Source organism: Streptomyces sp. Act143, assembly GCF_003143935.1.
In the GTDB taxonomy this organism is placed as follows: Bacteria; Actinomycetota; Actinomycetes; order Streptomycetales; family Streptomycetaceae; genus Streptomyces.
On record NZ_QFRX01000001.1, the window covers coordinates 7,240,555 to 7,298,225 of the forward strand.

General features: G+C 71.0%; 45 protein-coding genes and 2 tRNA genes (1 of these 47 running past the window's edge). 40 read left to right on the forward strand and 7 right to left on the reverse strand.

The window, feature by feature from the left end:
• The 15 genes from DI272_RS33070 to DI272_RS33140 all read left to right on the forward strand — a co-directional run.
• Positions 1-3,500, forward strand: a 3,500-nt coding sequence (locus DI272_RS33070; protein WP_258314758.1) for a ribonuclease E/G, incomplete at its 5' end; no start/stop codon positions are given.
• A gap of 262 nt (positions 3,501-3,762) precedes the next feature.
• Positions 3,763-4,830 carry a glucose-1-phosphate thymidylyltransferase gene (locus DI272_RS33075; protein ID WP_109498832.1) on the forward strand — a complete coding sequence of 356 codons (1,068 nt, stop codon included), beginning with the start codon at positions 3,763-3,765 and terminating at the stop codon, positions 4,828-4,830.
• Positions 4,827-5,816 (forward strand): dTDP-glucose 4,6-dehydratase, encoded by a 990-nt coding sequence (rfbB, locus tag DI272_RS33080; RefSeq protein WP_109498833.1) that lies wholly within the window; start codon positions 4,827-4,829, stop codon positions 5,814-5,816. Before DI272_RS33075 ends, rfbB begins: the two co-directional genes overlap by 4 nt.
• Positions 5,813-6,709 (forward strand): dTDP-4-dehydrorhamnose reductase, encoded by an 897-nt coding sequence (gene rfbD / locus DI272_RS33085; RefSeq protein WP_109498834.1) that lies wholly within the window; start codon positions 5,813-5,815, stop codon positions 6,707-6,709. Before rfbB ends, rfbD begins: the two co-directional genes overlap by 4 nt.
• Positions 6,706-8,706 (forward strand): glycosyltransferase, encoded by a 2,001-nt coding sequence (locus DI272_RS33090; protein ID WP_109498835.1) that lies wholly within the window; start codon positions 6,706-6,708, stop codon positions 8,704-8,706. The genes rfbD and DI272_RS33090 overlap by 4 nt, the downstream gene beginning before the upstream one ends.
• A gap of 11 nt (positions 8,707-8,717) precedes the next feature.
• Positions 8,718-9,311: a dTDP-4-dehydrorhamnose 3,5-epimerase gene (rfbC, locus tag DI272_RS33095; RefSeq protein WP_109498836.1), complete on the forward strand. Its 594-nt coding sequence runs from the start codon at positions 8,718-8,720 to the stop codon at positions 9,309-9,311.
• Between the two features lie 191 nt (positions 9,312-9,502).
• On the forward strand, positions 9,503-9,823 hold the full coding sequence (rplU, locus tag DI272_RS33100) for a 50S ribosomal protein L21 (protein ID WP_009188585.1): 321 nt from the start codon (positions 9,503-9,505) through the stop codon (positions 9,821-9,823).
• Positions 9,824-9,837: 14 nt separating this feature from the next.
• Positions 9,838-10,092, forward strand: a complete 255-nt coding sequence (gene rpmA / locus DI272_RS33105) for a 50S ribosomal protein L27 (protein ID WP_109498837.1) — start codon at positions 9,838-9,840, stop codon at positions 10,090-10,092.
• A 119-nt stretch (positions 10,093-10,211) separates the two neighbouring features.
• Positions 10,212-11,657, forward strand: a complete 1,446-nt coding sequence (gene obgE, locus DI272_RS33110; protein ID WP_109498838.1) for a GTPase ObgE — start codon at positions 10,212-10,214, stop codon at positions 11,655-11,657.
• A 144-nt stretch (positions 11,658-11,801) separates the two neighbouring features.
• Positions 11,802-13,313: an FG-GAP and VCBS repeat-containing protein gene (locus tag DI272_RS33115; RefSeq protein WP_109498839.1), complete on the forward strand. Its 1,512-nt coding sequence runs from the start codon at positions 11,802-11,804 to the stop codon at positions 13,311-13,313.
• A gap of 184 nt (positions 13,314-13,497) precedes the next feature.
• A complete protein-coding gene (locus DI272_RS33120; RefSeq protein WP_109498840.1) occupies positions 13,498-15,048 on the forward strand; it encodes an alkaline phosphatase in 1,551 nt (516 codons plus the stop codon).
• 99 nt (positions 15,049-15,147) lie between these two features.
• Positions 15,148-16,329, forward strand: a complete 1,182-nt coding sequence (locus DI272_RS33125; RefSeq protein WP_109498841.1) for a hypothetical protein — start codon at positions 15,148-15,150, stop codon at positions 16,327-16,329.
• Positions 16,330-16,568: 239 nt separating this feature from the next.
• Positions 16,569-18,068: a bifunctional cytidylyltransferase/SDR family oxidoreductase gene (locus DI272_RS33130; RefSeq protein WP_109498842.1), complete on the forward strand. Its 1,500-nt coding sequence runs from the start codon at positions 16,569-16,571 to the stop codon at positions 18,066-18,068.
• Between the two features lie 185 nt (positions 18,069-18,253).
• Entirely contained in the window at positions 18,254-20,275 is a 2,022-nt protein-coding gene (locus DI272_RS33135) for a hypothetical protein (protein ID WP_109498843.1), read from the forward strand.
• Positions 20,276-20,514: 239 nt separating this feature from the next.
• Positions 20,515-21,684 carry a glycosyltransferase family 2 protein gene (locus tag DI272_RS33140; RefSeq protein ID WP_375138125.1) on the forward strand — a complete coding sequence of 390 codons (1,170 nt, stop codon included), beginning with the start codon at positions 20,515-20,517 and terminating at the stop codon, positions 21,682-21,684.
• Here the strand turns inward: DI272_RS33140 and DI272_RS33145 are convergent.
• Both DI272_RS33145 and DI272_RS33150 read right to left on the reverse strand, forming a co-directional pair.
• A complete protein-coding gene (locus tag DI272_RS33145; protein WP_181387566.1) occupies positions 21,662-23,659 on the reverse strand; it encodes a hypothetical protein in 1,998 nt (665 codons plus the stop codon). The two genes, DI272_RS33140 and DI272_RS33145, sit on opposite strands and share 23 nt — an antisense overlap.
• 258 nt (positions 23,660-23,917) lie before the next feature.
• On the reverse strand, positions 23,918-25,315 hold the full coding sequence (locus DI272_RS33150; protein ID WP_109501181.1) for a polysaccharide pyruvyl transferase family protein: 1,398 nt from the start codon (positions 25,313-25,315) through the stop codon (positions 23,918-23,920).
• Positions 25,316-25,528: 213 nt separating this feature from the next.
• Between DI272_RS33150 and proB the strand changes: the two genes are divergently transcribed.
• From proB to DI272_RS33175, 5 genes are all read left to right on the forward strand, one after another.
• The gene (gene proB, locus DI272_RS33155) at positions 25,529-26,635 is read left to right on the forward strand and encodes a glutamate 5-kinase (protein WP_109501182.1); all 1,107 of its coding nucleotides are present in this window, start codon (positions 25,529-25,531) and stop codon (positions 26,633-26,635) included.
• A 222-nt stretch (positions 26,636-26,857) separates the two neighbouring features.
• Positions 26,858-27,316, forward strand: a complete 459-nt coding sequence (locus tag DI272_RS33160; RefSeq protein ID WP_109498845.1) for a hypothetical protein — start codon at positions 26,858-26,860, stop codon at positions 27,314-27,316.
• Between the two features lie 90 nt (positions 27,317-27,406).
• Complete coding sequence (locus DI272_RS33165; RefSeq protein ID WP_109498846.1) at positions 27,407-28,693, forward strand: glutamate-5-semialdehyde dehydrogenase; 1,287 nt, start codon at positions 27,407-27,409, stop codon at positions 28,691-28,693.
• Positions 28,694-28,828: 135 nt separating this feature from the next.
• The gene (locus DI272_RS33170) at positions 28,829-29,437 is read left to right on the forward strand and encodes a hypothetical protein (protein WP_181387393.1); all 609 of its coding nucleotides are present in this window, start codon (positions 28,829-28,831) and stop codon (positions 29,435-29,437) included.
• A gap of 100 nt (positions 29,438-29,537) precedes the next feature.
• Positions 29,538-30,617: a hypothetical protein gene (locus DI272_RS33175; protein ID WP_109498848.1), complete on the forward strand. Its 1,080-nt coding sequence runs from the start codon at positions 29,538-29,540 to the stop codon at positions 30,615-30,617.
• A 54-nt stretch (positions 30,618-30,671) separates the two neighbouring features.
• On the opposite strand, the gene DI272_RS33180 is transcribed toward DI272_RS33175, so the two are convergent.
• The gene (locus DI272_RS33180; protein WP_109498849.1) at positions 30,672-31,769 is read right to left on the reverse strand and encodes a M48 family metallopeptidase; all 1,098 of its coding nucleotides are present in this window, start codon (positions 31,767-31,769) and stop codon (positions 30,672-30,674) included.
• Between the two features lie 124 nt (positions 31,770-31,893).
• Here DI272_RS33180 and DI272_RS44695 point away from each other — a divergent pair, with 124 nt between their 5' ends.
• From DI272_RS44695 to DI272_RS33205, 7 genes are all read left to right on the forward strand, one after another.
• Positions 31,894-32,055: a hypothetical protein gene (locus DI272_RS44695; RefSeq protein ID WP_097264001.1), complete on the forward strand. Its 162-nt coding sequence runs from the start codon at positions 31,894-31,896 to the stop codon at positions 32,053-32,055.
• A 115-nt stretch (positions 32,056-32,170) separates the two neighbouring features.
• Positions 32,171-32,335, forward strand: a complete 165-nt coding sequence (locus DI272_RS44700; RefSeq protein WP_181387394.1) for a hypothetical protein — start codon at positions 32,171-32,173, stop codon at positions 32,333-32,335.
• A 59-nt stretch (positions 32,336-32,394) separates the two neighbouring features.
• Complete coding sequence (nadD, locus tag DI272_RS33185) at positions 32,395-33,033, forward strand: nicotinate-nucleotide adenylyltransferase (RefSeq protein WP_109498850.1); 639 nt, start codon at positions 32,395-32,397, stop codon at positions 33,031-33,033.
• Positions 33,034-33,049: 16 nt separating this feature from the next.
• Positions 33,050-34,762: an LCP family protein gene (locus tag DI272_RS33190; protein WP_109498851.1), complete on the forward strand. Its 1,713-nt coding sequence runs from the start codon at positions 33,050-33,052 to the stop codon at positions 34,760-34,762.
• Between the two features lie 130 nt (positions 34,763-34,892).
• Positions 34,893-35,336 (forward strand): ribosome silencing factor, encoded by a 444-nt coding sequence (gene rsfS, locus DI272_RS33195; protein ID WP_109498852.1) that lies wholly within the window; start codon positions 34,893-34,895, stop codon positions 35,334-35,336.
• The gene (locus DI272_RS33200) at positions 35,336-36,010 is read left to right on the forward strand and encodes a histidine phosphatase family protein (protein ID WP_109498853.1); all 675 of its coding nucleotides are present in this window, start codon (positions 35,336-35,338) and stop codon (positions 36,008-36,010) included. The genes rsfS and DI272_RS33200 overlap by 1 nt, the downstream gene beginning before the upstream one ends.
• A gap of 75 nt (positions 36,011-36,085) precedes the next feature.
• Positions 36,086-36,158, forward strand: a tRNA-Ala gene (locus DI272_RS33205).
• A 45-nt stretch (positions 36,159-36,203) separates the two neighbouring features.
• Here DI272_RS33205 and DI272_RS33210 read toward each other — a convergent pair.
• Positions 36,204-37,595, reverse strand: a complete 1,392-nt coding sequence (locus tag DI272_RS33210; protein ID WP_258314760.1) for a cytochrome P450 — start codon at positions 37,593-37,595, stop codon at positions 36,204-36,206.
• Between the two features lie 309 nt (positions 37,596-37,904).
• Here DI272_RS33210 and DI272_RS33215 point away from each other — a divergent pair, with 309 nt between their 5' ends.
• The 3 genes from DI272_RS33215 to DI272_RS33225 all read left to right on the forward strand — a co-directional run bounded on the left by DI272_RS33215 (position 37,905) and on the right by DI272_RS33225 (position 38,489).
• On the forward strand, positions 37,905-38,078 hold the full coding sequence (locus DI272_RS33215; protein ID WP_109498855.1) for a hypothetical protein: 174 nt from the start codon (positions 37,905-37,907) through the stop codon (positions 38,076-38,078).
• A gap of 3 nt (positions 38,079-38,081) precedes the next feature.
• Complete coding sequence (locus tag DI272_RS33220) at positions 38,082-38,315, forward strand: hypothetical protein (protein WP_003976229.1); 234 nt, start codon at positions 38,082-38,084, stop codon at positions 38,313-38,315.
• A gap of 101 nt (positions 38,316-38,416) precedes the next feature.
• Positions 38,417-38,489, forward strand: a tRNA-Ala gene (locus DI272_RS33225).
• A 128-nt stretch (positions 38,490-38,617) separates the two neighbouring features.
• Here the strand turns inward: DI272_RS33225 and DI272_RS33230 are convergent.
• Positions 38,618-40,231, reverse strand: coding sequence for an NADH-quinone oxidoreductase subunit NuoF family protein (locus DI272_RS33230; RefSeq protein ID WP_109498856.1), 1,614 nt, complete (start codon positions 40,229-40,231; stop codon positions 38,618-38,620).
• Complete coding sequence (locus tag DI272_RS33235; protein WP_181387395.1) at positions 40,228-41,520, reverse strand: cytochrome b/b6 domain-containing protein; 1,293 nt, start codon at positions 41,518-41,520, stop codon at positions 40,228-40,230. Before DI272_RS33235 ends, DI272_RS33230 begins: the two co-directional genes overlap by 4 nt.
• A 448-nt stretch (positions 41,521-41,968) precedes the next feature.
• Here DI272_RS33235 and leuS point away from each other — a divergent pair, with 448 nt between their 5' ends.
• The 8 genes from leuS (at position 41,969) to holA (ending at position 52,853) form a co-directional block, all read left to right on the forward strand.
• Complete coding sequence (leuS, locus tag DI272_RS33245) at positions 41,969-44,839, forward strand: leucine--tRNA ligase (protein WP_109498858.1); 2,871 nt, start codon at positions 41,969-41,971, stop codon at positions 44,837-44,839.
• 149 nt (positions 44,840-44,988) lie between these two features.
• Positions 44,989-45,741: a hypothetical protein gene (locus DI272_RS33250; protein ID WP_109498859.1), complete on the forward strand. Its 753-nt coding sequence runs from the start codon at positions 44,989-44,991 to the stop codon at positions 45,739-45,741.
• A 72-nt stretch (positions 45,742-45,813) separates the two neighbouring features.
• Entirely contained in the window at positions 45,814-46,659 is an 846-nt protein-coding gene (locus DI272_RS33255; RefSeq protein ID WP_109498860.1) for a DegV family protein, read from the forward strand.
• A gap of 106 nt (positions 46,660-46,765) precedes the next feature.
• On the forward strand, positions 46,766-47,920 hold the full coding sequence (locus DI272_RS33260) for a ComEA family DNA-binding protein (protein ID WP_109498861.1): 1,155 nt from the start codon (positions 46,766-46,768) through the stop codon (positions 47,918-47,920).
• The gene (locus DI272_RS33265; RefSeq protein WP_109498862.1) at positions 47,917-50,496 is read left to right on the forward strand and encodes a ComEC/Rec2 family competence protein; all 2,580 of its coding nucleotides are present in this window, start codon (positions 47,917-47,919) and stop codon (positions 50,494-50,496) included. Before DI272_RS33260 ends, DI272_RS33265 begins: the two co-directional genes overlap by 4 nt.
• Before the next feature lie 57 nt (positions 50,497-50,553).
• Complete coding sequence (locus DI272_RS33270; protein WP_109498863.1) at positions 50,554-51,399, forward strand: arylamine N-acetyltransferase; 846 nt, start codon at positions 50,554-50,556, stop codon at positions 51,397-51,399.
• A 115-nt stretch (positions 51,400-51,514) separates the two neighbouring features.
• Positions 51,515-51,760, forward strand: coding sequence for a hypothetical protein (locus tag DI272_RS33275; protein ID WP_109498864.1), 246 nt, complete (start codon positions 51,515-51,517; stop codon positions 51,758-51,760).
• 103 nt (positions 51,761-51,863) lie between these two features.
• On the forward strand, positions 51,864-52,853 hold the full coding sequence (gene holA / locus DI272_RS33280; RefSeq protein WP_181387396.1) for a DNA polymerase III subunit delta: 990 nt from the start codon (positions 51,864-51,866) through the stop codon (positions 52,851-52,853).
• A gap of 527 nt (positions 52,854-53,380) precedes the next feature.
• On the opposite strand, the gene rpsT is transcribed toward holA, so the two are convergent.
• Positions 53,381-53,647, reverse strand: coding sequence for a 30S ribosomal protein S20 (gene rpsT / locus DI272_RS33290; RefSeq protein WP_109498865.1), 267 nt, complete (start codon positions 53,645-53,647; stop codon positions 53,381-53,383).
• A 222-nt stretch (positions 53,648-53,869) separates the two neighbouring features.
• Here rpsT and lepA point away from each other — a divergent pair, with 222 nt between their 5' ends.
• The gene (lepA, locus tag DI272_RS33295) at positions 53,870-55,738 is read left to right on the forward strand and encodes a translation elongation factor 4 (protein WP_109498866.1); all 1,869 of its coding nucleotides are present in this window, start codon (positions 53,870-53,872) and stop codon (positions 55,736-55,738) included.
• Positions 55,739-55,992: 254 nt separating this feature from the next.
• On the forward strand, positions 55,993-57,671 hold the 5' portion of the coding sequence (locus DI272_RS33300) for a long-chain fatty acid--CoA ligase (RefSeq protein ID WP_109498867.1). 196 nt of this gene lie beyond the right edge of the window; the window shows 1,679 of its 1,875 coding nt (coding positions 1-1,679); its start codon is at positions 55,993-55,995; its stop codon lies off the right edge, out of view.

Here is a 57,671-nt window from a genome sequence, read left to right on the forward strand (position 1 = left end):
CCGCGCCCGCCGGGGCGCCCGCGGCTGCCGAGACCGCTGCTGACGCCGCCGAGACCGTCGTTCCGGTGGCCGAGGAGAGCGTGGCCGTCGAGGCCGCTGCCGAGGCCGTCGCCCCCGAGGCCGTCGCCGCTGCCGAGGAAGAGACCCCGCGTCGGGGCCGCCGGCGTGCCACGCGTCGCGTGTCCGCGCCCGCCGGGGCGCCCGAGACCGTGGAGGCGCCCGTGAGCGCTGACGAGGAGAGCAAGCCGGCCGAGGCCGCCGCCGTCGAGGCTCCGGCTGCCGAGGCCCCCGTCGAGGAGGCCGCGCCGCGCCGCGCCCGTCGGCGTTCCGTGCGTCGCGCCGCCACCGGGTTCTCCGAGCCCGCGCAGGCCGTCGGCGACGAGGCCGCCGAGGAGGACGCGCCGCGTCGGCCCGCGCGGCCGGCCGTGGCCGTGTTCCAGGCGCCCGTCTTCGCCGAGCCGCAGTTCCAGACGCCCGAGCGGGCCGCCGCCGCGGCCGCCGCCGAGGCGGAGGTCGAGGTCGAGGTCGAGGAGCCCGAGGCCGAGGTCGAGGAGACCCGGGAGGAGCCGGTCTCCCCGCGCCGTCGGCGTCGCCGTCGCGGTGAGCCCGCGGAGACCGAGGCGCCGCAGGTCGTGGAGGCCGAGGACGAGGCCGAGGACGCCGAGGCGGAGGTCGAGGACGGCGCCGAGGGCGAGTCGGAGGAGTCGGAGGAGACCGGTTCCCGCCGTCGCCGTCGCCGTGGCGGCCGTCGTCGTCGCCGGGGTGAGTCCGCCGACGCGGAGGCCGAGGGCGAGGAGGGCGACGAGCTCGCTGCCGATCAGGACGAGCGGGCCGATCAGGAAGCCGCGGACACCGAGCAGGGCGAGGAGGACGCCGAGGAGGACCACTCCGACGAGGCCGGTTCCTCGTCCTCCAGCAGCCGTCGTCGTCGCCGCCGTCGTCGTCGCGCCGGTGACGCCGCCGCCGACACCGAGCCCGGTGACGGCGACCCGGAGCGCACGGTCGTCAAGGTCCGTGAGCCCCGCCCGAAGTCCGAGCCGTCCGACGAGGTGCAGTCCATCAAGGGCTCCACGCGCCTGGAGGCCAAGAAGCAGCGCCGCCGCGAGGGCCGCGAGCAGGGCCGGCGCCGCGTCCCGATCATCACCGAGGCCGAGTTCCTGGCCCGCCGTGAGGCCGTCGAGCGTGTGATGGTCGTCCGGCAGAGCGGTGAGCGCACGCAGATCGGCGTCCTGGAGGACGGCGTGCTCGTCGAGCACTACGTCAACAAGGAGCAGGCCACCTCGTACGTCGGCAACGTCTACCTGGGCAAGGTCCAGAACGTGCTGCCGTCCATGGAGGCCGCGTTCATCGACATCGGCAAGGGGCGCAATGCCGTCCTGTACGCCGGTGAGGTCAACTTCGAGGCGCTGGGCATGGCCAACGGGCCGCGGCGCATCGAGTCCGCCCTGAAGTCCGGTCAGTCGGTGCTGGTCCAGGTGACCAAGGACCCGATCGGGCACAAGGGCGCCCGCCTCACCAGCCAGGTCTCGCTGCCGGGCCGCTACCTCGTGTACGTTCCCGAGGGCTCGATGACCGGCATCAGCCGCAAGCTGCCCGACACCGAGCGGGCGCGGCTGAAGACCATCCTCAAGAAGATCGTCCCCGAGGACGCGGGCGTCATCGTCCGCACCGCCGCCGAGGGCGCCAGCGAGGACGAGCTGCGCCGCGATGTCGAGCGGCTCCAGGCGCAGTGGGAGGACATCCAGAAGAAGGCCAAGAACGGCAACGCGCCGACGCTGCTGTACGGCGAGCCGGACATGACCGTCCGGGTCGTCCGCGACATCTTCAACGAGGACTTCTCCAAGGTCGTCGTCAGCGGCGACGACGCGTGGCAGACGATCTACGGCTACGTCTCGCACGTCGCGCCCGACCTGGCCGACCGGCTGTCCAAGTGGACCTCCGAGGTCGACGTCTTCGCCACGTACCGGATCGACGAGCAGCTCGCCAAGGCCCTGGACCGCAAGGTCTGGCTGCCGAGCGGCGGTTCGCTGGTGATCGACCGGACCGAGGCGATGGTCGTCGTCGACGTCAACACCGGCAAGTTCACCGGCCAGGGCGGCAACCTGGAGGAGACGGTCACCAGGAACAACCTGGAGGCGGCCGAGGAGATCGTGCGTCAGCTGCGGCTGCGCGACCTCGGCGGCATCATCGTCATCGACTTCATCGACATGGTCCTGGAGTCCAACCGGGACCTGGTGCTGCGCCGCCTCCTGGAGTGCCTGGGCCGGGACCGGACCAAGCACCAGGTGGCCGAGGTGACCTCGCTGGGGCTGGTGCAGATGACCCGCAAGCGGGTCGGCCAGGGTCTGCTGGAGTCGTTCTCCGAGACCTGCGTCCACTGCAACGGCCGCGGTGTCATCGTCCACATGGAGCAGCCGACCTCCGTCGGCGGTGGCGGCAAGCGCAAGAAGCGCGGGCGTGGCGGCATCGAGCACGTGCACGAGGCCGCGGTGGCGGCGGAGGCGGCCGAGGCCGCTGCGGTCGCCGAGGTCGCGGAGCAGGACGGCGAGGTGGAGACCGAGGCCGAGGTCGCTGCCGAGGTCGCCGAGCCGGTCGCGCTGCCCGCGCCCGCCTTCGAGCCGGACGAGGAGCTCTACAGCAGCGCCGCCGAGGCGGAGGCCGCGGTCGGCCGGGGCCGTTCGCGGCGCCGGGCGAGCCGGCGGGCGTCGGCTCCGGCCGGTGCGCCGCGTCGCGACAAGGCCGAGCGGACCGAGCGGGCCGAGCGGGTCGAGAGGCCCGAGCGGGCGGAGCAGGTCGAGGAGACCGACACCGTCCCGACCGCTCAGGACGTCACCGCCGCTGAGGAGGTCGAGCGTCCGGTACAGCCGGAGCCGGCCGCCGAGGCGCACGCCGAGCCGGTCGCCGTCGAGGACCCGGTCGTCGAGGAGGCCGCGCCCAAGGGCCGTACCCGCCGCCGTGCCACCCGCAAGGTGTCCGCGCCCGCCGGGTCGCCGGCGGGGGCCGAGGCCGCGGTCGTGACCGTCGCCGAGACCGCGCCCGAGCCGGTCGCCGAGACGCCGGCGGAGCAGCCCGAGGCCCCGGCCGAGCCGGTCGCCGAGAGCGCCGCCCCGGCCCGCCCGCGGCGCCGCGCCGTGCGCAAGGCCACCGCGCCGACCGCGTCCGAGGAGACGGCCGTCGTGGTTGTCCCGTCGGCCACGGAGACGTCGGCCACGGAGACGGCGGCCACGGAGACGGCGGCCACGGAGACGGCGGACGCACCGGCCGCCGCCGAGGCCACCGAGGAGGCCGCCGAGGCCGCCCCCGCCAAGAAGACGGCCCGTAAGACGGCCAAGAAGGCGACGGCGAAGAAGGCCGCCACCAAGAAGACGGCGGCCAAGAAGACCGCGGCGAAGAAGACCGCGGCGAAGAAGACGACCGCCAAGAAGGCGGCCGCGAAGAAGACGGCGGCGGCCGAGCAGCAGCCGCTGTCGTCCGTCTCGACGGCGGCAGACGAGGACTGACACCCCGTCACCCGCGTGGCACATGAGCCCGCCCCCGGTCCGACGACCGGGGGCGGGCTCATGTTTTTTTCATATTACGTGGGCAACCCTCACAGGGTTCGGGCCGTCATACAGGTGTCGAAAGTGCGAACAGGCGTTGAATCACGCTTCCATGCGGTGAATCGCCGTTCCGCCAGCATGGTTACGATGTGAACCGAGATCGACGACAAATCCGGACAGTTGGGGTTTCATCCCCTTCGACACAGTCATTGGGGCTCAATACGTGAAGGCACTCGTGCTCTCCGGGGGAGCGGGCACTCGCCTCCGCCCGATCACTCACACCTCGGCCAAACAGCTCGTGCCGGTCGCCAACAAGCCCGTGCTCTTCTACGGCCTGGAAGCGATCGCCGACGCCGGGATCACCGAAGTCGGCATCGTGGTCGGCGACACCGCCGACGAGATCCGCGCGGCGGTGGGCGACGGCTCGCAGTTCGGGATCGAGGTCACCTACATCCCGCAGGACGCGCCGCTGGGACTCGCCCACGCGGTGCTGATCGCGCGGGAGTTCCTCGGCGACGACGACTTCGTCATGTACCTCGGGGACAACTTCATCGTCGGTGGCATCACCGGTCTGGTGGACGAGTTCCGCGCCGACCGGCCCGAGGCGCAGATCCTGCTGACGCAGGTGCCCAACCCGACCTCCTTCGGTGTCGCCGAACTCGACGCCCAGGGACGCGTGGTCGGCCTGGAGGAGAAGCCCAAGCAGCCCAAGAGCGACCTGGCCCTCGTCGGCGTCTACCTCTTCACCCCGGCCATACACGAGGCCGTGCGCGCCATCGAGCCGTCCTGGCGGGGCGAGTTGGAGATCACGCACGCCATCCAGTGGCTCATCGACAACAAGCGTGACGTCCGTTCCACCACCATCTCCGGCTACTGGAAAGACACCGGCAACGTCGCCGACATGCTGGAGGTCAACCGCTCCGTCCTGGAGACCGTCCCGCCGCTGATCGAGGGCGCGGTCGACGAGGACAGCGAGATCATCGGCAGGGTCCGTGTCGAGGCGGGCGCTCAGGTCAGCGGCAGCCGGATCGTCGGGCCGGTGATCATCGGAGCCGGTTCGGTGGTCAGCGACGCGTACATCGGCCCGTTCACCTCGGTCTCCGAGGACTGCCGTATCGAGGACAGCGAAATCGAGTACTCCATCGTGCTGCGCGGGTCGTCCGTGACCGGTGTGCGCCGCGTGGAGGCCTCGCTCATCGGGCGGGACGTCGAGGTCACGCCCGCTCCCCGTAACCCGTCGGCCCACCGGCTCGTGCTCGGTGATCACAGCAAGGTGCAGATCTCCTCATGACGACCACCAAGATCCTGGTGACCGGCGGCGCCGGTTTCATCGGCTCGCACTACGTCCGCACGGTGCTCGGCCCCGAGGGCCCCGGTGACGTCGAGATCACCGTCCTCGACAAGCTGACCTACGCGGGCAACCCGGCCAACCTCGACGAGGTGCGCGAGCACCCCGGGTTCGCCTTCGTGCAGGGCGACATCTGCGACCCCGAGCTGGTCGGCAAGCTGATGGCCGAGCACGACCAGGTGGTGCACTTCGCCGCCGAGTCGCACGTCGACCGGTCCATCGACGGCGGCGCCGAGTTCGTCCGCACCAACGTGGTCGGCACCCACACCCTCATCGACGCGGCCCACCGCGCGGGCATCAAGACCTTCGTGCACATCTCCACCGACGAGGTCTACGGCTCCATCGACGAGGGCTCCTGGCCGGAGACGCACCCGCTGCAGCCCAACTCGCCGTATTCCTCGGCCAAGGCCTCCAGCGACCTGATCGCGCTGTCGTACCACCGCACCCACGGCCTGGACGTCCGCGTCACCCGCTGCTCCAACAACTACGGGCACCACCACTTCCCCGAGAAGGTCATCCCGCTGTTCGTGACCAACCTCCTCGACGGCAAGAAGGTCCCGCTCTACGGCGACGGCGGCAACGTCCGCGACTGGCTGCACATCGACGACCACGTCCAGGGCATCGAACTGGTGCGCACCAAGGGCCGGGCCGGCGAGGTCTACAACATCGGCGGCGGCACCGAGCTGTCCAACAAGGAGCTCACCGGGCTGCTGCTGAAGGCGTGCGGCGCCGACTGGGAGACCAGCGTCGAGTACGTCGAGGACCGCAAGGGCCACGACCGCCGCTACTCCGTGGACTGCACCAAGATCCGCGAGGAGCTCGGCTACGAGCCCCGCAAGAGCTTCGAGCAGGGCCTCGCGGAGACCGTGCAGTGGTACCGCGACAACCGCGCCTGGTGGGAGCCGCTGAAGGAGCGGGCCGCGCTGTGACCGACAACCGCATCTGGCTGGTCACCGGCGCGGGCGGCATGCTGGGCCAGGACGTCCTGGCCCGGCTCGCCGAGGCGGGCGAGCAGGTCGTCGCCCTCGACCGCGCCGCCCTCGACCTCACCGACGCCGGGGCCGTGCGCGGCGCCCTTGAGGCGCACCGGCCCGCCGTCGTCGTCAACTGCGCGGCCTGGACGGCCGTCGACGACGCCGAGAGCCGCGAGGAGGAGGCGCTGCGCATCAACGGCGACGGCCCCGCCCACCTCGCCGCCGCCTGCGCCGCCACCGGCGCCGTCCTCCTGCACGTCTCCACCGACTACGTCTTCGCGGGCGACGCGACGACCCCGTACGCCGAGGACGCCCCCACCGCCCCGCGCAGCGCCTACGGCCGCACCAAGCTCGCCGGGGAGCAGGCCGTGCTCGGCTTCGACCGCGGCTACGTCGTGCGCACGGCCTGGCTGTACGGCACGGGCGGCCCCAACTTCGTCCGTACGATGATCAAGCTGGAGGGCGTCAAGGACACCCTGGACGTCGTCGACGACCAGCGCGGCCAGCCCACCTGGAGCGCCGACCTCGCCGGGCTCCTGTACGACCTGGGCCGCGGCGCCCTGGCCGGCACCGCCCCGGCCGGCGTCTACCACGGCACCAGCTCCGGCGAGACGACCTGGTACGGCTTCACCCGGGAGATCTTCCGGCTGCTCGGCACCGACCCGGACCGGGTCCGCCCCACCACCAGCGAGGCGTTCGTGCGCCCCGCCCCTCGCCCGGCCTACAGCGTCCTCGGCCACGACCGCTTCGCGGCGGCCGGGCTCACGCCCCTGCGTGACTGGCGGGCGGCGCTCACCGAGGCCTTCCCGGAGATCCACCGGGTCCAGACGAAGGAGAACCCGGCGTGACCGTCAAGGTCAGCGTGGTCATCGCGGTCTACAACCCCGGCAAGTACGTCGAGGACTGCATCGGCGGCCTGCTGCGGCAGAGCCTGAGCCCGGACGAGTTCGAGGTGTTCTTCGTCGACGACGGCTCCACCGACGACACCCCGGCCCGGCTGGACGCGCTCGCCGCCGAGCACCCGCACTTCCACGTCGTCCACCAGGAGTCCTCCGGCTGGTCGGGCAAGCCCCGCAACACCGGTATCGACGCCGCCCGGGGCGAGTACGTCATGTTCGTCGACCACGACGACTGGCTCGGCGACGAGGCCCTGGAGCGGATGTATGCCTACGGCAAGGCGAACGACGCCGATGTCGTCGTGGGCAAGATGGCGGGCATCGGGCGCCCGGTGCCGCAGGAGCTGTTCCGGGTCAACCGGCCGCGGGCGACGGTCGAGAACGCGCCGCTGATCGACAGCCTCACCCCGCACAAGATGTTCCGCCGGGAGTTCCTCGCCGAGCACGGCATGCGGTTCAAGGAGGGGCGCCGGCGCCTGGAGGACCACGTCTTCGTCGTCGAGGCGTACCTGCGGGCCAAGAGCGTCGCCGTCCTCGGCGACTACCTGTGCTACTACCACATCACCCGCGACGACGGCTCCAACGCCGGCTTCCAGCGCTTCGACCCGGTCGGCTACTTCGGCAACCTCCGCGAGGCCCTCGACGTGGTCGAGGAGCTCACCGAGCCCGGCCCCCTGCGCGACCGGCTGTTCAGCCGCTGGCTGCGCAACGAGATGGTCGAGCGGCTGCGCGGCAACCGGCTGCTGAAGCTCCCCGAGGACTACGCCGAGGAGCTGTACCGGGAGATCCGCGGCGTCGTCACCGAACGCTTCGGACCCGGCGTCCTCACCCACATCGCCCCCATGCAGCGGGTCGTCGCCGGGCTGATCCAGGCCGACCTCTACGACGACATCCGGGAGCTCGCCCAGTGGGAGGCCGCGATCCGGCCCACCGGCGAGCTGACCTCCCTGACCTGGACGGACGGCAGCCTCACCATCGGCTTGGGCGCCGAGTACCAGTCCGGCGACAGCCCCCTCGTCTTCCGCCGCGACGGCGACCGCGCCGTGCTGGACCTGCCGCTGTCCGAGAAGGCGCGCGAGGCGCTGACCGGGCAGGGCATCGCCCTGGACGCCCGGACCGACGACAGCGACGTCGATCTGGTGGTCCGGCACCGCGAGAACGCCACGCAGTACTACCTGCCGCTGGAGAGCGAGCGGCACGAGCCGGACGGCGACGAGGAGGGCACCTTCCGGCAGCGGATCACCGCCGCCGCCGTGCTCGACCCGGAGACCGCCGCCGCGGGCTCGCCCCTGTCCCGGGGCATCTGGGACCTGCACCTGCGCATCAAGGCGGGCGGCTGGAGCAAGGAGTGCCGGATCGGCGCGGTGCACGGCGAGGGCGTGGAGGCCGGGCGGCTGGCCGCGCTCACCGGTGAGCCGCGGCGGCTCGTGCTGCCGTACTGGACCGACGGGCCGGGGAACCTCTCCCTCGACGTCGACCAGCACACCAACAAGCTGGAGCGCGAGGCCGTGGTGCTGGTGGACCCGGCCGGGGCCGTCGTCGACGGCGCGACCGTGCGGCTGCCGCTGCCGCTCGCGGTGACCGGCGAGGAGACGGTGCGGCTGCGCTTCGAGCGCAAGAACGTCGGCAAGTTCCCCGCCGAGGCCGTGGCGGACGGCCGTACCGTGACCGCTACGCTGCCGCTGGAGCAGCTGACCGGCAAGCGCTGGGCGGTCCGGATCGGGCTGCCGTCCGCGGACCGGGGCGAGCCGAAGTGGACCCGGCTCCCCGTCGACGTGGTCGTCGCCGCCGACGGCACCGCCAAGGTCATCGACCGGCACCTCCCGCCGGCGAAGCCTGCTCCCGCACCGGCGCCGAAGGCCAAGCAGCCCGCCCCGCCGCGGCCGCTGTGGCGGCGGGCCGCCGGGCGCCTGAAGCGGGCCCTGACGAACCAGCAGAAGAACAGCTGAGGATGCATGTGATGCGACCGCTCTCCATTTCCGGTTCCTGGGTGCATGAGCCGAAGGTGTTCCCCGACGGCCGGGGCAGCTTCCACGAGTGGTTCAAGGCCCCCCTCTTCACCGAGGCGGCCGGCCACCCGCTCACCCTCGCCCAGGCCAACATGTCCGTCTCCAGCCGGGGCACCCTGCGCGGCATCCACTTCGCGGACGTGCCGCCCGGCCAGGCCAAGTACGTCAAGTGCGTGCGCGGCGCGGTCCTCGACGTGATCGTGGACATCCGGGTCGGCTCGCCCACCTTCGGCCAGTGGGAGATCGTCCGCCTGGACGACCAGGACCACCACGCCGTCTACCTCTCCGAGGGGCTCGGGCACGGCTTCATGGCGCTGACCGACGACGCCACCGTGGTCTACCTGTGCTCCGAGGGGTACGCCCCCGAGCGCGAGCACGGCATCCACCCGCTCGACCCGGACCTCGGCATCGACTGGCCGGCCGACCTCACGCCGCTGCTGTCCCCCAAGGACGAGCAGGCGCCGAGCCTCGCGGAGGCCCGTGAGCAGGGGCTGCTGCCCTCCTACGAGGAGTGCGTGGCGTACCGGGAGGGTCTCGGTCAGTGACCGGGCCGGGGCCGGTTTGACCCGTTCGGCCGTGGCCCCGTAACCTTGACCGTCGGCGTGTCCTTGGATATGGGCACGCCACATCCCCGTAAACCTCATCCTCTCGGGCCTTGCGGCCGGGAGAGGCCGCTTGCTCTGCCGGGCGGCTGGACTGCGGGGGTGCCGTTCCCGAGCGAGAGAGTGAGATCCGCGTGTACGCCATCGTGCGCAGCGGTGGTCGCCAGCACAAGGTTGCTGTCGGCGACATCGTTGAGGTTGACAAGATTTCCACTGCCAAGGTTGGCGACACGGTCGAGCTCTCGACCCTGCTCGTTGTCGACGGCGACGCTGTGACCAGCGACCCGTGGGTGCTGGCCGGCATCAAGGTCCAGGCCGAGGTCGTGGACCACCACAAGGGCCAGAAGATCGACATTCTGCGCTACAAGAACAAGACCGGCTACCGCCGTCGCCAGGGTCACCGTCAGCAGTACACGGCGATCAAGGTCACGTCCATCCCGACGGCCGCGAAGTAAAGAGGGACTGAGCAATGGCACACAAGAAGGGCGCATCGTCCACCCGGAACGGTCGCGACTCCAACGCCCAGCGGCTCGGCGTGAAGCGCTTCGGCGGTCAGGTCGTTTCCGCTGGTGAGATCCTCGTCCGCCAGCGCGGCACCCACTTCCACCCCGGCTCGGGCGTCGGCCGTGGCGGCGACGACACGCTGTTCGCGCTGAACGCCGGTGCGGTGCAGTTCGGCACGCACCGTGGCCGCAAGGTCGTGAACATCGTTCCGGTCGCCTGAATCAGGCACTGATCGGAAGCTTTGCGCGAGGCGGACCTCACTTCCCTGGTGGGAAGGCGGGTCCGCCTTTCGCGTGTTAGTACAAGAGACAGTCCCGCACGTATCTGGAGGCACACCCCATGACCACCTTCGTGGACCGCGTCGAGCTGCATGTCGCCGCGGGTAACGGAGGTCACGGCTGTGCCTCCGTCCACCGTGAGAAGTTCAAGCCGCTCGGCGGACCCGACGGCGGCAACGGCGGGCGCGGCGGCGATGTGATCCTCACCGTCGACCAGTCCGTGACCACGCTGCTGGAGTACCACCACTCCCCGCACCGCAAGGCCACCAACGGCAAGCCCGGTGAGGGCGGCAACCGCTCCGGCAAGGACGGCCAGGACCTGGTCCTCGCCGTGCCGGACGGCACCGTCGTCCTCGACAAGGCGGGCAACGTCCTCGCCGACCTGGTGGGGCACGGCACCTCGTACGTCGCCGCCCAGGGCGGCCGCGGCGGCCTCGGCAACGCGGCGCTGTCCTCGGCCCGCCGCAAGGCGCCCGGCTTCGCGCTGCTCGGTGAGCCGGGGGACCTCCAGGACGTCGTCCTGGAGCTGAAGACCGTCGCCGACGTGGCGCTGGTCGGCTACCCGAGCGCGGGCAAGTCCTCGCTGATCTCGGTGCTGAGCGCGGCCAAGCCGAAGATCGCCGACTACCCCTTCACCACCCTGGTCCCGAACCTCGGCGTGGTCACCGCGGGATCGACCGTCTACACCATCGCCGACGTGCCCGGTCTGATCCCGGGCGCCAGCCAGGGCAAGGGCCTGGGCCTGGAGTTCCTGCGGCACGTGGAGCGGTGCAGCGTGCTGGTGCACGTGCTGGACACGGCGACCCTGGAGTCCGACCGCGACCCCGTCTCCGACCTCGACGTCATCGAGGAGGAGCTGCGGCAGTACGGCGCCGGGCTCGACAAGCGACCCCGCATGGTCGTCCTGAACAAGATCGACGTGCCCGACGGCAAGGACCTCGCCGAGATGGTCCGCCCGGACCTGGAGGCCCGCGGCTACCGCGTCTTCGAGGTGTCCGCCGTGGCCCACATGGGGCTGAAGGAGCTCTCGTTCGCGCTGGCCGACCTGGTCGCCAAGGCGCGGGCCGCGAAGCCGAAGGAGGAGGCGACGCGGATCGTCATCCGGCCGAAGGCTGTCGACGACACGGGCTTCACCGTCACCCGCGAGGACGACGGGCTGTTCCGGGTGCGCGGCGAGAAGCCCGAACGCTGGGTGCGCCAGACCGACTTCAACAACGACGAGGCCGTCGGCTACCTCGCCGACCGGCTCAACCGCCTCGGTGTCGAGGAGGAGCTGATGAAGGCGGGCGCCCGCTCCGGCGACGGCGTCGCCATCGGCCCCGAGGACAACGCGGTCGTCTTCGACTGGGAGCCGACCGTCATGGCCGGTGCCGAGATGCTCGGCCGACGCGGCGAGGACCACCGCTTCGACGCGCCGCGGCCCGCCGCCCAGCGCCGCCGCGACAAGCAGGCCGAACGGGACGAGTCGGAGCGGGAGTTCGACGACTTCGACCCGTTCGAGAAGTGACCGGCCCCCTCCAGGGCTGACGGCCGGGAGACCCGGCCGGCGGCAGGGCAACCAACCGGGATTCCGACGAGTCGTACCGGGCAGCACGGATGAGGATCTTGACTTCTTCCGTGGCCGACTGCCCGTGCGTCCTACGGAGTTCGCATGCCCCTGCCCCCTCGTACCACCCGGCGTGCCGCCGTGGCCGCGATCGCCCTGATCGCCGCCACGTGCGGCACACTGCCCGTCGCCCAGGCCGCCCCGGCGGCCGGCGTGCGGCAGGACTTCAACGGCGACGGCTACGAGGACCTCGCGGTGGCCGCGCCCGCGGCGAGCGTGGGCGGCAAGGCCAAGGCCGGGTATGTGGCCGTGCTGTACGGGTCGAGGAACGCACTGACCACCACGGGCCGGAAGGTGTTCACCCAGAACACCGCCGGGGTGCCGGGCACGGCCGAGGCGGGGGACGGGTTCGGCAGCGCGCTCAGCACCGCCGACCTGGACCGCGACGGCTACCCGGACCTCGTGATCGGCGTGAGCGGCGAGGACACCTCGGCGGGCGCGGACGCCGGGCTGGTCGAGGTGGTGTGGGGCGGACCCGGAGGGCTCGCGGGCGGCATGTCCCTGGCGAGCGGGAAGGCGTACGACAAGCTCGGCTCCCAGGGGCAGTTGACGGCCGGCGACATCGGTGACGACGGCTCCCCGGACGTGGTGACCGTGGCGAACCTGCACGACCTGCGGATTCTCAAGGGCCCCTTCACGCGCGGCGGTTCGCACGGCGGCGAGGAGCTGGTCCCGGACCGCTACGACAGCCGCGTCCTGGACCTGGCCACCGGTGACGTCAACGGCGACGGCCGCACCGATGTCGTCGGCGCCGAGAACGACGGCGACGAGTTCGACGCGCGCCGGGTCGTGTACTGGCTCGGCAATGGCGCAGGGCTCGACCCCTTCACGCTGGTGTACGACATCGACGGCGCCGGGCTCCAGGGCGGCGAGAGCCTCGACGTCGGGGACGTGAACCGGGACGGTTACGACGACATCGTGGTGGGCCGGGCGATCGACGGCTACGACAGCGACCTCGACACCCACCTCGCCAAGGGCGGCCGGATCGGCTGGATCCCGGGCACCGCGGACGGGCCCGACGGGGTGCGGGCGCAGTTCCTCAACCAGGACAGCCCCGGCGTGCCCGGCACCGCCGAGAAGGGCGACCGGTTCGGCACCGACGTACGGCTCGGGGACGTGGACGGGGACGGGTACCTGGACGTGCTCACCGGCGTGCCGGGGGAGGACATCGGGTCGGTCGCCGACGCGGGTGCCGTGGTGGTGCTGAGCGGCCGGGCCGACGGGCTGACCGGCGTCGGCTCCCACCAGGTGGTCACGCAGGACACCACCGGGGTGCCGGGCAGCGCCGAGCGGGGCGACGCCTTCGGCGCGGCCGTCCACCTCGGGGACGCCAACGGCGACGGGCTGGCCGACGTCGCGGTCGGGGCGCCGGGGGAGAACGCCGACGCCGGGTACGTGTGGTCCTTCCGCTCCCGGGCGTCGTACGTCGCCGAGCCGGGCGGGGTGCCGCTGCCGGCGACGGTTGTGGCGCCTGGGGGAGGCACGACCGCCTTCGGGAACACACTGCTGGGGACGACGGCGGCGGGCGCGCGGCTCGGTACCGGGTTCGCGTACTGACGTTCGTCCCGTCTGCTGATCAGCCCTCAGACCCGTTGCGGACACGACGAGTTCGTGTGCCGCGGCGGGTTTTCTGTTGTCCTCCTTCTTGTCATGCATGTGAACCCCGCCGTTCAGCGGCCGGACCTCCCACGGGCGTGAGCTTCCGATGTCCATGAGGCCAGTGAGGCAAGGGAGTTCGCTGATGACCGGAGCAGTTTCGCCCGACCGCCGCCGCTTTCTGACCGCCGGGGCCGCCGTGCTCGGCGCCGCCGCCTCCGCCCAGCTGTGGCTGCCGACGTCCGCCCGTGCCGCCGAAACCCCGTTGCCCGACGGGGTGTTCAGCCTCGGCGTCACCTCCGGCGACCCGCTGCCCGACGGCATCGTGCTGTGGACGCGGCTCGCCCCGGACCCGCTGAACGGCGGCGGGATGCCCGACCGGGTGGTGCCCGTGGAGTGGGAGATCGCCGAGGACGAGCGGTTCAGAAAGCCCGTCCGCCGCGGTGTCGCCCAGGCCCGGCCCGAGTACGGGCACAGCGTTCACGTGGATGTACGAGGTCTGCGCCCGGGACGCGCGTACTGGTACCGCTTCCGCACCAGCGGCCAGCTCTCGCCCACCGGCCGTACCCGCACCGCACCCCACCCGCACAGCAAGGGCGGCAGCCTGCGCGTCGCGCTCGCGTCCTGCCAGAACTGGCAGCACGGCTGGTTCACCCCGTACGCCGACATGCTCGCCCAGGACCCCGACGTCGTGCTCTTCGTCGGCGACTACATCTACGAGTCGACGCCGTCCTCGACCGGCGTACGCCGCCACGAGGGCACCGGCGAGCCGTACAGCCTGGTCCAGTACCGCAACCGCTACGCCCAGTACCGCAGCGACCCCGACCTCGCCGCGATGCACGCCAACGCGCCCTGGGTGGTCACCTTCGACGACCACGAGGTCGACAACGACTTCGCCGGCGAGATCCCGCAGGACCCCGACAAGCAGACCCACGACGCCTTCGTGGCCCGCCTGACCGCCGCCTACCAGGCGTACTACGAGCACATGCCGGTCCGCGCGACCGCGGTGCCGAACGGCCCGCACATCCAGATGTACCGGCGTCTGGAGTTCGGCCGCCTGGCCCGGCTCAACGTGCTCGACACCCGGCAGTTCCGCAGTGACCAGGCGACCACCCAGGAAGGCGCCCAGGACCCGTCGCTGACCATGCTCGGCGCCACGCAGAAGGAGTGGCTCCTCGACGGGCTGCACGACTCCCCGGCCCGCTGGAACCTCATCGCCTCCCAGATCATGATGGCCGAGACCGACCTCAAGATCGGCGAGGGCAAGCTCTGGTACTACGACGCCTGGGACGGCTACCAGGCCGAACGCAACGCCCTCATGGCCGACTTCGCCGACGTCCGCAACCCGGTCGTGTTCACCGGCGACCGCCACCTGACGATGATCAGCGACCTCAAGAAGGACTACGCCGACCCGGACTCGGACGTCGTCGGCGCCGAGTTCGTGGGGACGTCCGTCTCCAGCAACGGCGACCAGGACCAGGCCGCCTTCCACGCCGAATGGGACCCGCGCATGCCGGACAACCCGCACTGGAAGCTGATCGACGCCCACCGCGGCTACCACCTGTTCGACATCGACAAGCACGGCATCGACGCCCAGGTCAGGGTCGTGGACACGGTCCGGCAGCCGACGGCCACCGCGAGCACGCTGGCCACGCTGCGGGTGGAGGCGGGACGCCCGGGCGTGGAGCTCGCGTGACCGTGACCGTGCACCCCGGGTGACGGGGGCCTGGGACTCATCTGTGTCCCAGGTCTCTCTCAGGGCAGTCTCAGGAACCCCTCTTACCGTCCCTTGACCATGGAGACGGACCGTACGAGAAGAGACGAGGGTGTCGCGCCGCTGCCCGCCGGCACCCGCCTGCTGCACATCGGCCCCCACAAGACCGGCACGACATCCATCCAGGGCGCGCTGTTCGCCGCCAAGGACCGGCTCGGTGAGCACGGCGTCCTGTGGCCCGCCGCCACCCGGCACCCGATGGAGGCCGTCCTCGCTGCCTGCGCCCGGCCCGGGATGATGGGCGACGCGGCGCCCGACGAGAAGCAGTGGCGGCAGCTGGTGGACCGGGTCGACAGCGCCGGCCGGTCCACCACCTCGGTCATCAGCAGCGAGTTCTTCGCCGACGCCTCCGACGACACGGCCATCGAGCGGATCGTCGAACAGCTCGGCGGCGACTCCGTGCACATCCTGGTCACCCTGCGCCCGCTGGCGAAGATCATGCCCTCGCAGTGGCAGCAGTACGTGCAGAACGGGCTGCGCATGGGCTACGAGGAGTGGCTGGAGCACATGCTCCGCAAGGCCCCGTACGAGAAGCCCAACCCCAGCTTCTGGCGCCGCCACCGGCACGACCGGCTGGTCGAGCGCTGGGTCCGGGCGGTCGGCGCCGAGCGGGTCACCGTGGTCGTGGTAGACGACCGCGACCGGAACGGGCTGATGTGCACCTTCGAGCGGCTCCTCGGTCTCCCGCAGGGCCTGCTCCAGGAGGTCCCCGACGCGGCCAACCGCTCTCTCACGCTCGCCGAGACCGAAATGCTGCGGAATCTTAATAGGGAATTCCGCGGCAATGGACTGCCCGACGAGCTGTATTCGAAGCTGGTGCGGCACGGCGCGGTGATGCATATGAAGAACGCGTGCAGCCCGACATCGCAGGACGTGAAGATCTGCACCCCGCGCTGGGCCGTGGAGGCCGCCGCCGGGATCGGCGCCGAGGCGGCACTGCGCATCGGCGCGACGGGCGTGCGGGTCCTCGGCGACCCGGCGCTGCTGTCAGCCGTGCCCGAGCCCGGCACCGAGACCCTTGCGGAACCGCGGATCGCTCCCGAAGTGGCCGCGCAGGCGCTGTACGGGGCGCTCGCCGCGGCCGCCGCCGCGCCGATCCGGAACACCGCGCCGGTCAAGTCGCGGACGGTGCACCAGACCTCGTCCAAGGAACTCGTGAAGGTGCTCGGCCACCGGTGCCTGAAGCGGCTGCGACGCCGCTGAGCCTGTGGCGGCTGCGACGCCGCTGAGCGGTACGGTCGTCACACACAGCAATACGGAACTCCTGTGGAGTTACTCACAGCAATTCAGGGTGCTCGCCACAACGGTCTCCTCAATCACCAGGAGTGCAAGGTGAATGACAGGTAGCGCGCACATATGCGGTGGACGGCGCTCACCTTGCACTGCGGTAACCCCAAGTGGGACCATTTCCAAGTTCCCTGTCGCCCCGAGGTAGGTCACCTGTGTCCCAGCACATCGCCAAGCCCCGTACCACCGCAGTGATCCTGGCCGGCGGTACCGGTCAGCGCGTGGGTCTCTCGATCCCCAAGCAGCTGCTGAAGATCGCCGGCAAGGCAGTCATCGAGCACACCCTGACCACCTTCGAGAACGCCGACTCGATCGACGACATCATCGTCCTGATGGCGCCGGGCTACGTGCCGGACATAGAGAAGATCGTGGCCAAGGCCGGGTTCACGAAGGTCAAGAAGATCATCGAGGGCGGTTCCACGCGGAATGAGACCACCGAGCGCGCCATCTCGGCGCTCGGCGAGGGCCTGGCCGAGGGCGAGGACCTCAACGTCCTGTTCCACGACGCCGTTCGCCCCCTTCTCTCGCAGCGCGTCATCGACGACTGCGTGGTCGCGCTGGAGCGCTACCAGGCCGTCGACGTCGCCATCCCGTCCGCGGACACCATCATCGTGACCCGCACCCACGGCGAGGACGGCGAGTTCATCACCGAGATCCCGGACCGCTCCCGGCTGCGCCGCGGTCAGACCCCGCAGGCCTTCAAGCTGTCCACGATCAAGCGGGCCTACGAGGTCGCCGCCGGTGACCCCAACTTCCAGGCCACCGACGACTGCTCGGTCGTGCTCAAGTACCTGCCGGACGTGCCGATCCACGTCGTCGCGGGCGACGAGTACAACATGAAGGTCACCCAGCCCGTCGACGTCTTCATCGCCGACAAGCTCTTCCAGCTGGCCTCCACCGCCGCCCCCGAGCAGGTCTCCGAGGACGCCTACCGCGAGCTGCTGACCGGGAAGACCATGGTCGTCTTCGGCGGTTCGTACGGCATCGGCAAGGACATCGCCGAGCTCGCCGAGTCCTACGGCGCGAAGGTCTACGCGCTGGGCCGCTCCACCACCGGCACGCACGTCGAGAACCCCGAGGAGGTCGACGACGCGCTGTCCAAGGCGTACGCCGAGACCGGGCGCATCGACTACGTCGTCAACACCGCCGGCGTGCTGCGCATCGGCAAGCTGGCCGAGACCGACAACGCGACCATCGAGGAAGCGCTCAAGGTCAACTACCTGGCCCCGGTGCAGATCGCGCGTTCGAGCTACAAGTACCTGTCCGAGACCAAGGGCCAGCTGCTCCTCTACACCTCCAGCAGCTACACCCGCGGTCGCGCCGAGTACAGCCTCTACTCCTCGACCAAGGCCGCGATGGTGAACCTCACCCAGGCCCTGTCCGACGAGTGGGCGGCGGACGGCATCCGGGTCAACTGCGTGAACCCCGAGCGCACCGCAACGCCCATGCGCACCAAGGCCTTCGGCCAGGAGCCGGCCGGCTCGCTGCTGTCCTCCGAGGTCGTGGCCCGTACCTCGCTCGACGTGCTGCTGTCCGAGCTGACCGGTCATGTCATCGACGTCCGCCAGCAGGACCCGACGGCCGCCGCGGGCAAGGCCTCCGGCTTCGAGCAGGCGCTGGCCTCCGTTCTGGACCGTCAGGACGGCGTGGCATAATCAATCGCAATTAGACATCTGTTATTCAGGCCTCTGTGTTCGCCCGTTATCGGAGCATTCGCAGGGGCCTGAATCAGTACCCCTCGCGAATTCCTCACATTTTCGCCGCACCTCAGAACAAAACCGGCACTCCCCCTCCAAGAGCAGGTTCATCCGTGATAACCAGAGCCATTCGCGTAGCCCGGGTGGGCAGCGCGGCCGAGCTGGCCGCGGCGGCCCTCATGATCCTGGGCTTCCCTGTGCTCATGCTGGCCGCGCTCGTCCCGAGTGTGTACGCCTTCGCGGCCGCGGCCGCCGTGACGTACCTGGCGGACCACTATCTGCACCGCAAGAGCAGCTATCTGATCAACCGCCTGAGCAAGGTGCGCGCGGGTCTGTCGATCCGCTTCCTGATCCGGCAGCTGCTGCTGATCCTGCTGCTGGCTCGCCTGGATCTCGCGGACGGCATCGTCTTCTACGGGACGGTCGCCTGCTTCATCGCCTTCTACGGCCTCCAGGCCCCGCACGGCGCGCTGGTCACCCTGATCCGCAACCGCCGCCGGATGCCGGTCGCCACCCGCAACGTCGACCTGGCCGCCCGCATCCGCATCCCGGACGCCCCGCCGCGCGGCCTGCTCAACCGCTCCGCCGAGAAGATGCTCCACCTGGACCTCTTCGCGGTCGTCGGGGTACTGGTCTCCGCCGCGATGGACGACACCGTGGCGGCCTTCGCCGGCATCGGGGCGACGATAGCGCTGGGCACCCTGTACGTCCTCGCGCTGATGCCGTACGTCCGCGGCAACAAGATCCCGCCGAACGCGGACAAGGTCCTCGCCGCGGTCGACGACTGGCTGGCCGGGTACCGGCCCGAGACGGTGCTGTACTTCTCCGGCTCCAAGGACTCGGCGTACCAGGTCAACATGTGGCTGGAGACCATGGAGCAGCTGGACTCCAAGCCGCTGATCATCCTGCGTGAGCGCGTCATACTGCAGAACCTCGCGCCGACCACGGTCCCCGTCATCTGCGTGCCCGGAGGGGTGCACCTGATGAACATGGACCTGTCCACCGTGCGGGTCGCGCTGTACGCGGCCAACGTCGGCAAGAACATCCACCTGCTGCGCGTGCCGACCATGAAGCACGTCTTCATCGGCCACGGCGACAGCGACAAGCTCGCCAGCGTCAACCCGTTCAGCAAGGTCTACGACGAGGTGTGGACCGCGGGCCGCGCGGGCCGCGACCGGTACGCCATCGCCGACGTCGGGGTCCGCGACGACGACATCGTGGAGGTCGGCCGCCCGCAGCTGGCGCCGATCCAGACCTGGCAGGGCGTGCCCGAGGGCCGTATCCCGACGGTCCTGTACGCGCCGACCTGGGAGGGCTGGGACGGCAACCCCGGCAACACCTCCCTGGTGCTGGCCGGCGAGAACATCGTCAAGAAGCTGATCAAGGCCGACCCGCCGGTCCGCGTCCTGTACAAGCCGCACCCCTTCACGGGCACGGTCAGCAAGGCGGCGGGCGCCGCGCACGCCCGGATCACCGCGCTGGTCGAGAAGGCCGCCGCCGAGCGCGCCACGGACGCCCGCTTCACGTCGGACGCCGCCGCCCAGGCGCAGGCCAAGGCCGAGCTGACCCGCATCGAGGCCCGGATCGCCCAGCTGGCCGGCAACGGCGGCGAGAAGGGCGACGAGGCCGAGGCCACCCGTGACGGGCTGGTCGACGTGGCCAGGCACGAGGAGATCGCCCGGCTGCGCGCCGAGTGGAACGACACCTACTGGCGTTCCTTCGGCACCCACGAGCACCGGGTCATCACCGGCGCCGAACCGCGGCTGTACGACTGCTTCAACGTCTCCGACGCGATGGTCTCCGACATCTCGTCCGTGGTCTCCGACTTCATCGCGAGCGGCAAGCCGTACGCGGTGACGGACTCCGCGGAGCTGGGCGTGGAGGAGTTCAAGCGGCAGAACACCGCGGTGCGCGCCGCCACCATCCTGTCCAACAGCGCCGCCGAGCTGGGCGAGCTGCTGAGCGCGGTCCGCGACCTGGCGGGCGACCCGCTGGCCGAGGACCGCAAGGAGCTCAAGCAGTACCTGCTGGGCCCGGACGAGCCGACGTCCATCGAGCAGTTCAACACCGCGGTGGCGGACCTGGCCCGCAAGGCCGACACCCGCAACGCCGGCCAGGAGTCACGGGCGGCGGCCGGAGCCGCGGAGGCCGCGACCACGGCCTGACCCGTCCGCCTGGCCCATTCGGCCCAGGGCCCGGTTTTCGAGGAGTGATTCTCGAAAGCCGGGCCCTTTTGCGTATCTGAGGGGGGAACGGTCGTTGTAGTCCGTGACCTGCGTCACAAAGGACATGCTCAGAGACAACCGCTGGTGACGTTCGGCCGTCTAACTGATTGCGAATATGAGGATACGGGGGAAATGTGACCCAGCCTGATGTGACCGTGGTCATCGGCGCCTACGAAGCCATGCCCTACCTGGTCGAGTGCCTCGCGTCCGTGGAGGCCCAGACCCTCGGCCACGCCCGCATCGAGGTCATCGCGGTCGACGACGGCTCGACGGACGGCACGGGCGAGTACCTGGAGGAGTTCGCCGCCCGCGTCGACATGCCGGTCACCGTCATCCGCCAGGACAACTCCGGCGGCCCCAGCGGCCCGCGCAACGTCGGCCTGGACAAGGCCACCGGGCGCTACGTGTTCTTCCTCGACGCCGACGACCGGCTCGGCCCCGAGGCCCTTGAGCGGATGGTCGCGATGGCCGACCGCAACGCCACGGACGTGGTGCTCGGCCGCGTCGAGGGCATCAACCGCAAGCCGCCGCAGTCCATGTGGGGGCGGACGCTGGAGCGCACGGACGTCTGGTCGTCCAACATCAAGTTCACGCTGAGTGCGCAGAAGCTGTTCCGCCGCGAGCTGCTGAACCGTCACAGCATGCGCTTCGACGAGTCGCTGTGGACCGGCGAGGACGCCCTGTTCACCATGGAGGCCTATCTGCGGGCCGACGGCGTCTCCCTCATCGACGACTACACCTGCTACTACCTGGTGGGCCGCGAGGACGGCAAGCACGTGACGAAGAGCGGGAGCTACACCCTGCGCTTCGACTCCGCACGCGCCCTGATGACCCTGATCGCCGACATGGTCCCGGCGGGCCCGCGCCGCGACATGCTCATGGTCCGCCCGTTCGTCGTCACCCTGCTCCCGCAGTTCGGCGCGAAGTACCTCAAGGACAGCGAGCAGGTGCGGCGGCACAAGTTCGAGCTGGCGAAGCCGCTGCTGGAGGCGTACTGGACCGAGGAGGTCGCCCGCCGGCTGCGGGTCGAGGAGCGGCTGCGGATACACGCGGTGGCCGGGCAGCGCCCCGATCTCCTCCTGGACCACCTGGAGTTCCAGCGGGCCAGGAAGAAGCCCGAGGCGCTGCTGGAGAAGCGCGGCCGGCGGGTGTACTTCGCCTACCCGCACTTCCGGGACGCCGCCACCGGCATCCCGGACGCCCTCTACCTCGCCGAGCCGCGCGAGGCCCGCGCCGTCCCGGGCTACCGGGAGGGCGGGCTCGACTCGTTCGTACGGCGGGCGGTGCGCAAGGCGCGCCGGAGCCTGCCGTCGCGCTCCCGGGACGTCAGGCCGGCTGCGGCGGCGTGACGGCGGACGGGTCCTCGGCCTGCCGGGGCCCCGGGATCTCCGCCGCCAACCGCTCGGCCATCCGCGCGCGGTGCTCCCGTGCCGCCGCGCACAGCACCTGCACGGCCTCGTTGAAGCGCTCCTGCGAGGACGGCTCGTCCGGCCCCAGCAGATGCCGTTTCAACTCGGCCCGCGCCTCGGCCAGTCCGTCCTTCTCCGGATGCCGTACGGCGTCCAGCAGGCCCGGCACCCCCGCCGCGTCCGGCGTCAGCACGGTCGCCGCCCGCACGGTCGGGAACGCCTCCCGGAACGCCTCCTCGGCCAGCCCGCTGGTGTTGGCCACCGCGTACGGCTTGCCGCTCGCCAGGAAGTCGCTGACCACGCTCGACACATCGCTGACGAGCAGGTCGGCCCGGTTGAAGCAGGCGTAGAGCGCGGGCCGGGTGCCCGTGACGATCTGGTGCTCCCACTCCGGCAGCGAGGCCCAGTAAGCCGCCTCCCAGGCCGCCGTGGCCCGCTCCACCGCCCTGGCCCGCCCGCGGGGCGGCGCGGACTGCAGCAGCATCCGCTCCACCGAGTCGGCACTGGTGCGGAAGTCGGTGGTGGTGAGTCGGTCCAACTCCTCCGTGCACCGCGCCAGTTGGCCTCCGGTGTCGGTCCGCGCCCCCGACCGCGTCCGGTTGGCGGCCCGGATCAGCTCCCGCATCCGCTGATCGGCCGCCCCCGCCCGCGGGTCGACCGACCCGGTCAGCGGATGCGGCTTGTACAGCAGCCGCACACCGGGATCGGCGAGCAGCGCCCGTACGAGGTTCTCGCCGGCCTCGATGACGGAGGTGTTGCCCGGATTGCCGTCCCAGCCCTCCCAGGTGGGCGCGTACAGCACGGTCGTGTACGGGCCCTGCGGCGGGCCCGCGTACGGCCGTACGGCCTCCAGTTGCGGCCGTCCGATCTCCCGCACCTCGCGGTCGTCCACGCCCACCTCGGCCAGCGCGTACCGCTCGCGGGCCGCCGGACCGGCCACCCACACCTCGTCGTACGCCTTCGCGTACGGGTTGCACGAGGACAGCTTGTCGCTCTCGCCGTGGTTGACGAACGTGTGCTTGAGCGTGGGGATGCGCAGGACCTGCGAGGTCTTGCCGGAGTTCGACGGGTGGATGAGGACCTGGAGGGTGGAGTGCTCCAGCCGCATCAGGGTGGTGACCTTGGGCAGACAGACGATCGGCACGTCGGTCGCGGCGATCTTCTGCACCATGAAGCGCTCGCGCAGCACGATGACCGGCCGCCCGTCGAGCCCGGCGAGCGGCTCCAGCCACATGTTGGCCTGGTACGCGGAGGACGCGCCGCCGGAGAAGTACAGGCCGACCGTGGGCCGGTACTCCGCCAGCCAGGCGTCGAACCAGTCGAGGACCTCCTGCTCGCCCGCCGGGCGGCGGCTCGGCAGCAGCCGCAGCAGCAGCTCGCCCAGGCCGAGGAGCGCCAGGACGAGGGACACGGCCAGTCCGCCGACGGCGGCGGCCGGGACGTCCGTGGCCGCCGTGGCCGCCAGGCCGAAGGTCGCGGGCAGCCCGAACACCAGCAGCCGGTGCCCGGGGCGGCGCAGCAGCAGTGCGGGCGGGGCCGTCGACAGCCGCAGCGCGGAGGCGTCGATGTTCCGGGTCACCACCGGCAGCGTGCGGGTGCGGCGGACCAGGACGGAGACGGCCTGGATCGCGCAGTGCAGGGCGTAGAAGAGCAGCAGGGCGGCGACGATCGGGCCGTACACCGCCTCCCGGTCCTGCTCGCCCACCCGCAGCAGGCCCGCCACCAGCAGCAGGTCGCGCAGGACGTGCCGGACGGTGATGTCCGCGTGCGACTTGGCGAACACCGTCGCCATGCCCCGCTGCCACCGGTGCAGCACCCCCTCCCCGGCCACCGAGGCCGCTGTGGCGGCGATCAGCAGCGGCACGTCGGGAAGGAAGGCGGCGACGGCCTGGGCGGCGAAGGCGGCGGCCAGCAGGACCGTGACGAGGACGCGGGGGGCGGCACGGCGGAGCGGGAGCCGCCGCCTGCGCCCTGTGCGAGGGCCGGCGGCGGAACGCTTCAGCGGGCGTCTGAGGCGGAGCAGGCGGGGGCGGCGGAGTCTCTTCGTGGGCACGGCGTCACTCCAAGGTCGTCAAGGACGTGCGCCCGGGTTAACGCCTGCCGACCTCTGGACGACACGCGCGTGTCCGGGCGCCTTGGAGCGACCGTGAAGTGATAGGAGTGCCGTGCCCGCTCAGCGCCCCGACTGCAGAGCCCGGCGGATCGGACCGCCCACGACCCGGCGGGCGCGGCGGTAGACCGACGGCGCCGGGACCGCACCGGACGCCTTCGACGACCGGGAACCGGCCTTGGCGCGGGTCAGGTCGCGCTTCAACCGCTCGTTGTCCTGCGTCAGTTCGGCGATGGTGCGCTGCATGAACGCCATGCGCGCGGCGAGCGAGCCGAGGTCGGCCTCCAGCCAGGGGCGGACGCCCGCCGGGAAGGACAGCTTGCGCAGCCGCGCCTCGAAGGCGGCGCCGCCGTCGCCGTGCGTGAAGGTGTTCTGCAGGCCGTTGCGGTCGAGGAAGCCCGTGAACCGCTCGAAGCGCTCGTGGTGACCGCTCATCAGCTTGCCGAAGTCCGCGTCCTCGTACAGCTTCGCCGGGTCCAGGTCCGCGGGCACCTTGTCGATGCGGAGGTGCGGGATGTCGAAGTAGCGGCACAGCTCCAGCGTCCGGGAGTCCCCGGACAGCACGGTCGCGGGCGTACCGGCCAGCAGCGCGGCGATGTTGCCGTGGATGCGGGAGCCGAAGGAGAAGTCGAAGCCGCGCAGGTCGTCGATCCAGGTGACCGGGTCGATGTAGACGCGGACCTTGTCCTCGCCGTACATCGGGTGGTCGGGGTGCGTCGGGATCGCCTTGACCTTGGCGTTCGGGTCCGACAGGTCCCGCCAGTGCAGCTGCCGCGCGTCGGAGAGGTTCTGGCCGATGAAGCGCAGGTGCGGGTAGCGGGCGTGGGTGCGGTCGATGACCTTGCCCAGGCCCTGCTTCTGGACCGCGCTGTGCGAACCGTTGATCGCGATCCGGGACTCGGCGGTCAGCTGCGGCGCCCGCTTGTGGACGGCGAGCTCCTTGCCGTACATGAACAGCGAGGGGCAGCCGATGACCTCGACGTCCTTGAAGCCCATGTCCCTGAGGTACTGCTCGGTGAACTCGCCGCGCACCCCGATCGAGGCGCTGCGGTCCAGGACCGCGGAGACGAAGTCGCGGACCGCGGGCTCGATGGGCTTGAGCCGCGCCGGGTCGTAGTTGAGGCCGGTCTGCGCTCCGACACCGGTGACCACGACCGGGATCTTCAGCCGTCTGATGAGGCGGGTCAGGCGCTTGAGTCCGGCCTCGAAGGACGGACGGAAGGCGTTCGCCAGCGGTACGACGAAGGCGTCGTACTCCGCGTTGATCAGGGCCGCAGACGCCACGTCGGCCTTCATGCCGTTCGACACCACCTCGGTGCCCGGCGTCTCCAGGATCTTGTGGGTGGCGTCGCTGAAGATCAGGTTGCCGGAGTTGGTGGCGATGACGTCACGCTGGAGGGCTTCCTCGACAGGGACGACGTCGAAGGGACTCTTACCGGACCTGAGGAGAACGCGCTTCACGGCGTTCAACTTAAGTTGGTGAGTTCTTTGATTTCTATAAGGAACCCCTACAACCTTTTTGCCGTATGCGATGCGTGAGCAAACAGTTACGTCCTGGTGTGTCCGGGGGCTGAAACGCCGGGGCGGCCGAGGGGGCGCTTCGCGTAGATTGCTGCCACGCGCAAGGAAGTGGGGACAGTGCAGGTGGCAAGCGTCGCAAGCGCCCGGCAGGCCGTGACCGAGGCCCGCAGGATCGTCGTCAAAGTGGGCTCCTCGTCACTGACCACCGCATCGGGAGGCCTGGACGCCGACCGCGTCGACGCGCTCGTCGACGTCCTCGCCAAGAGCCGCAGCGGGGGAGAGAAGGAGGTCGTCCTCGTCTCCTCCGGCGCCATCGCCGCCGGACTCGCCCCGCTCGGGCTGCGTCGCCGCCCCAAGGACCTGGCCCGCCAGCAGGCCGCCGCCAGCGTCGGCCAGGGCCTGCTCGTCGCCCGCTACACCGCTTCCTTCGCCCGCTATGGCGTCCGCGTCGGCCAGGTGCTGCTGACCAGCGACGACATGAGCCGCCGGTCCCACCACCGCAACGCCTCCACCACCCTCGACAAGCTCCTGGCGATGGGCGCCTTCCCGGTCGTCAACGAGAACGACACCGTCGCCACGGACGAGATCCGCTTCGGCGACAACGACCGGCTCGCGGCGCTGGTGGCCCACCTGGTCCGCGCCGACCTGCTGGTGCTCCTGTCCGACATCGACGGCGTGTACGACGGAGACCCCAGCAAGCCCGGCACCTCGCGGATAGCGGAGGTGCGGGGGCCGGCGGATCTGGCGGGCGTCGAGATCGGCAGCGCCGGCAAGGCCGGGGTCGGCACCGGCGGCATGGTCACCAAGGTCGAGGCCGCCCGGATCGCGGCCGCCGCCGGCATCCCCGTGGTGCTCACCAGCGCCGTCCACGCGGCCGACGCGCTGACCGGCGGCGACACCGGCACCTACTTCCACCCCACCGGCAAGCGCTCCGCCGACCGGCTGCTGTGGCTCCAGCACGCCTCCACCCCGCAGGGCTCGCTGACCCTGGACGACGGCGCGGTGCGGGCGGTCGTGCAGCGCCGCAAGTCGCTGCTGCCGGCCGGCATCGCCGCCGTGGACGGCGAGTTCAACGCCGGGGACCCGGTCGAGCTGCGCGACACCGAGGGGCGCGCGGTGGCCCGCGGACTCGTCAACTTCGACGCCAAGGAGATCCCCCAGCTGATCGGCCGCTCCACCCGGGAGCTGGCGCGGGAGCTGGGGGCGGCGTACGAGCGGGAGGTCGTGCACCGGGACGATCTGGTGATCCTCCAACCCTGACGGCTTCGCGGCGCGGCGCGGCGCGCGGCGGCGGGCCCGGGGCCCCGGGTTGCCGAAAACGGGGTGAACGCCTTGTCAAGGCTGTCGCCCTCAGGTGGACGTTCCGCAAAAGTGCCACGCGAGCCCTTGCGGCCTGCTCAACTTTGTTTCTAGGGACACGTTCCGCGCGACCACCGTGTCGGTCACGGGGATCACTGGGTAAAGGAGGCCGTCGTGAGACGAGTGCGCCCTGGGGCCGCGCCCCGTGGTGGTGCCGAGGAGGCCTCGTTCCGTGCGGCCGGTGAGGAGCGCCTCTTGACGAGCGTCGCGGCCGGCGACCGTTACGAGGAGCCGGCCGAGCTGCCCCGGCTGTGGCACGTCACCCTCAGCGTCTCCGGCGAGGAGGCCCCGCTGAAGGAGGTGCGGCGCGGCCTCGAACAGCTCGCCCACGACCACCCCTTCCTGCTGACCAGCCGCTACGCCAACGACCACGCGGAGATCCGCTACTGGGAGGAGGCCCGCGATCTCCACGACGCCGCCGCCGTCGCGCTGCGCCTGTGGGGCGAGCACCGCCAGACCGCCCAGCTGCCGCCCTGGGAGATCGTCGGCCTGGAGGTCATCGACCGTGAGACCTACCACCAGCGCGTCGCCGAGGGCTACGGCCCGGCACCGGCGACACCGGTAGGGGTTCACCCCTTTTGACCTGCATCGCTCCATAGGGACCCATTGACCCCGTCTCGCGGTGCAAGACGACGGGGTCCCCACCCCCGTACGGCGCACTACCCTTCCCTCATGACCACGCTCTCGCCGTACGACTCGATGTCCCCGGTCACCCAGGCCGCCTACCGCGCCAAGGCCGCCGCCGCCGACCTCGCCCCGCTGCCGCGGGCCGATAAGGACGACGCGCTGCTCGCCGTCGCGGACGCCCTGGAGGTCCGTACGAGCGAGATCGTCGAGGCCAACGCCAAGGACATCGCCAAGGCCCGCGAGGCCGGCACCAGCGAGGCCATCATCGACCGGCTGACCCTCACGCCGGAGCGGATCCGCGCCATCGCCTCCGACGTCCGGGACGTCGTCGCGCTGCCCGACCCGGTCGGCGAGGTGGTCCGCGGCTCCACCCTGCCCAACGGCATCGACCTGCGCCAGGTCCGCGTCCCGCTGGGCGTGGTCGGCATCATCTACGAGGCCCGCCCGAACGTGACCGTGGACGCCGCCGCCCTGTGTCTGAAGTCCGGCAACGCGGTGCTGCTGCGCGGCTCGGCCTCCGCGTACGAGTCCAACACCGCCCTGGTGCGGGTGCTGCGGGACGCCGTCGGCGGGGCGGGGCTGCCCGCCGACGCCATCCAGCTGGTGCCCGGCGAGAGCCGCGAGAGCGTACGCGAGCTGATGCGGGCCCGCGGCCTGGTCGACGTGCTCATCCCGCGCGGCGGCGCCTCCCTGATCCGCACCGTCGTCAGCGAGTCGACCGTCCCCGTCATCGAGACCGGCACCGGCAACTGCCACGTCTACGTCGACGCCCACGCCGACCTCGACATGGCCATCGACATCCTGATCAACTCCAAGGCCCAGCGGGTCAGCGTCTGCAACGCCGCCGAGACCCTCCTCGTCCACCAGGACATCGCCCCCGAGTTCCTGCCGCGGGCCCTGGACGCCCTCGCGGAGGCCGGCGTGACCGTGCACGCCGACGACCGGGTGCTGGCGTACGCCAAGGACTCCAAGGCGACGGTCGTCGAGGCGACGGCCGAGGACTGGGAGACCGAGTACCTCTCCTACGACATCGCCGCGGCCGTCGTCGACTCCCTGGAGAAGGCCGTCGAGCACATCCGGCTGTGGACCTCCGGGCACACCGAGGCCATCGTCACCACCTCGCAGCAGGCCGCCCGCCGCTTCACCCAGCTGGTCGACTCCACCACCGTCGCCGTGAACGCCTCCACCCGCTTCACCGACGGCGGCCAGTTCGGCTTCGGCGCCGAGATCGGCATCTCCACCCAGAAGCTGCACGCCCGCGGCCCGATGGGCCTGCCGGAACTGACCAGCACCAAGTACATCGTCACGGGCGACGGGCACGTGCGCCGCTGAGAGGCAGCCAAGGGGCAGCTGACACGCTGAGGGCGCGCGTTCGTGCATATGCGCACGGCACGCGCCTTCGGCGTACGCCCGTGCGCGGGGGAGACGTCTCACCCAGCGGATGAATTTCCATACCGTCTGCCCAAATTGACCCCTCAGGTCTACTCTGGATCCGTGCCGGAGGACGTGGGGGGCACGCCGTTCCCTGACGGCTGGGAGCCCGACGACGACCACGACCGCGGGGTGTCGGACGAAGAGTTCGCCTCCGTGGTCTTCGACGAGGCCTTCGTACGGGCGGCCGTGGTGCACGAGCCGACCGCCGTCGAACGCCTCCTGGCCGCCGCCCAGGCGAGAGCGGAGGCCTCCGAGGCCGAGGCCCGCAGAACCCACGGCCGAGGCAAGCGCTACGACGACGGGTACGGCACCGACGGCCGCGCCGGTTTCGGCCATGATCCCGAGCTCGACGACCTGGACGACGACACCGACATCCTCGAAGGCCGCTACGGCGCCCCGGGGACGTACGGCAAACAGGTCCGCTGGCACCGCCCCGTCGCCTGGATGCTCGCGCTCCTCATGGGCATCGGCATGGTCACGCTCGCCTTCACCGCGGTCTACCGGGGCGCGTCCTCCAACAGCCGCGACCAGGTACCGCCCCCGCCCGCCACGACGGGCCTGGAGCAGGGCAGCGCGCCGCCGCCCTCCGCCTCCGCGGACTACTCCCAGCCAGCCTTCTCGGCGGTCCCGAAGACGCCCTGAACGTCCGTCGGTCACGCCCCGACCGTCCTGGTGAGAACCTGTCAGAACTTGTCGTGCGACGGGGCGTTTACCTGAGCTCCCGGAGACCTACTCTGAAGATATGGGAGGGCCTGGAGAACCACCTGAGGGTGCACCCGAGGGCGGCCCCGGGGGTGGTGAGGACGAGTACCGATCCGTCGTCTTCGACGAGTCGTTCGTCCGTGCTGCCCGGCTCCAGGAGTTCTCCGCGCAGGAGCGCATGGCCGACCACGCCCCCGCCGTCCGGCGCCGCCCGCCGATGCACCGGGGACTGTCCCGGCAGGCACTCGTCCTGGTCCTGCTGATCGCCCTCGCCTTCGGTACGGCGATCTACATGGGGGTACGGCACCCCTACGACACCCCCGCCGCCGTACGGGACGTCTCGCTGCCGCTCCGGACGACCGTCGTCCCGCTCGCCCCGGTCGGCAAGGTGCCGGGCGCCGCCGACGCCGAGTACCTCTACGCGCACAGCCCCGCCGCGCAGTTCCGCATCGGCGCCGCCGGGATCACGCTGCCCGCCGCGCGGGACACCTCGCACTTCACCGAGGCCCAGGTGATGAGCGCGCTGGACACCGTCAAGGAGTACCTGGTCCGGTCCGCGCTCTACCCGGAGGTCCTCACCGGCGGCGAGACCCGCCCGGTCCGCGTCCTGCTCCCGGCCGACCAGCACCTCCAGTTCGACGAGAGCCTGAACCACCCCGCCGCCGACGGCCGGCACGCGGTCACCGGATGGCTGGTTCGCCTCGATGCCAGGAGCGTGCGGCTGGCCGACCCGCAGATCCGGGTCCGCGGGACGCTCGCCGTCAGTGAGACGGAGTCCACGATCCTCGAAGTGACCGCCGACCACACCTACGTCTACGCCCTGCGGCCCACCGGTGCGGACGCCGGTGCCAAGGCGGAGACCTCCCTGTTCACCGTCCGGCGCGAGCTGCACTTCCGGTTCGACCGCGAGGACGTGCGGCTGCACCAGGCGCAGCTCTCCACGTCCTATGTGCAGGCCGGGCCGCTGTCCTGCGGTGACAACGCGGCGGACGTCTTCAGTCCGTTGCTGGCGGGGCAGACCGCGAAGGCCGGGGGGCCGGCGGGGACCGATCCGTTCGCCACGGACCGGGCCACGGCGGTTTGCGGGACCTTGGCCTCGGGGGCGTTGCCCAAGGGGTGACGCCAGGTACGGCGCCAGGGGTGACGCCAGGGATGGTTGCCCAGGCGCCTCAGGTCAGTCCTCCTCCGTGTCCCTCGGGGGCTGGTCCTTCGGGTTCGTGGCCGTGAAGCCGCCGAAGCCGCGTCGCACCCTGCCGCCCAGGTCGCCCGCGCCGCCCGCGATGTCCGAGACCAGCTTCATCAGGGGGTCCTTGGAGCTCTTGACGTGGTCGGCGTAGTGGGAAGCCGACTCGCGGAAGGAGTCCGTGACCGAGGTGTCCTTGTCCTCGCTGCGCCGCGGGTAGTGGCCGTCCATCAGACGCTGGTAGTCGCGGGACTCGGACCACTTCTTCAGTTCGGCCGCGCGGACCGTGGTGAAGGGGTGGCTGCGCGGCAGGACGTTCAGGATCTTCAGGACCGAGTCGCGCAGGTCGCCGCCCGCCTCGTACTCCTCGGCCTGCTTCAGGAACGCGTCCACGTTCATCTCGTGCAGGTGGTGGCCGCCCGCGAGCTTCATCAGGCCGCGCATCGAGGCCTGGAGGTCCTGGCCGACCAGCAGACCCGCCCGGTCCGCGGACAGCTCCGACTTGCGGAACCACTCCCGCAGCGCGGTCACGATCGCCATGATCGCGAGGTTGCCCAGCGGGATCCACGCCACCCGCAGGGCGAGGTTCGTCAGGAAGAGCAGGATGGTGCGGTACACGGCGTGGCCGGACAGGGCGTGGCCCACCTCGTGGCCGACGACCGCCCGCATCTCCTCCTCGTCGAGCAGCTCGACGAGCCCGGTCGTCACCACGATGATCGGCTCGTCCAGGCCGATGCACATCGCGTTCGGCTTCGGGTCCTGGCTGACGTACATCGGCGGGACCTTCTCCAGGTCCAGGATGTAACAGGCGTCCCGCAGCATGTCGTTGAGGTACGCGAACTGCTGGTCCGAGACCCGTACCGAGTCGGACAGGAAGAGAAGCCTGAGGCTCCGCTCGGGCAGCAGGCCGCTGAGCGCCTTGAACACCGTGTCGAAACCGCTGAGCTTGCGCAGCGCCACCAGGGCTGAGCGGTCGGCGGGATGCTCGTACGCACGCGAGGAGATCCCCGGGAAGCGCCTGCGCTGCCGGCTCGGCACGTTCTCGTGGCCGGTCTCGTGCCCGTTCTGCTCGTGGCCGTCGTCGGACATGTCTTCCCCCATGTGCGTGAGTGTCGTCCTTTGCGGACCCTTGTGCGGCCCTTTGCGCCCCCGAAGCAGAGCCCAGCCTAGGCGGAGATACCGTGGACGGGCAGTACAGCGAAGGAGTCCCGTCATGGAGCACAGCCCCGCGTCCGCCTGGCTGACCGAAGCCGCGAACGCAGCCCAGCAGGAAGGGTCGGGGTATCTGCTCCGGGTCGTACTGGTCGTGATGGTGGTGGGCTGTGTGCTGACCGCGTGGTTCCTGTTGCGGGGCTACAAGCAGAAGGACGACTGAGACGGGCCCGAAGTTCCGTCGGGGTGCGCCAACGGCGGAGTCGGCGTGATCGGCGCCGAGCCGCCCGCTTACGATGGGCCGACATCTTTATCCCGCCCACACCGGATAGGTCCAGATGAGCTTCCACAGCACCGCTGCCCAGTTGGTCACCCTTGCCGCAGAGGGCGAGGAGCACGGCGGCAACCACGAGAGCCTCAGCCCCTACGTCACCGGCGGTGGCGCCTTCGTCGTCCTCCTGCTGCTGCTGTGGATCACCACCCGCTTCAACCGCGACCGCTGAGCCGCCGACGGCCTGGGGGAGACCGGACCTCCCAGGACGGGCCGGTAGGGTCTGCACGCATGGGAGAGCAGGACATGCCTACCGGCCCGGGCAACGCCCCGTCGAACTCCGGCAAACGCCGCCTCGGCGTCATGGGCGGAACGTTCGACCCGATCCACCACGGGCACCTCGTGGCGGCCAGTGAGGTCGCCGCGCAGTTCCACCTGGACGAGGTGGTGTTCGTGCCGACCGGGCAGCCGTGGCAGAAGAGCCACCGCAGCGTCTCACCGGCCGAGGACCGCTATCTGATGACGGTCATCGCCACCGCCGAGAACCCGCAGTTCTCGGTGAGCCGCATCGACATCGACCGCGGCGGGCCCACGTACACCGTGGACACCCTGCGCGACCTGCGCATGCTCAACCCCGACACGGATCTCTTCTTCATCACCGGGGCCGACGCCCTCGCCCAGCTCCTCACCTGGCGGGACACGGCGGAGCTGTTCTCCCTCGCACACTTCATCGGCGTCACCCGGCCGGGCCACCACCTGACCGACGCCGGTCTCCCGGAGGGCGGTGTCTCTCTCGTGGAGGTTCCCGCGCTCGCCATCTCCTCCACGGACTGCCGTGCGAGAGTCGCCAAGGGAGACCCGATCTGGTACATGGTGCCGGACGGAGTCGTGCGCTACATCGACAAGCGCGAGCTGTACCGCGGCGAGTGAGCCGAGAGGGGCACCGGTGAACGACCGATACGACGCGGGACACGGCGGCGACCGCGACGACCAGTACCAACTCGTCGGCTACGACGAGTACGGCCGGCCCGTCTACCAGCAGGTCCCCCCACAGCAGCCGCACCAGCAGCCGTACGACCCGTACGCGCAGCAGACGCAGCAGACGCAGCAGGGCTACGGCTACGACCCGTACGCCGGGCAGTACCCCACGCAGGGCTACGACCCGTACGACACCGGTCAGCAGAACCCCGTGCCGTCCTACGACCCCTACGGGGGCGCGCAGGGCGGGGCGCCGGCGGACCCCTACGACCCCTACGGGCGGGCCGCGACCAGCGCGCAGCAGCCCCGCGTCGCCGAACAGACCGCCTACATCCCGCAGCAGGCCGGTCCCGCCGAGTCCGGGGAGCCGGACGGCCGCACCCGGGCCGAGGACGCCGGACGCGACTACCACACCGGGCAGTTCGCCTTCGTCGAGGAGCCCGACGGTGACTCCGAGGACGTCATCGACTGGCTGAACTTCACCGAGAACCGCACCGAGCGCCGCGAGGAGGCCAAGCGCCGCGCCCGCAGCCGGCTCGTCGCCCTGGTCGTCGTCCTGGCGCTCACCGCGGTCGGCGGCGTCGGCTACCTCTGGTACGCCGGGAAGCTGCCCGGACTGTCGTCCTCGTCCGACTCCGGGACCGGCACCGGCACGTCCGCCGCCGCCCAGAACCGCGACGTGATCGTCGTCCACCTGCACAACACCAAGGGCGGCGGCACCTCCACGGCGCTGCTCGTCGACAACACCACGACCAAGCAGGGCACCACCGTCCTGCTGCCCAACTCCCTCGCGCTGACCGACGACGACGGCACCACGACCACCCTCGCCAAGTCCGTCGAGGACGACGGCTCCTCCGGCACCCGGGACGCGATCGACACCGTCCTCGGCACCCAGATCCAGGGCACCTGGCGCCTGGACACCCCCTACCTCCAGAACCTCGTCGACCTGGTCGGCAACATCGAGGTCGACACCGACACCGACGTGCCCGACCCGGACGCCAAGAAGAAGGGCACCGCGCCCCTGGTGAACAAGGGCGAGAACCAGACCCTCAGCGGCAAGACGGCCGTCGCCTACGCCACCTACCGCGCCTCCGGAGAGGCCCAGAACGCCCAGCTGGAGCGGTTCGGGCAGGTCATGCAGGCCGTGCTGCGCAAGCTGTCGTCCGACGCGGGCGCCGCCACGACCACCGTCCAGACGCTGGCCCAGATCCTCGACCCGTCGCTCACCGACAAGGACCTCGGCACCTTCCTCGCCAAGCTCGCCGACCTCGCCAAGGGCGGCGACTACAAGACGGCGCTGCTGCCGGTGCAGACCGACGGCACCCTCAGCGCCCAGGCGAGCGACAGCGTGGTCAAGGACGTGCTCGGCGGCACCGCCAAGAGCCCCGACAAGGACGCCGCCGTCCGGGTCTCGGTGCAGAACGCCAGCGGTGTGAAGGACAACACCGAGAAGGCCCGCGTGGTGCTCCTCAACGGTGGCTTCACCTTCCTGGAGGGCGGCACCGCCTCCGGCACCCAGGCCGCCTCCAAGGTCGTCTACGCCGACGCCGCCGACAAGGAGAACGCCACCGAGGTCGCCAAGACCCTGGGCCTGCCCGCCGGCGCCGTCAGCAAGGGCAAGGTCACCTCGAACGCGAACGTCTCCGTGATCCTCGGCCAGAACTACGACCCGTCCTCGTAGCGGCCCCCGGAAGGCCGGGTCGCGGACGTCCGTGGCCCGGCCTCACCTGGTGGTCCCTTAATCACATGGGGTGTGCTCGGCGGTCCGTGAGACCCTTGAGGTCAAGTGACCGCCGACCGAAAGCCGTGTAGTGACCGCCACTGACCGCTCCATCGAGCTCATCAACACCGCCGCCCAGGCGGCCGCCGACAAGCTCGCGCACGACATCATCGCCTACGACGTCAGCGACGTGCTGTCGATCACGGACGCCTTCCTGCTGGCCTCCGCCCCCAACGACCGCCAGGTCAAGTCGATCGTCGACGAGATCGAGGAGCGCCTGCAGAAGGAGCTCGGCGCCAAGCCGGTGCGCCGCGAGGGCGACCGCGACGCCCGCTGGATCCTGCTCGACTACGTCGACATCGTCGTCCACGTCCAGCACAGCGAGGAGCGTGTCTTCTACGCCCTGGAGCGGCTGTGGAAGGACTGCCCCGAGCTGGACCTGCCCGAGGACGCCAAGGCCACCCGCGGCAAGGCCGAGGAGCACGCCAAGCTGCAGGCCGCCGAGGAGTCCGCCGACCTGGGCGGGGACTGGTGATGAGTGGCACCGGTGAGGTGACGGACGCGAAGCGGGGCGGCCGGGGCCGCCGCGTCATCCTGTGGCGGCACGGTCAGACCTCGTGGAACGTGGAGCGCCGCTTCCAGGGCACCACCGACGTCGCCCTCACCGAGACCGGCGTCGCCCAGGCCCGCCGGGCCGCCCGGCTGCTCGCCTCGCTGAAGCCGGACGCGATCGTCGCCTCCGACCTCCAGCGGGCCGCGCACACGGCCGCCGAGCTCGCCGCGCTCACCGGCCTCGACGTCAGCCACGACGAGGGCCTGCGCGAGACGTACGCGGGCGTCTGGCAGGGGCTGACGCACGAGGAGATCATCGCCTCCTACGGCGAGGAGTACGCCGCCTGGAAGCGGGGCGAGCCGGTCCGCCGCGGCGGCGGCGAACTGGAGACCGAGGTGGCCGACCGCGCCGCCCCCGTGGTGCTCCGGCACGCCGACAAGCTCCCCGACGAGGGCACGCTGGTCGTCGTCAGCCACGGCGGCACGATCCGCACCACCATCGGCCGCCTCCTCGGTCTGGACTCCCAGTACTGGGAGAGCCTCGGCGGCCTCTCCAACTGCTGCTGGTCCGTCCTCGGTGAGGGCGCCCGCGGCTGGCGCCTGCTGGAGCACAACGCCGGCACCCTGCCGGAGCCGGTGCTCGGGGACGACGACTGAGCGGATTTCACTTTCTGGCAGGTCGCAGGCTAAAGTTCTTCTTGTTCGCCCCGCCGAGCGGGAAGAACAAAGCTCGGGGCTATAGCTCAGTTGGTAGAGCGCCTGCATGGCATGCAGGAGGTCAGGAGTTCAATTCTCCTTAGCTCCACAGAGAGATCCCGCCGGACCGATCAGGTCCGGCGGGATTTTTGCGTCAGGCCCCGAAGGTCATGGCCAGTCGGTCCGGCTTGACGGTGATGGCCGTCTCAGGACGGGGCGGGCGGGAGACGAGGCGGAGACGGGGCCAGGTCTCCAGGACGGCCGCGAGGATGATCTGCATCTCGACCCACGCGAAGTTCTCCCCGATGCACTTGCGGCGGCCGTCCCCGAAGGCGAAGAAGGAGTCGCGGGTGGACGGCGCCCGGCCGTCGGCCCAGCGGTCCGGGTCGAAGACGGCCGGTTCGGGGAAATGGGCGGGGTCGTTCTGGTGAAGGTAGGGGCTCCACACGACGTCGGCGCCCCGCGGGATGCGGTGCCCGCCGAGGTCGATGTCGCGGGTGGCGGTCCGGGTCACCATCCAGGCCGGTCCGTACTTGCGGACGCCTTCCTGGAGCACCTGCCGGGCGTAGGGGAGCTGGTCGAGGTCTTCCTCGCGCAGCGGCCGGCCGGCGCTGACGGCGGCGAGTTCGTCGCGCAGCCGCTGTTCGATCCCGGGGTGCCGGGTGAGCTCGTACAGGGTCCAGGCGAGGGCGGTGGCCGTGGTCTCGATCGCCGCGTTCATCAGGGTGATGGCCTCGTCCTGGAGCTGGCGGCGGGTGAACTGGTCCCCGGCTGCCGCCAGGGTCTCGAACAGCCCGCTCTGCCGTTCGTCGGTGGCGGCCCGGTGAGGGCAGCCCGCCGCTTCGGCCGGGTCGGGTGTGGTGCTCTCCGGCCCGCCGGAACGGTGGTCGATGGCCTGGTCCATGAGCGCGCGCAGCCGGGCGATCCCGCGGGTGTGGGCACGGTTCGCGGGCAGCGGGAGCCGGGTCACCCACGGTGGCAGGACGGTCTGCCGGATCGCCCCCTTCATGAGCTCGGGCATGAGGGTGGTGAACTCCCTCTGGAGGTGCGTGGGGAGATCCGCGCCGAACAGCGCGACGAGGAAGACGGCGAGGGTGACGTCGTTCATGTCCGCGAACACGTCGCGGAGTTGACCCTCCTGCCATGCCCCGACCATGGATCTGGCCTGGTCGATCATGGCGGTGCGGCGGGTGGCGATGTGGGCCTTGTTGAACATGGGCTGCATCAGGCGGCGGTTGCGCAGATGGGTGTCGCCGTCGGCGATCGTGGCCAGACCGTCGCCGAAGACGCCCCGCAGGACGTCGAAGATCTTTCCGCCCTTTGCGAAGTGCGCCGCCTCGGTGACCAGTACGGTGCGGGTGAGCACGGGATCGGTGACGACGTATGCGGGTGTCGGGCCCAGACGTATTCGGACGACGCTGCCGTGCTCGCGCAGCGAGGTGATGAACGGCAGCGGGGTCCGCGCCAGACGGTGGGCGTGCCCGATCAGCGGGAGCCCGCCGGGGGCGGTCGGGACGCGGGCAGGCACGGCTGGTGAGGCGGTCACGGCCTTGACTCCTGGGGTGAGGGTGGATGCGGCCGTTGTTTCTGCCCACCGTCGCCCGGCGGGATGCGGTTGTGAAGTGATCTTCACGTGACTTCCCCGGCACCGTTCTTCCACCGGCTTGAGTCACTTGGGCCCTCGGAGGCGTATACCTCTGCGGAGGCGCTTCGGGTGCGCGGGTTCGCGCCGTTCGGGACCACCGCGGTGGGTGCCGTGTCCGGACTGGTACTGAGGCGTCGCTGACCGTATTGGTCCGGCCGTGGCAGAATCAAACGGCCGGAAGGGGGCGCGGCCCGACGGGAGGGAGTAGCGATGCCTGCGAGCATCCTCGAGGAGGTCGACGGCCTTCTCGAAGCAGTGTTGACACGGGACACCGTCACCCGCCTCATCTGCCCTTCCTGCGGTTCCCTCCACGTCGCGCAAGTCCTCGGTGACAACGGCGGAATCTCCTACGTGTGCACGGCCTGCGGCCACAGCTGGAGCTGATCGATGGGTGCACACAGGCGAAAGTGCGACTGGTGCGGCAGCGGGACGCCGATCGTGCGGGACATGGAGCCGGTCAACCCCGACTACCAGTACTGGTGCGAGGAATGCGCGCGGGCGCTGATCATAAAAGGCGATCCGATCGAGACGTACCGCGAACTCGAGGGCGAGCCGATCTACGGCCGGCTGCTCGAAGAGCACTGCACGCTCAAGCGGTTCTACTCGTTCGTCACCGCGTGAGGCCCGTCGGGTCGGGCCTCAGGGAAACGATTTGGTGTTCCACCCCGGGGACCGTGTAATGTTGGCGTCGCCGCCGGGGAAACCCGGAAGGCACCAAGCAAGGGGCTATAGCTCAGTTGGTAGAGCGCCTGCATGGCATGCAGGAGGTCAGGAGTTCAATTCTCCTTAGCTCCACAGAAAAAGGTCCCGCCGGATCATCTCGATCCGGCGGGATTCTTGCGTTTCCAGGGGCAGTTGTCCCGCTGCTCGGTGTGTGCGAGAGGGGGCCACCCGGGTCGGGTGGCCCCCTCTCGCCGTGTCGGTCAGCGGCCCAGGGCGCGGCGGCCGCGGCCCTGGGAGAGCACCGGGAGGTTGCGGGACGTGCCGCCGTCGCGCGGGGCGGCTTCCTCGATGCGCAGGGCGAGGGCGGGGCAGCGGCGGACCGCGCGGAGAGCCTTCGCCTCCGCATAGCGGGGGACCTGGGCCTGGGCGACGGTCGGGAAGCCGTCGGCGCCCAGTTCGAAGACCTCCGGGAGGATGTCGGCGCACAGGCCGTGCCCGCGGCACAGCGTCCAGTCGACGTAGATCTTCTGGCGGCTGGGGCCGTTCTCCTCGACCTCGGCGCCGCCCGGGATGCCCGTAGGGGTCTTGCCGCCCTCGAAGAGCGGCAGAACACCCTCCACGCGCCGTCCGCAGCCGTTTCCGAGGACATGGGCGGCGAGGTCGTCGGTGAACGCCTTGATGGTCGACTCCAGGAACATCGCGGAGCCGTCCGGGTGCGAGCACGCGCCGCGCCGCTTCACGTTCTTGGCGACCTGCTTGAGCGCCTCCAGGGCGGCCGGACCGCCGCCGTTGAGGATGTCCTCCATGCCGCGCGCGGCGGCCGGCAGCCCGAGGTAGCAGGGGCCGCACTGGCCCGCGCTCTCCTCGGCCAGCCACTTCGCCACCATCAGGGACTCGCCCAGCGGGCAGGTCTCCTGACTGATCGGCAGGATCGCGCCCGCGCCGAGCGAACCGCCCACCGCGTCCAGGGAGTTGCGGGAGACGATCGCCTCGTTGACCGTCGCCGCGTCGATCCACTTGCCGTGGTAGCCGCCGGTCAGCACGCCCTGCGGGACCGGCGGGGCGCCGGCGAGCTGAAGGACGTAGCGCAGCGGCACGCCCGTGGGCACCTCGATGACCATGGGGCGGGCGACCGCGCCGGAGACCGTGAGCATGACGGTGCCCGGCTCGTCGTACAGGCCGGTGTTGCCGTAGCGCTCGGGGCCGATGCGCGCGGCGATCGCCAGTTGCGCGAAGGTCTCGGCGTTCGACAGGAGGGTCGGGGCGCCGCCGACGCCGTTCTGGGAGGCGCTGACCTTGCGGCCGGGCGGGATCGCCGGGCCGCCGTCGATGGAGCGGATCAGCGACGCCGCCGCTCCGGTGACCATGCGGACGGGGTTGCGCTGCACGCGCGCGCGGAGCGCCGAGCGGCGGCCGTTGCTGAGGCCGCGTTCGGCGAGCGCGGCCTCCATGGAGCGCTGGGTGGACTCCCGGGTGACCCCCACCACGAGCGTGCGGGCGCCCAGGGCCTCGGCGGCCAGCAGGGCGCCGTCCAGGATGAGGTGCGGGGCACGGTTGATGAGCACCGTGTCCTTGCGGCAGGCCGGTTCGTCCTCGCTGCCGTTGACGACGACGACCGGCCGGACGCCGCGCTTGATGGCCGCCTCGGCCACCGAGCGCAGCTTCTTGTGGAAGGGGAAGCCCGCTCCGCCGCGGCCCTTCAGGTTGATGTTCTCGGCGAGCTTCGCGAGCTGCTCGCCGCCCATGGGTTCGAGCGGCCCGTGCACCTTCAGGTGCATGGGCAGATCGAGTCTTTCGACAAGGTCGAAGCCCGACGTGAGCTGGGGAAGTCCGACTACGCGGACTTCCGGGACGTCGGGCAGGGCCTCGTTCACCTATAGCCTCCGGACGGCGTGTTCCAAGGTTCGCCCGAGCCCGGTGTGCCGAAGTCGTAGGAGTCACCGGGCGTTGGATCAGTGGCGGGACCGCTGTTGTACGTGTCGTTCGAGTAGTACGTGCCGGAGACGGTGTTCGACTCACCGGTGTCGTACACATCACTCGTGCCGTATCCGGACGTGTCCGCATTGCGGTAGGTCGGGATGTTGTATCCGGTGTCCTGGAGCGGGTCGTAGGACGACCGGGGTGCCTCGCCGACCGGCGGCGGGGACGGGATGGGCCAGCTTCCCGAGGTGCTGCCGCCGCTGTCGTAGCGGGGCATGGCCTCCGTGGCCTGAAGGTCCAGCGGCAGGTCCATGCGGGCGGTCTGGTCGGCGCCGTAGGACGGCTGCTGCGGGATGCGCGGGGTCGGGGTGACGGCGCGGTAGGCGGCCGCGAAGCCGTTCGCCGGCTCCGGGGACGGGGCGGGGGCGGGGGTCTCGTACGAGGGGGCGGTGCGCGGCTGTGCGGCGCGCGCGTTCTCGTAGCCGGGCAGCGCGGAGGAGGCCTCGGCCACCCTGGCCCGGCTCGCGTCCAGCTCCTCGCGGCCCGGCTTCTCCTCGGCGCCCAGGACCGCCTGGATGCGGTCGGCGACCTTGCGCTTGAAGGGGCGCGGTGCGGCGCGCAGGGCGAGGGCCGCCATGACGCCGAGCAGGGACAGTTCGTAGAGGTAGGTGAAGATGGGGGCCTTCACCTCGCGGCCCGCGTACAGGCCGTGGACGAGCGCGAAGCACCAGGCCGGGTAGGCCATCATGTGCATCTTCCGCCACCGTGCCGCGACCGGCGCCGGGGACGCGAACTGGTTGCGCAGGGCGCCGGTCACGCCGACGAAGATCATCAGCTGGCCGGCCAGGGTGCCGAGCCCGATGAGTCCGCCGCTGCCGCTGATGCCGAGCCCGAAGGGGATGAACGCGGCGATCCAGGTCGTGTGCTCCAGGGTCAGCTTGATCCCGATGTGCAGCAGCAGAAAGGCGATCGAGCCGACGGCGGTGATCCGGTGGACACCCTGCGCGACGATCCGCTGGCGGGTGTTGAGGATCATCCGGTCCTGGGCGACCAGTCCCCAGATCACGGAGCAGGTCAGGAGGACGAGCGCCACCACGCCCGCGCCGAAGTTCAGGAAGTCCTGGAGCCAGAGACCTCCGTAGACCACGACGAGGGGTATGGCCAGCAGGAAGACGGCCGACGCCACCCCAGAGGCCGAGCGGCCGGGCTTGGGGAGCGAGGTGTTACTACTACGAGGGTTCATGGGGGCAACTCCGAGCAGTTCGGGAAGGCGGTCCCGCTGCCGCACTCTAAGTGGAGCCATACCGATCGGTACGAGGTTTGAGTTATTGCGTTGTTATCAAAGGACAATGATGTTGTTGTGATGTCCTTTAGCGGCTATTACGCGAAGTAATATTTGACTGTTGTTCAGTTCTTGTCGGTGATGTCGAAGTGCTCTGCGGGGTCTGAGCGAACGGGCACCAGGTGCCAAGGAGGCATACGTATGTGCGTCGCGGCTTGCTCAACGGCTGCGGTACCCTGACGCCATGCGTGCCGTACGCCTTCTGCTTAGCGAGCCGCGCTGATCAGTCCCGACCGCCGGACGAGCCGGCCGGTCGGAGTCAGCGCGGCGTCCCCTCCTGTGCGAGGGGATTTTTCGTTTCCGGAACGAGACAGCCGCTGGCAGAGACGATCGATGGAGCTTAAGGATCATGAGCGAGACGAACCCCTCCGCTGCCGCCGAGGTGGCCGCGCCGCACCGCTACACGGCCGCCGTCGCGGCCGAGATCGAGGCACGCTGGCAGGACTTCTGGGACGCCGAGGGTACGTACGCCGCACCGAACCCCAAGGGTGACCTGGCGGGCGACCCGGCGCTGGTCGCCAAGCCCAAGAAGTTCATCATGGACATGTTCCCGTACCCCTCCGGTGCGGGCCTGCACGTCGGCCACCCCCTGGGCTACATCGCCACCGACGTCTTCGCCCGCTTCCAGCGGATGACCGGCCACAACGTCCTGCACACCCTGGGCTTCGACGCCTTCGGCCTGCCCGCCGAGCAGTACGCCGTGCAGACCGGCACCCACCCGCGGGTCTCCACCGAGGCCAACATCGAGAACATGAAGGCCCAGCTGCGCCGGCTGGGCCTGGGCCACGACAAGCGCCGGTCGTTCGCCACGATCGACCCGGACTACTACAAGTGGACCCAGTGGATCTTCCTGCAGATCTTCAACTCCTGGTACGACGACGAGGCGAGGAAGGCCCGCCCCATCGCCGAGCTGGTCGCCCAGTTCGAGAGCGGTGAGCGCGCGGTCCCCGGCGGCCGTTCCTGGAACGAGCTGAACGCCGCCGAGCGCGCCGACGTCCTGGGCGAGTACCGCCTGGCCTACGCCTCCGACGCGCCCGTCAACTGGTGCCCCGGCCTGGGCACCGTGCTGGCCAACGAGGAGGTCACCGCCGACGGCCGCTCCGAGCGCGGCAACTTCCCCGTCTTCAAGGCCAAGCTGCGCCAGTGGAACATGCGCATCACCGCCTACGCCGACCGGCTGCTGGACGACCTGGACGCGCTGGACTGGCCCGAGGCCATCAAGCTGCAGCAGCGCAACTGGATCGGCCGCTCCGAGGGCGCCCGCGTCGACTTCCCGATCGACGGCGAGAAGATCACCGTCTTCACCACCCGCCCCGACACCCTGTTCGGCGCCACCTACATGGTGCTGGCACCCGAGCACCCGCTGGTCGAGAAGTTCACGCCGCAGGAATGGCCCGAAGGCACGCACGACGTCTGGACCGGCGGCCACGCCACCCCGGCCGAGGCCGTCGCCGCCTACCGCGCGCAGGCCGCCGCCAAGTCCGACGTGGAGCGGCAGGCCGAGGCCAAGGACAAGACCGGTGTCTTCACCGGCTCGTACGCCACCAACCCGGTCAACGGCGAGCAGGTCCCCGTCTTCATCGCCGACTACGTCCTGATGGGCTACGGCACCGGCGCGATCATGGCCGTCCCGGCGCACGACACGCGTGACTTCGAGTTCGCGCGCGCCTTCGAGCTGCCGATCGCGTGCGTCGTCGAGCCGACCGACGGCCGCGGCACGGACACCTCCACGTGGGAGGACGCCTTCGCCTCCTACGACGCCAGGATCATCAACTCCTCCGGTGAGGGCGTCTCCCTGGACGGCCTGCCCGTCCCCGAGGCCAAGGCGCGCATCACCGAATGGCTGGAGCGCAAGGGCATCGGCGAGGGCACCGTCAACTTCCGGCTGCGCGACTGGCTGTTCAGCCGCCAGCGCTACTGGGGTGAGCCCTTCCCGATCGTCTACGACGAGGACGGCATCGCCCACTCGCTGCCCGACTCGATGCTGCCGCTGGAGCTGCCCGAGGTCGAGGACTACTCGCCCCGCACCTTCGACCCGGACGACGCGGACACCTCCCCGGAGACCCCGCTGTCCCGCAACGAGGACTGGGTCAACGTCACCCTGGACCTGGGCGACGGACCGAAGAAGTACCGCCGCGAGACCAACACCATGCCCAACTGGGCCGGTTCCTGCTGGTACGAACTGCGCTACCTGGACCCGCACAACAGCGAGCAGCTGGTCGACCCCGAGATCGAGCAGTACTGGATGGGCCCGCGGGAGGGCCAGCCGCACGGCGGCGTCGACCTGTACGTCGGCGGCGCCGAGCACGCCGTGCTGCACCTGCTGTACGCGCGCTTCTGGTCCAAGGTGCTGTTCGACCTGGGCCACGTCTCCTCCGCGGAGCCGTTCCACAAGCTGTTCAACCAGGGCATGATCCAGGCCTTCGTCTACCGGGACGCGCGCGGGATCGCCGTACCGGCCGCCGAGGTGGAGGAGCGCGACGGCGCCTACTACTACCAGGGCGAGAAGGTCTCCCGGCTGCTGGGCAAGATGGGCAAGTCCCTGAAGAACGCCGTCACTCCGGACGAGATCTGCGAGGAGTACGGCGCCGACACCCTGCGCCTGTACGAGATGGCCATGGGCCCGCTGGACGTCTCCCGTCCGTGGGACACGCGCGCGGTCGTCGGCCAGTTCCGGCTGCTGCAGCGGCTGTGGCGCAACATCGTCGACGAGACGACCGGCGAGGTGACGGTGGTCGACACCGAGGCCGACGAGGACACCCTGCGGGCGCTGCACAAGGCCATCGACGGCGTACGGCAGGACCTGGAGGGTATGCGGTTCAACACCGCCATCGCCAAGGTCACCGAGCTGAACAACCACCTGACCAAGGCGGGCGGAGCGGTGCCCCGCCCGGTCGCCGAGGCGCTGGTGCTGCTGGTCGCGCCGCTGGCCCCGCACGTCGCCGAGGAGCTGTGGCGCAAGCTGGGGCACACCGACTCGGTCGTCCACCAGGACTTCCCGGTCGCCGACCCGGCGTACGTCGTGGACGAGACCGTGACCTGCGTCGTGCAGATCAAGGGCAAGGTCAAGGCCCGCCTGGAGGTCTCGCCCGCCATCTCCGACGAGGAACTGGAGAAGGTGGCGCTGGCCGACGACAAGGTCGTGGCGGCGCTGGACGGGGCCGGCATCCGGAAGGTGATCGTGCGGGCGCCGAAGCTGGTGAACATCGTTCCGGCGTGACCGTCGCTCCGGTGGTCTTTGGGGCGGTGAGCCCCTAAGGGTTCGGTACGGGCAGGTTCGGGGTTCTTCTGGAACTTCGGGCCTGCCCGCCGCGTTTACCGTTGAAGAGCGGCGCGGAGCGGGCCGTGCCCGGCCTGAGGAGGAGTGTCGTGGAAGCACTGATGGCGGTGGTCGCCCTGTTCTTCGTCCTCTTCCTGGTCCTCGGCGCCTACGCCACCGTGAAGGCGGTCGGCGCCGCCAAGCGGGGCGTGGACCGCACCATCACCCAGGCCCGGCGCACGGTCGAGGACCACACCCTGCGGGCCAAGTCCATGGTGCAGACCGGCCCGGCGGGCGAAGTCGCCCAACTGCGGCTGAAACTGCGCACCTCCATGCGCGCCACCCAGGACGCGCTGCACGCGGGCGTGGCCGAGGACGAGTCGCTCAAGGAGTCCCTCGCCCTCTTCGAGCGGCTCAGCGCGCACGGCCATGAACTGGACGGCGAACTGCGCCGCCTGGAGTCCGAACCGGACCGCGCGACCCTCACCGAGCGCATGCCCGCGCTGCGCGAACGCACCGAACGCATCACCGGGTCCGCGGACTCCCTGCGCTGGGCGGCCCGGGACCGGGCCCGCCGTTTCGCGGACGACGACCTGGACTCGCTGAGCACCCAGATCGACCTGGAGGCCGGTGCGCTGCGGCACTGGACGACGGCCGAGCCGGCGGACCCCGCCACCGGGCAGTCCGCGCCACCGCCCTGGCCCGAGGCCCCGGCCGCCCACGGCTCCGGCTCCCGGCAGAGCCGGCCGGAGACCCCGCCGTCCCGCACGGCCGAAGAACCGACCCAGGCCGCCATCACCCCGCCACCCACCCGTCCCACCTACCCGTGGCAGAAGAAGCCCCGCCCTGAGAGCACGACTTGATCCGGCCACGGCCCTTCCGGCCGGGAGGGGTCGGACTGCCGTCCGGGCGCTACGCCAGGTAACCTCCAGCTCATGTCCCGCCATGTCGCGATCGTCACCGATTCAACGGCCTACCTGCCGCCGCGGACGATGGAGCGCCACGGCATCACCGCGGTGCCGCTGACCGTGGTCCTCGGCGACCAGGCACTCGAAGAGGGCACCGAGATCTCGACCCGGTCCCTGGCCCAGGCGCTCCAGAAGCGGCGCCCGGTCACCACCTCCCGCCCCAGTCCGCAGCTCTTCGCGGAGACGTACCGCAAGGTGGCCGAGAGCGGCGCCACCGGCATCGTCTCCCTGCATCTGTCCGCCGAACTCTCCGGCACCTACGACGCGGCCGTCCTCGCGGCCCGCGAGGCGCCGGTGCCGGTGCGGGTCGTGGACACCGGGATGATCGCCATGGCCCTCGGCTTCTGCGCGCTCGCGGCGGCCGAGACCGCGGAGAGCGGCGGCACCGTCGACGAGGCCGTCACCGCCGCGGAGAAGCGCGCCTCCGGCACCTCCGCCTACTTCTACGTCGACACCCTCGACTATCTGCGCCGCGGCGGCCGGATCGGCGCCGCGCAGGCCCTCCTCGGCTCCGCACTCGCGGTCAAACCGCTGCTCCAGCTGGAGGGCGGTCGTATCGAACCGCTGGAGAAGGTGCGGACGGCGTCGAAGGCGATCGCCCGCCTGGAGGAGATCGTGGCCGACCGTGCGGGCAGCGCCCAGGTCGACATCGCCGTCCACCATCTCGCCGCCCCCGACCGGGCGTCGGCCCTGGCGGACCGGCTGCGGACGCGGCTGCCCGGGCTTGCCGACCTGCATGTCAGCGAGGTCGGAGCGGTGATCGGGGCGCACACGGGGCCCGGACTGCTGGGGGCTGTGGTTTCACCTCGGTGAGCCTGCCGTCACTCGTGCGGGTGGCGGAGTTATCCACAACTGGGTGGTCGTCCCCGGGAATTGAGCAAGATCATCGCGGCTCGGCGAGGTGGCCGATCCTCGTCGCATGGCACTTCGATCACGTTCACGCACAGCGACCCCCACCAGTGGGCCGGGCCGTGGCCCCGCCTCGGATGTCCGCACCCGCCATCGCCGCGGCCCGAGCGGCAGGGGGCGGGCCGCCCGGCATCGGTACGCGTCGGCCGAGGAGCTTCGGCGGCGTGCGGAGGTCATCTTCGCGGAGCGGGGTGAGGGGGGCGGTCGGGAGGGTGGGCAGGCTGTGTCGGCGGCGGGCACGTCGGGGGCGGTGTCGGGGGCGTGGGGGGATTCTTTGTCGCCGTCGCCGTCGCCGTCGCCGTCGCCGTCGCCGTCGCCTGCGTCTGCGCCTTCGCCTTCGCCGTTGGCTTCTGCTTCTGCTTCTGCTTCTGCTTCTGCTTCCGGTTTCCGTTCTGGTTCTGGTTCAGGGGACTGGCGGGCGCGGGTCGGGCTTGCCGTGCGGGAGCGGCTGCCGGTGTGGCTTCAGACCAGGTGCGGCTTGGAGCGGCGGAGTGTGGTCGCGCTCGCGGTGCTGCTCGTGGTCGCGGCCGGGTTCGCCGTTCAGCACTTCTGGACCGGCCGTACGCAGTCGGTACCGGCGCCGGAGGTGGTACGGGCCGCGGTGCCTTTCGAGGACCCGGGTTCGGGGGCCGGGCCCGGTACTTCGAGCGGTGCGCCGAGCGCGGTGGGGACGGCGACGGCCGAGATCGTGGTGGACGTCAGCGGCAAGGTCCGGGAACCCGGGATTCACCGGCTTCCGGCGGGCTCGCGGGTCGCCGACGCGCTCCGCGCGGCCGGTGGGGTGCGCCCCGGTACAGATGTCACCGGCCTCAACCGGGCCCGGTTCCTGGTGGACGGTGAGCAGGTCGTCGTGGGTGCTCCGGCGGGGGCGGCGCCGGGTCCCGCCGGATCGGCGGGAGGCTCGACGGGCGGGGTGGCGGGTTCGGGTGGTTCGGCAGGTTCGGCCGGTCTCGTGCCAGGGACCGGGCCCGCGGCACCCGTCTCGCTCAACTCGGCGACCGTGGACCAGCTCGACACACTGCCCGGCGTCGGCCCGGTGCTGGCCCAGCACATCGTCGACTACCGCACCCAGCACGGCGGTTTCCGCTCGGTGGACGAACTCCGCGAGGTCAACGGCATCGGCGAGCGCCGCTTCGCCGACCTCCGAAACCTCGTACGGCCATGAGCCGCACCCCCGGGCCCTCGACGCCCGTGCCGCCGCCACCCCATCCGCGGCCGGCCGTGCACGCCACCGCCCGTGCCCGGCTGGGCGCGGCCAACCCCCGGCAGGAAGGACCGGCCGACCTGCGGCTCGTACCGCCCGCGCTGGCCGCCTGGGCGACGGCGGCGTCGACGGTGGACGCCGCGCCGGGGTGGGTCACCGGTGTCGCCGTCGGTTGCCTGGCGGCAGCCGTCGTGCTCCTGCTCATGCGGAGACGTGCTGCCGGGCGGCGGACGGCGATCGCCGCCGTGCTGTTGTGCGTCGCCGCTGCCGCCGTCTCCGCCGGGCTGCACGGTGCCGATCTGCGCCGGGGCCCGGTTCCCGCGCTGGCGCGGGAGTACGCCACGGTGACCGCCGAGATCGAGGTCACCTCCGATCCCCGGCTCACCCGACCGCGGGTGAAGGGGGATCACCTGGCTCCGCCCTCGGTGCTGATCGGCGCGGAGGTGCGGCGGGTCGAGGAAGCGGACGGGACGGCGGTGGTGACGCGGACGCCGGTGCTGATGATCGTCGATGTGCGGCCGGGGGACGGGCGCGGCGAAGGGGCAGGGGCGCCGGGAGCGGCTGCCGGTCCGGGGGCCTCGGCCTGGCTCCGGCTGCTGCCGTCCACCCGGGTGCGGGTGAGCGCGCGGCTGGCCCCGACGGCGGTGGCGGGTGACCGGGTGGCGGGTGTGGCGCGGGTCGAGGGCCGGGAGGCACCGGAGATCGTGGCCGAGCCGTCCGGGGCGCAGCGGCTCGCGGGGAGTCTGCGGGCGGGGCTTCGGGCGGCCACCGATCCGCTGCCCGGCGACGCCCGGGCCCTGCTGCCGGGGCTGGTCGTCGGCGACACCTCGCGGATCACGCCTGAACTGGACGAGGCGTTCAAGGCCACGGATCTCACCCACACGCTCGCCGTGTCCGGCAGCAACCTCACGATCATCCTCGCCCTGCTCATCGGACCGCCCGGGCTGGCCCAGCGCGTCGAGCGCCGAGGACTCGCGCCCCGGCTCGGCATCCCGCTGCGGACGACGGCCGTGCTCGGCGGAGTACTCACGCTGGCCTTCGTCGTCGTGTGCCGACCGGACCCGAGCGTGCTGCGGGCCGCGGCCTGCGGAACGGTCGTGCTGCTCGCCCTGGCGACCGGGCGCCGCCGGTCGCTGATCCCGGCGCTGGCGGCGGCCGTGCTGCTGCTGGTGCTGTTCGACCCTTGGCTCGCCCGCAGTTACGGGTTCCTGCTGTCGGTGCTGGCCACCGGCGCCCTGCTGACGATCGGGCCCCGGTGGAGCGCGGCCCTGCAACGGCGTCGGGTGCCCCCGCGACTGGCCGAGGCGCTGGCCGCCGCCGGTGCCGCGCAGGCCCTGTGCGCGCCGGTCGTGGCGGTGCTGTCGGCGCGGGTGAGCCTGGTGGCGGTGCCGTGCAATCTGCTGGCGGAGGTCGCCGTGGCGCCGGCCACGGTGCTGGGCTTCGCGGCGCTGGCGACGGCACCCGTGGCGATGCCGGTGGCCAAGGTGCTGGCCTGGTGCGCGAGTTGGCCCGCCGGGTGGATCGCGGACGTCGCCCGGACCGGGGCCGCCCTGCCCGGGGCGGGGGTGGACTGGCCGGGCAACTGGGGCGGGGCGATGCTGCTCGCCGTGATCACGGGGGCCGTCGTCCTGGCCGGCCGGCCGTTGCTGCGGCACCCGTGGTGGTGCGGGGCCTGCGGGGTGCTGCTCGTGCTGGCGGTGGTCCAGCCGCCGCCGCTGACCAGGGTGGTCACGGGGTGGCCGCCGCCGGGCTGGCGGTTCGCGGTCTGTGACGTGGGCCAGGGGGACGCGACGGTGCTCGCGGCGGGCGACGGCACCGGTGTGGTGGTCGACGCCGGGCCCGATCCGGCACTCGTCGACCGGTGTCTGCGCACACTGGGGATCACGCGCATCCCGCTCGTCGTCCTGACCCACTTCCACGCCGATCATGTGGCGGGCCTGCCCGGTGTGTTGCGTGGCCGGGCCGTGGGCGCGATCGAGACGACCGGATTCGAAGAGCCCGTGGACCAGGTGGAGTTCGTACGGAGACAGGCGGCGCGGCGGCACATCCCGCTCACGCGCGCGGTCGCGGGGGAGGAGCGGCGTACGGGGGCGTTGTCCTGGCAGGTCGTGTGGCCGCCCCCGAGCGCGCCGCCGGGGGTCCCGGGAAGGCCCGCGGCGCCGGAACCGGAAGGGCCGAACGACGCCAGCGTCACGCTGCTCGTGCGGTCGGGAGGGTTGCGGTTCCTGCTGCTCGGCGATCTCGAACCGCCCTCCCAGCGAGCGCTGTTGAGATCACCCGCGGGTGCCTTGCTGGAAGGCGTGGATGTGCTCAAGGTGGCTCACCACGGCTCGGCCTACCAGGATCCGGAACTCATACGGAGGGCCGCCCCACGGCTGGCGCTGATCTCTTGCGGCCGGGACAACCCGTACGGCCACCCGGCTCCCGGCACGGTCGCGGCGCTGCGGGCCCAAGGGGCGGTGGTGCTGCGCACGGACGAGGACGGGGCGCTGGCGGTCGCCGGGACGGGGGAGGGGTTGCGGGTGACGGCAGGGTGAGGTCAGGGATGGCCGGAGGCCAGGTCAAGGGGAGGGGGTGTGGCGGAGACTGAAGGCATGGATTCTGAACAGGTCGACGCCTACCTCCGTCGTCTGGGAGCCGGTCGCCCGGCGCGGCCCACCACGGACGCCCTGCGCGAGCTCCAGCTGCGCCATCTGCGGACCGTGCCCTTCGAGAACCTGTCGGTGCATCTCGGCGAGGAGATCGTGCTGGCGGAGAAGCGGCTGATGGACAAGGTGGTGGGGGCGAACAGGGGAGGGTTCTGCTACGAACTCAACGGGGCCTTCGGGACGTTGCTCGCCGCGCTGGGCTTCGACGTGACGTTGCTCGCCGCCCGGGTGTACGGCGAGGAGGGACGGCTCGGTATCCCCTACGACCATCTCGCCCTGCGGGTGCGGACGGTGGACGGGGGCGACTGGCTGGCCGACGTCGGCTTCGGGGCGCACAGTCACCGGCCGCTGGCGATCGGGGTGCGGGACGACCAGGCCGACCCCGCGGGCACCTTCCGGGTCGTGGCGGCGGCGCCGGACGCGGCGGGGGTGAGGGGCGGCGGGCCCGCGGCGGCCGAGGCCGTGGACCTGGACGTCGTCATGGACGGCAAGCCCCAGTACCGCCTGGAGATGCGGCCCCGGGTGCTCCGGGACTTCGTGGCGGGCGCGTGGTGGCACAGCACGTCGTCGGAATCGCACTTCACGCGGTCGCTGGTGTGTTCGCGGGTCACGGAGGACGGCGGCCGGATCACGCTCAGCGGCCGGGGCCTGACGGTGACGGCGGCGGACGGGACACGCGAGGTGCGCGAGCTGGCGACGGACGAGGAGGTGCTGGCGGTGTACCGGGAGCGGTTCGGGATCGCGCTGGCGCGGGTGCCGGAGGTACGGGACTTCGACCGGGGCGGTCGGTAGGCAGGGTGAGGGAGCGGGGGTGCGGCGGCGCGGGAGAGGCAAAGGGGGGTTCACAAGAAGGCGGGCGGGCTGTCGTGGTGCGGGCGGTGTCGGGTGGGTGCCGGAGAATGGGCTCGTGAGTGATGTGAGACATGTGCTGGTGCTGCCCGACCGGGATGCCGCGGAGGAAGCGGCGGAGGCGCTCGCGGAGCGGTTCGGGGTGGCCGAGGAGCCGCAGCTGGTGCGGGACGCGTTGGCCGGGGAGGACGACGCAGAGGACGCGCAGTGGCTGGTCGTCCTGCGGGACGAGGAGGGACGGCTCGATCCCGCGGAGCTGGACGAGTTCGCGGGGGAGTGGGACGGCTGGCGGGAGGAGCCGTAGGGAGTGCGGGGCGGTGACCTGTCGGCAGGGCTCGGGGGAGCGGTGACCTGTCGGCAGGGCTCGGGGGCCTTCGTTGTCAGTGGTGCGTGCCATGCTTGTCGCGATGGCCAGGAAGACTGCGAATGACGACCCTCTCGCCCCCGTGACGCTTGCCGTGGGCCAGGAGGACCTTCTGCTCGACCGTGCCGTGCAGGAGGTGGTGGCCGCCGCCCGGGCCGCCGACGCCGACACGGACGTACGGGACCTGACCCCGGACCAGTTGCAGCCCGGCACCCTCGCCGAGCTGACCAGTCCCTCGCTGTTCGCGGAGCGCAAGGTCGTGGTGGTGCGCAACGCGCAGGACCTGTCGGCCGACACGGTCAAGGACGTGAAGGCGTATCTCGGGTCACCCGCCGAGGAGATCACGCTCGTGCTGCTGCACGCGGGCGGTGTGAAGGGCAAGGGGCTCCTCGACGCCGCGCGCAAGGCGGGTGCGCGGGAGGTGGCCTGCCCGAAGATGACCAAGCCGGCGGATCGGCTGGCGTTCGTGCGGGGCGAGTTCCGGACGGCCGGGCGGTCGGCGACGCCGGAGGCGAGTCAGGCGCTGGTCGATGCGATCGGCAGCGATCTGCGAGAGCTGGCGTCGGCCGTGTCGCAGCTGGTGGCCGACGTCGAGGGGACGATCGACGAGGCGGTGGTCGGGCGGTACTACACCGGCCGGGCCGAGGCGTCGAGCTTCACCGTCGCCGACCGGGCGGTCGAGGGGCGGGCCGCGGAGGCGCTGGAGGCGCTGCGGTGGTCACTGGCGACCGGGGTGGCGCCGGTGATGATCACCAGCGCGCTGGCACAGGGCGTGCGGGCGATCGGGAAGCTGTCGTCGGCGCGGGGCGGGCGGCCCGCGGATCTCGCGCGGGAGCTGGGGATGCCGCCGTGGAAGATCGACCGGGTGCGTCAGCAGATGCGGGGGTGGACGCCGGACGCGGTCGCGGTCGCGCTGCGGGCGGTGGCCGAGGCGGACGCCGGGGTGAAGGGCGGCGGGGACGATCCGGAGTACGCCCTGGAGAAGGCGGTGGTCACCATCGCCCGGGCGGCGCGGTCGCGAGGGCGGGCGTAGGCGGCGACGCCGGCTCTGCGCCGGCGCGGCGCGGTTTCGTGGGTGAACCTCGGCCGGGCTGCAGATGCCGGTCGACGAGAGGACAACCGGAGCTGTCAGCCGCATGTCGCCGAGGTCATGGAGAGGTGGCGGTCGCCATGGCTGAACACCCGCACGCAAGGCTCGTCCGCAAGGGCTTCGGGGCCTTCACCCGCGGGGACCTGGACATCCTGCGAGAGCCGATCGCGTAGGACGCCACGCATCACGTTCCCGGCAGTCACCCGCTCTCGGACGACTTCAAGAAGGGCGTCGAGGACATCGAGAAGAGCGACGGGTTCTGGGCCTGAACGCCAGCCCGTGTCCCATTCCGGGCATGCCGAAGGCCCCGGCTTCCGCCCTGGGGAAGGGCGGGTGCCGGGGCCTTCGGTTCACGATGCTGGATCCGCGCCCGCGTGGCGAACGCAGGCCGCGCGCAGATCCGGGGTGCCGGACGGGAGCGGATGAGAGAGGGCCCGCTCGATTCCCTCCGGCGGTCAGATCAGAAGGTGTCAGCCCTTGAGGGACGCGACCTTGGAAGCAAGCGCCGACTTCTTGTTGGCGGCCTGGTTCTTGTGGATGACGCCCTTCGAGACGGCCTTGTCGAGCTGACGCGCGGCAGCGCGCTGGTACTCGGTGGCCTTCTCGACGTCACCCGCGGCAGCAGCCTCACGGGCCTTGCGGATCGCGGTCTTCAGGGAGGACTTGACGGCCTTGTTGCGCTGCCGAGCCTTCTCGTTGGTCTTGATCCGCTTGATCTGGGACTTGATGTTCGCCACTGATTGAGCCTTTTCAGGTTCAGGCACGGGACCGCTAGGGGCCCGGGCCAGGTGATTTCTTGGGGTGTGCCTCGCGCTGAGAGGGCATGAGACACAGCCACCCAGGCTACCAGGGGGCCGGGCGGCGGCCCAAAACGGTCCCCGGTCGCCCGTCGTGGGACCATGGAGCCTACGTATCGATCCGACCCGAGGCATAAGGCGCCTCAAGAGACAGGACCCTGCGTGCCCGCGACCCCTAACAATGTGCCCGAGCCGAGCCGTACCGACCCGGCTCTGATCCGCAATTTCTGCATCATCGCGCACATCGACCACGGCAAGTCCACCCTCGCCGACCGGATGCTCCAGCTGACCGGTGTGGTCGAGCAGCGGCAGATGCGTGCTCAGTACCTCGACCGTATGGACATCGAGCGTGAGCGTGGCATCACGATCAAGTCCCAGGCGGTGCGTTTGCCGTGGGCTCCGACCCACGACAAGAGCAGCACGCACATCCTGAACATGATCGACACTCCCGGGCACGTCGACTTCACCTACGAGGTCTCGCGGTCGCTCGCCGCCTGCGAGGGGACCATCCTCCTCGTCGACGCCGCCCAGGGCATCGAGGCCCAGACCCTCGCCAACCTGTACCTGGCGATGGAGAACGACCTCACGATCATCCCCGTACTGAACAAGATCGACCTGCCGGCCGCGCAGCCCGAGAAGTTCGCCGAGGAGCTCGCCAACCTCGTCGGGTGCGACCCCGACGACGTGCTGCGGGTCTCCGCGAAGACCGGTGTCGGCGTCGACGCGCTGCTCGACAAGGTGGTGCGGGAGATCCCGGCCCCCGTCGGCGTCGCCGACGCGCCCGCCCGCGCCATGATCTTCGACTCCGTCTACGACTCCTACCGCGGTGTCGTGACGTACGTCCGTGTCATCGACGGCCAGCTCAACAAGCGTGAGCGGATCAGGATGATGTCCACGGGCGCGACCCACGAGCTGCTGGAGATCGGGACCAACTCGCCCGAGATGCTCGGCGCCGACGGGCTCGGGGTCGGTGAGGTGGGCTACCTCATCACCGGTGTGAAGGACGTCCGGCAGTCCAAGGTCGGTGACACCGTCACCAGCCAGCAGAAGGGGGCCACCGAGGCGCTCGGGGGCTACAAGGACCCCAAGCCCATGGTCTTCTCCGGGCTCTATCCGCTGGACGGCTCGGACTACCCCGAGCTGCGCGAGGCCCTCGACAAGCTCCAGCTGAACGACGCCGCGCTGGTCTACGAGCCGGAGACGTCCGCCGCCCTCGGCTTCGGCTTCCGTGTCGGCTTCCTCGGGCTGCTGCACCTCGACGTGATCCGTGAGCGGCTGGAGCGCGAGTTCGGTCTCGATCTCATCGCCACCGCGCCCAACGTGGTCTACCGCGTCCTCATGGAGGACGGCACCGAGCACACGGTCACCAACCCGAGCGAGTTCCCCGAGGGCAAGATCAACGAGGTGTACGAGCCCGTCGTACGGGCCACCATCCTCGCGCCCTCGGAGTTCATCGGGGCGATCATGGAGCTGTGCCAGACCCGGCGCGGCACCCTGCTCGGCATGGACTACCTGTCCGAGGACCGGGTGGAGATCCGCTACACCCTGCCGCTCGCGGAGATCGTCTTCGACTTCTTCGACCAGCTGAAGTCCAAGACCCGCGGCTACGCCTCCCTGGACTACGAGCCCACCGGCGAGCAGGCCTCCAGCCTCGTCAAGGTCGACATCCTGCTGCACGGCGACAAGGTCGACGCCTTCTCGGCGATCACGCACAAGGACGCGGCCTACGCGTACGGTGTGCGGCTCGTCGCCAAGCTGCGCGAGCTCATCCCGCGGCAGGCCTTCGAGGTGCCCATCCAGGCCGCCATCGGCTCCCGGGTCATCGCCCGCGAGACCATCCGCGCCATCCGCAAGGACGTCCTCGCCAAGTGCTACGGCGGTGACATCTCCCGTAAGCGGAAGCTCCTTGAGAAGCAGAAGGAGGGCAAGAAGCGGATGAAGATGGTGGGCTCTGTGGAGGTTCCGCAGGAGGCCTTCATCGCCGTACTGAGCAGCGACGACGCCGCGGGTTCCGGCAAGGGCAAGAAGTAACCGCGTTTTCCCGCGAAAATCGGGGCCTGTCGCGTCTGGGCGCGACGGGCCCCTACGCATGCGTAGGGTCGCGCTCTGTAGGAAGTGACAGGCCGCCGCCCCTTACGCAGGCGGCGGTCGCGCTCTACTCTGATCTCCACTCGATAGTTACTCGTGAGTTAAACAACAGCTGTTCGAGCACACCGGTCGAGTCCACCGAGTACACCAGCCGCACTGAGCCAGCCGCCGCACTGTCGCGGGCCCCGGAGGATGTCGTGAGCGACACACAGACCCTGATCGAGAACCGTCCGCCGAGCGTGGCGACCCTCTTCCTGGAGCGCGTTGCGGCCACGCCCGACGCGGAGGCGTACCGCTACCCCGTGCCCCCGGCCTCCGGCGAGGGCCCCGACGACTGGAAGTCGCTGAGCTGGGGTGAGACCGCCGAGCGGGTCTACGCCATCGCCGCCGGCCTGATCGAGCTCGGCGTGCAGCCCGAGCAGCGGGTCGCGCTGTCCTCCTCGACCCGGGTCGAGTGGATCCTCGCCGACCTCGGCATCCTGTGCGCGGGCGCCGCCACGACCACCGTGTACCCGCAGACCAACGCCGACGAGTCGGCGTTCATCGTCTCCGACTCCGAGAGCCGGGTGCTGTTCGCGGAGAACGCCGAGCAGGTCGCCAAGGCGAAGGAGAAGCGCGCCGAGCTGCCCGCGCTGACCCATGTCGTGGTCATCGACGCCGAGGGCGTGGAGACCGGCGACTGGGTGCTCACCCTCGCCGAGCTGGAGGCCCGCGGCGCGGCCCGGCTGGAGAAGGACCCCGAGCTGATCAAGGAGCGGGTCGGCGCGATCACCAAGGACCAGCTCGCCACCCTCATCTACACCTCCGGCACCACCGGCCGCCCGAAGGGTGTCCGGCTCCCGCACGACAACTGGGCCTACATGGCCAAGGCGATCGCCGCGACCGGGCTGATCAGCACCGAGGACGTGCAGTACCTGTGGCTGCCGCTCGCGCACGTCTTCGGCAAGGTGCTCACCTCCGGCCAGATCGAGGTCGGGCACGTCACCGCCGTAGACGGCCGCGTCGACAAGATCATCGAGAATCTGCCGGTCGTGCAGCCGACGTACATGGCGGCCGTGCCGCGCATCTTCGAGAAGGTCTACAACGGGGTCGCCGCCAAGGCCCGCGCGGGCGGCGGCGCCAAGTACAAGATCTTCCAGTGGGCGTCCGAGGTGGCCCGCGAGTACGCCAAGGCCAGCCAGGACAACTTCCGCCGCACCGGCACCGCGAGCGCCCCCTTCGGCCTGTCCGCCAAGCACAAGGTCGCCGACGCGCTGGTCTTCGCCAAGATCCGCGAGGCGTTCGGCGGCAACCTGCGGGCGTGTGTCTCGGGCAGCGCGGCCCTCGCCCCGGAGATCGGCTACTTCTTCGCCGGCGCCGGCATCCACATCCTGGAGGGCTACGGCCTCACGGAGTCCTCGGCCGCCTCCTTCGTCAACCCCGGCGAGGCCTACCGCACCGGCACGGTCGGCAAGCCGCTGCCCGGCACGGAGGTGCGCATCGCCGAGGACGGCGAGATCCTGCTGCGCGGCCCCGGCATCATGGAGGGCTACCACGGGCTGCCCGAGAAGACCGCCGAGGTGCTGGAGAGCGACGGCTGGTTCCACACCGGGGACATCGGCGAGCTGTCGCCCGACGGGTACCTGCGGATCACCGACCGCAAGAAGGACCTCATCAAGACCTCCGGCGGCAAGTACATCGCGCCCGCCGAGGTCGAGGGGCAGTTCAAGGCGGTGTGCCCCTACGTCTCCAACATCCTCGTGCACGGCGCCGACCGGAACTTCTGCACCGCGCTCATCGCGCTGGACGAGGTCGCGATCCTCGGCTGGGCCGAGGAGAACGGGCTCGGCGGGAAGTCGTACGCGGAGGTCGTGGCCGCGCCGGAGACGGTGGCCAT

What these genes read in the sequence shown, in the direction of transcription:
- rfbB (WP_109498833.1), top strand. Translation starts at nt 4,827, where the DNA reads ATGACGACCACCAAGATCCTGGTGACCGGCGGCGCCGGTTTCATCGGC.
- rfbC (WP_109498836.1), top strand. Translation starts at nt 8,718, where the DNA reads ATGCGACCGCTCTCCATTTCCGGTTCCTGGGTGCATGAGCCGAAGGTG.
- rpmA (WP_109498837.1), top strand. Translation starts at nt 9,838, where the DNA reads ATGGCACACAAGAAGGGCGCATCGTCCACCCGGAACGGTCGCGACTCC.
- obgE (WP_109498838.1), top strand. Translation starts at nt 10,212, where the DNA reads ATGACCACCTTCGTGGACCGCGTCGAGCTGCATGTCGCCGCGGGTAAC.
- DI272_RS33115 (WP_109498839.1), top strand. Translation starts at nt 11,802, where the DNA reads ATGCCCCTGCCCCCTCGTACCACCCGGCGTGCCGCCGTGGCCGCGATC.
- DI272_RS33120 (WP_109498840.1), top strand. Translation starts at nt 13,498, where the DNA reads ATGACCGGAGCAGTTTCGCCCGACCGCCGCCGCTTTCTGACCGCCGGG.
- DI272_RS33125 (WP_109498841.1), top strand. Translation starts at nt 15,148, where the DNA reads ATGGAGACGGACCGTACGAGAAGAGACGAGGGTGTCGCGCCGCTGCCC.
- DI272_RS33140 (WP_375138125.1), top strand. Translation starts at nt 20,515, where the DNA reads ATGCCCTACCTGGTCGAGTGCCTCGCGTCCGTGGAGGCCCAGACCCTC.
- DI272_RS33165 (WP_109498846.1), top strand. Translation starts at nt 27,407, where the DNA reads ATGACCACGCTCTCGCCGTACGACTCGATGTCCCCGGTCACCCAGGCC.
- DI272_RS33175 (WP_109498848.1), top strand. Translation starts at nt 29,538, where the DNA reads ATGGGAGGGCCTGGAGAACCACCTGAGGGTGCACCCGAGGGCGGCCCC.
- DI272_RS33180 (WP_109498849.1), bottom strand. Translation starts at nt 31,769, where the DNA reads ATGTCCGACGACGGCCACGAGCAGAACGGGCACGAGACCGGCCACGAG.
- DI272_RS44695 (WP_097264001.1), top strand. Translation starts at nt 31,894, where the DNA reads ATGGAGCACAGCCCCGCGTCCGCCTGGCTGACCGAAGCCGCGAACGCA.
- DI272_RS44700 (WP_181387394.1), top strand. Translation starts at nt 32,171, where the DNA reads ATGAGCTTCCACAGCACCGCTGCCCAGTTGGTCACCCTTGCCGCAGAG.
- nadD (WP_109498850.1), top strand. Translation starts at nt 32,395, where the DNA reads ATGGGAGAGCAGGACATGCCTACCGGCCCGGGCAACGCCCCGTCGAAC.
- DI272_RS33200 (WP_109498853.1), top strand. Translation starts at nt 35,336, where the DNA reads ATGAGTGGCACCGGTGAGGTGACGGACGCGAAGCGGGGCGGCCGGGGC.
- DI272_RS33215 (WP_109498855.1), top strand. Translation starts at nt 37,905, where the DNA reads ATGCCTGCGAGCATCCTCGAGGAGGTCGACGGCCTTCTCGAAGCAGTG.
- DI272_RS33220 (WP_003976229.1), top strand. Translation starts at nt 38,082, where the DNA reads ATGGGTGCACACAGGCGAAAGTGCGACTGGTGCGGCAGCGGGACGCCG.
- DI272_RS33235 (WP_181387395.1), bottom strand. Translation starts at nt 41,520, where the DNA reads ATGAACCCTCGTAGTAGTAACACCTCGCTCCCCAAGCCCGGCCGCTCG.
- leuS (WP_109498858.1), top strand. Translation starts at nt 41,969, where the DNA reads ATGAGCGAGACGAACCCCTCCGCTGCCGCCGAGGTGGCCGCGCCGCAC.
- DI272_RS33255 (WP_109498860.1), top strand. Translation starts at nt 45,814, where the DNA reads ATGTCCCGCCATGTCGCGATCGTCACCGATTCAACGGCCTACCTGCCG.
- DI272_RS33260 (WP_109498861.1), top strand. Translation starts at nt 46,766, where the DNA reads ATGGCACTTCGATCACGTTCACGCACAGCGACCCCCACCAGTGGGCCG.
- DI272_RS33265 (WP_109498862.1), top strand. Translation starts at nt 47,917, where the DNA reads ATGAGCCGCACCCCCGGGCCCTCGACGCCCGTGCCGCCGCCACCCCAT.
- DI272_RS33270 (WP_109498863.1), top strand. Translation starts at nt 50,554, where the DNA reads ATGGATTCTGAACAGGTCGACGCCTACCTCCGTCGTCTGGGAGCCGGT.
- holA (WP_181387396.1), top strand. Translation starts at nt 51,864, where the DNA reads ATGGCCAGGAAGACTGCGAATGACGACCCTCTCGCCCCCGTGACGCTT.